This is a genomic window from Anoxybacteroides rupiense (genome assembly GCF_014196195.1).
GTDB lineage: Bacteria > Bacillota > Bacilli > Bacillales > Anoxybacillaceae > Anoxybacteroides > Anoxybacteroides rupiense.
On sequence record NZ_JACIDF010000012.1, the window covers coordinates 1 to 57,671 of the forward strand.

Genomic DNA, 57,671 nt, shown 5'->3' on the forward strand with positions numbered 1-57,671 from the left:
GATGGGTTGTACGTGAAACTTCGTCGAGATACGGTAGAAAAAGAGGTCATTTATGTCGTGTTAGGGGTAAACGAAGAAGGGTATCGTGAAATTCTTGATTTCTTTGTGGGAGGACAGGAAAGCGCCTATGTATGGCAGGAGATTCTTCAACAACTATACAACAGGGGCGTAAAGGAAGTGCTTCTGGGCGTATTCGATGGACTACCGGGATTGGAGGAAGCCTTTAAAGCCGTTTATCCGAAAACCGATGTGCAGCGCTGTGTCGTTCACAAAGTACGTAATACCTTACATCGTGTTCGGAAAAAAGATCAATTTGAAGTGGCAGAGGATCTCAAACTGATTGATCGCGCGCCGAATAAGGAGATGGCGTTCCAGATGTTTCAACAGTTTGAGTCGAAATGGTCCAGCAAGTATCCGAGAGAAGTCCAATCTTGGGCCCATGAGTGGGATGTCCTCCTTACATTTATGGAGTATCCAAGCCGTATTCGAAGTGTGATTTACACGACGAATGCCATTGAACGAACGATCAAGGAGATTCGGAAACGTCTCAAGCCGATGAACAGTTTGAGCAGTTTAGAAGCCGCGGAAAAAGTCGTGTATTTGACCATCCAAGATTTTAATGAGAAAGGGGCAGGACGAAAGTTGCGAGGATTTGCCGAAGCACATGAAGCTCTTCAACGAATGTTTGAAGAACGTTACAATTAACTAAATAATGTAAATTAATGAGATAAGGGGATTCTCCCTTTCCACACAGAAGACTGAATATTCAGTCTTCTGTGTGGAGGAAACAGCCCCCCTCTATTCCAAATCCATTTCAGAGATACCCTATCTATTTTACATTACACAAAATTCTTGACGGTACCCTAGTTACAATTTTATTTTTTGTGTGCAAATTCATAAAAAAATAATTCAGAGGCTCTTACTGTAGTCAACCTAATTCTCTCAGCGTTATTGAGATTTACTAATATCTTCATTGTGTGAAGGTTTGAGATTCGTGTCGTCATCAATCTTTATCATGTTTCGGCAGACATAATCGCTGGCATGTATCAAAAGCGTTGGTCGATTGAAGTGTTTTTTTCGTCGGATCAAGCAATATTCCAACTTTCCTACCGTTTTTTCAATCCTTAACTTATATATTTTATTCATCAAAAAGGGACTGAAGTATTAATGGGATATCTATCTTATTTTTTATTTATAATTTTATCTAACTCGAGATTTTCAAGATCTATATTACTGATATTTATGATCAATAATAAAATTACACTTTTTCAATTTGGTTTAATCCAGCTTTCTTATTATAGTATTCGCTTTTTGAGCGAATTTCCAAGTGGTGTTCTAGCAGACTATATAAAAAGAAAATACTCTATGGCTATTGGTAGTCTACTAGCCAGTTTGTCTGGAATTCTACTCTATAGTACTAACTTTTTGGATATATCTGGATATTTTTGGGTGTTTTTAATATTATTTAGCTTAGATGCGATGGCTTCCTCTTTTCTTAGTGGTTCAGATCAAGCCATGTTGTATGATTACTTAAAAAGAAAAGGTTTGGAAAGTAAATATCCAAAATTTTTAGGTTGGAGAGAAGCGATCGCGGCAATTTCATTGGGAACAACAACAATAATTGGAGGATTCTTAGCTTCTAAATCAATAAATTTACCTTTTTTATGGCAAGGAATTTTGTTTTTACTTGCCACACTAGTAATCCTATTCTTCCCAGAAAATAAATCTGTAACAATAAAAGAAAGAGTATCTAGGACAACTCCTCTAAAAATTGCATCAGAAGGATTAAATGTTATTAAAAGGATTCCTACTATCCAATTTTTGGTTTTATTTATGACTACTCTAGCTGCCAGCACTAACACCGTAACTATATTTATTCAGGGATATTTTAATGAGTTAAATATTAGTACTAATTCTATTGGAATCATTTATGGTATTTGTACGGTACTGAGTGCGCTAGCAGCTATAAATTCCTATCATCTGACAAAACTAACATTAAAGACAATATTAATTATTACAACTAGTATGTTCTTTGTGGGTATTATATGTTTGCTTACAGAATATATACCTTTAGTAATCTTTGGATTTTTCCTTATTTATCTTAAATTAGATTTTCTAGAGCCTTCTGTGTATTTCTTTTTAAATAAATATGTTAAGGAAGAAGTTCGAGCAACTGTTCTTTCTTTTTTCGGAACAGCCTTAAACTTTGTAACTCTTATTATGTACCCACTATATGGAATAGTTGGAGAACAATCTGGATACAAGGGCATGATCTTTGGAATGTCAATTTTGTCCATCCCCTTATTTATTTATTTGTTTATTTTTTACAAAAAGTACAAAGTGGGGGATAGTAAAACATCTATATCAGTTTAACTTGAAGATTAGAGTTCTAAATAATCAGAAATTCTGTTACAAATTTTTTCGGCTGTCGGAGGTAAGTCAAGAATTTCCTTCATCAAGCGAATTAGTGACAGATTACCGAACAACAATTCTTCTTTTGATGGAAAATTCAAATGGATTGACAGCATTCCGTCAAGGGATGGCCAATGCCAATCCTTCCATCCTTCATGTGTATGATCGATGGCATTTGATCGGGAATGCGAAGAAGAGACTGGATTTTCTTCTTTTATTCCTCGTTCCTTCTGTGATGACATGGAGTAAATCTCTCCCATCTGTTCGTGAAATCGAAAGGACAAAGGCAGAAAAGAGGAAAAAGGAGCGCCAGGAACAAAAATGGGCACTTATTCAAGAAATCCAAACGGCTCATCCATCAGGGAAGAACATTTCTGGGCTTGCGAAGGAATATGAGCTAGATCGGAAAACGGTGAAAAAATACCTTCAGACGACAACTCCGCCACCGATTCATCGACGAAAAAGAAAAACACCGATTTCCCCTTTTTTGAACCGTGTCATCGAGTTAGAAGCGCAAGGACTATAATGTCCCCAGGGGGTGAAACACAAAATCCGAAATCTAAGTTATACTGTAACTATGAAGAAGAGAACGAATTATACGCCAGAATTTAAAACGAAAGTCGTCCTTGAAATCTTGTCAGAAGAATCTACTGTGAATCAAATTGCAGCCAAATATGATGTCAGCCCAGTTGTACTCTCTCGTTGGAAAAAGGAGTTCATCGAACGGGCCTCGGAAGTGTTTAAGAAAGGGCCTTCCGAAGCCGAAAAGGAACTCGAACAAAGTAAACAACATATCGCAGGACTGGAGCAAAAGGTTGGCCAGCTTACCTATGGGGTAGACGGGTTGGAAAAAAAATCTACAGAAATCCTCGGGCCAGGCTGGAAGAAAAAATAATATTGATTTTAGTGATTCTCAGATTACGATTAGCCGGCAGGCTGAATTGTTAAGCATCAATCGAAGCAGCGTTTATCGTCAGCCGCCCAAGGAGACGGTGATCTCTGACGACGACTTATTTATCATGCGCAGAATCGATGAACTGCACACGGTCCACCCTACGTGGAGTTACCGGACCATCACAAAAGTCATCCGCCGCGATGACCATATCCTCGTGAATCGTCAGAAGATCCGGAGATTGATGCGTGAGATGGGCATGCACACCATTTACCCGAAGCCCCACCTCAGCAAGCGTTACCATGCTCAGTATATTCGTCCCTATCTACTTAGAAAGCTAAATAGCTGTCGTCCTGATCAGGTCTGGGGGATCGATATTACCTATCTCCGGATGGAGAAGGGCGTTATGTACCTCTTTGTCATCATAGATTGGTGCAGTCGGTGTATCGTCGATTACGAGCTTTCCAGCACCTTAGAGAAAACCTTTGTTATGAACTGTCTGGAACGGGCACTGAAAAGCCGCAAGCCTGAAATAATGAATAGGGACCAAGGGTCGCACTTTACAAACCCGGATTACTTAGGTTTACTGGATCGAGCCGAGATCAAAGTCTCCATGGATGGAAAAGGACAAGCTCTGGATAATGTGAGAACAGAGCGTTTCTTTAGAACTTTGAAATATGACCTGATCTACCCCCAAGAATTTGAGACACCACGTCAATTGAGAAAAGGCATTACCGAGTATATTCATGAATACAACACCTACAGACCCCATTCCTCGATTGGCGATCTGTGTCCACTGGAGACTTACAACGGTAGAGAATTTTGTGCAGCCTAATGACCCAATACTCGAAAGGAGAATGAACTTAGAACTCCACTTCGTGTGTCTTGACATTGGGGAGCATTATATTTAGCTGTTGACTGGCTACTGAATACGCTGGATTTTTATCGCCGGTTATGACACGAGGCTTAGAAACATAAAAAGACCGCAAAGCTTCTTTAGGAAGCGCTTTGCAGCCTTTTGATCACTTGTTTTGCTTAAATAAAAATCAATGGTACTTCCTTCAAAATTAACTGCACGATACAAATCCATCCATTGACCTTTTACTTTTATGTATCTGTAGATGAGCATTTTTAATCACAATAATTTCCATGGTTAGAGAGACAAACAGGGTACCCCTTACGCGATACGGAGCTGTTTTTTGATCACATCAATGGGAATATCTTGCTTCGCGGCGTCATAAATGAACTCTACGACGCGGTGGCCTTTCCGCGATCGAAGAAGCTCCAGTCCGGCGGAGAGGTTTTGTCGGGATTCGGCGATGCTGTACACGCAGGCCAAGAGCACCACCGCCCAATACCGTTTCACTGCCTGCATGTGGCGAACGCGGTATCCATCCAGCTTCAGTTGATCTTTCGCCTGACGGAAAAAGCATTCGATTGTCCAACGCTGGGCGTAGTAACGCAGTCGCTCAATTCCCGGTCGGTGCTCAAGACGCAATGGAGAGGTTCCGGTGTCGTCAGCTGATCCGCCTTCCAAGCCAGCAGCACCACCGCATTCTCAAGACCGTTTAGGATGCCTTTGTAACGATACACGCGGTAACGCTCCTGTCCCATCGTGACGAGGCGGGTATCGTTCGGTTCGAGGCTGCGCGCAAACGGCTTCGCACGGAGAATATTAAATAATACTAATCGTGATGATGATAAATTATGAAATAACGAGACATAATTGTGAGATAATGCGAGATAATTTATAATTGACGTTGATCGGATCATGAAAGTCGAATCCCAAATAAGTACTGAATCAATGGAATTTTAATCAGAACGACAGAATCAATACTTGGACGACCTTTATCTTCCGAATACAAATCTTTCATCAATCATAGATAAACAAAAAATCAATCGCTGCATCGATTTTTCGAACAAGATGGTCTTGGGGTACTAACTCATCGAGAGTAACAGCCATCATCGAATGACGTTTGTCCGTATTTTGTCGTTGAAGCATATTTCTCACCTCCATACACCTTACTATTCCTCAACTATAATAAAAAAGCTTGTCGACAAAGTCGACAAGCTGAAAGATCCTGTTTACAAAAAACAGGACCTTTTGACATTTATGCTTGCTGGTTCATTTGGCGCGCAGCCGCATTCACCTGCTCGTCCGCATGGTAAGAAGAGCGCACAAGCGGTCCAGCTTCGCAATGGCTGAATCCTTTACTTAGCGCTATTTCTTTTAATTCCATAAATTCATGCGGATGATAATATTTTTGCACTTTAAGATGTTTTTTTGTCGGCTGCAAATATTGTCCAATCGTTAAAATATCAACATGATGAGCCCTTAGGTCATCCATCGCTTCAATAATTTCTTCTTTGGTTTCTCCAAGTCCAATCATAATGCTGGATTTAGTTGGAATATCCGGCTGCAATTCTTTAGCACGCCGTAAAAATTCAAGGGAGCGCTCATACGTAGCGCGGGCACGAACTCTTGGAGTGAGACGGCGGACGGTTTCGATATTATGATTTAAAATGTCAGGCCGAGCATCCATTAATGTTTTTAAATTTTCATATACTCCACCCATATCAGACGGAAGCACCTCAATGGTCGTAAACGGATTTTTGCGGCGAACCGCACGGACCGTTTCCGCAAACACAGCCGCTCCTCCGTCTTTTAAATCATCACGCGCTACAGCTGTTACAACAACATGCTTTAAGTTCATAATGCGCACGGAATCGGCCACTCTTTCCGGTTCCTTCCAATCCAACTCAGTCGGCAAGCCTGTTTTGACCGCACAGAAACGGCATGCACGCGTACAAACATCCCCTAAAATCATAAAGGTGGCCGTTCTTCTTACAGCCCAGCATTCATGGATATTCGGGCATTTTGCTTCCTCACAAACGGTATGCAATTGCTTTTCGCGCATCATTTTTTTCAGGCCGATGTAATTTTCGTTCGTATTCAGCTTTATCTTCAACCAATCGGGTTTGCGAATGCGTTCTTCGTTTGTAGCCATTTTTCACACTCCAATAATTTATTTACACATTTTTATTATAAAAAAAAGCAAGGTTGAACACAAAGGAAATTGTCGTAACCGCTTGCAGCTTCCAATTTTTAATATTTATGAAAACCGCCAATCTCCTCAAACTAATGATATCAGATTTTCTGAAAGGAGTAGGAAGATGTGTATAAACTAATCTCTCTGGCATTGGCCGTTTTATGCATGGTTTCGTTTCCCCTGTCCGTCTTTGCAAAAGAAACCATGCATGATGAAGATATTTATGAACGGCGAATGGAGCTGTACAAACAAGCGGAAGCAGTCTCGCTCATTCCCTGGTATTATTTTGCCGCAATTGATCAATATGAACGAAATATCCGCCTTGTGCGCCGCGATTTACCGAAAGCGAAAGGCGTTCTTGGTATTTATATTAAACCGGAAATATGGTCTGGCCCTCTTAATAAAAATCAAAATGATACGAATCCGTTCACGATCTCACAATTTGGCGGTTTTGGAATGGATGGAAATGGAGATGGTGTAGCTGATTCGACAAATGATGAGGATATTATTTTTTCCATGGCGCGGTTTCTCCAATCATACGGCACCGATCATGAGCATTTAAAAATAGCTCTATGGCAGTATTATCATCGCAGTAAAACCGTCGATATGATTTTAGGAAAAGTGAAAATTTATAAAAAATATGGCACCCTTCGTCTTGATAGTCACGCATTTCCTCTTCCTCTTCACGCTAATTACACCTATAAAGATACGTGGGGCGATGCAAGAGGCTGGGGGGGAAGAAGAATTCATGAAGGAACAGATATTTTCGCTGATTATGGAGTTCCTGTACGCTCCACTTGTTACGGCATCGTTGAATTAAAAGGATGGAACCAGTACGGAGGATGGCGTGTTGGCATACGCGATATTAATAATACGTATCATTATTTTGCCCATTTAAACGGATTTGCTGGAAGCTTGCATCAAGGACAAATTGTTGAACCGGGAATGATTATCGGCGCTGTTGGCAGCTCAGGCTATGGCCCTCCCGGCACTGCTGGCAAATTTCCACCGCATCTTCATTATGGCATGTATAAAGATAACGGCTATGCAGAGTGGTCATTTGATCCGTATCCGCATTTAAAAATATGGGAAAGAATGGAGAAAATAAAACGAAAACAAAGAGATCGGAAATGATCCGATCTCTTCTTACCCTGCATAATAGAGAACAGTAACTGAAATTTGACCTTTTCCGCCACACACAGTCAGGTGGCCGAACAAAGCCGCGTCACAGAATGATGAATGGGCCTAAAAGCGGATGCTTGGCAAGAAGTCGGCAGCTTGCCTCCAACCATCGACAAAATGGAGATTTTGCTTTGCATCAGTTATACATCCCAGCTTCTCATCGTACCGATTCTATAAAAAGACGGAAATCCATCTGCTTCATATTAATGAGTCGGTACTTCAAATGATGGATTCACGTTATTTCCGTTGTTATAAAAGTTCGGAACCTCTCCTTCAATGACTTGCATTGCAACCGGAAAGTCCCGAGCCACAACAATCGGTTTTGTTGAAAATGGAATAATCACTTGAACATTCACTTCGACACGGACGGAAATTTCTACAAGGGCATTATTAATTCCAAACGGCTGGATGCTTTTTTTCACTTCTGGCGTCACATCACCGATGATGTCAAACCGAACAGGAACGCGAGGCCCCAAACTTCCAAGCAACACATTATTTGTCGCTTGACCAACAGGTATATAATAGATAATTCCATCCTCATTCGATTCCGAATCTTCAACGCCAACACTAGAAATTTCAAGCTCCTGAAATTTTCCTCGAGATGCTGCTTTTAAATTCTTTTCCACGCGATCAACAAGCTTGGTAACAACCCGATTGACAATCGCATTATTATAATTAATGGAAGCGATATTGCCGTTTGTATCATGCTGGATCACAATTACATCATTCATGTTTATTTCTTCTTCTTCAATTTGCTGCTTAATCGCGCTGTTGATGACCAGATTAGCGACTCGCTTCGTTTCACTCTCGGCAATATCCATTAACACCGGTTCGATTCCTTTATTAATAATCCAAAGACTGACTACTGTAGATAAAATAAAAAAAACAAAAGTGAGCAAGAATAAATAACGAAAAGGAAGAGGCCCTTTTTTTGGTAAACGTCCGGGAAATGCAGCCAATGGAAAATCCCCCCTTTACAAGCTATATGTATGCTTGAAAGAGAGGACATTTGTTATTTTTTTTATCCCAATTATAGATGTAACTCGATATTTGCCTCGATATAAAGGCTTAAACTAACGAACCTGGCAATCAAATAACGCCGCCTCCCAGAACGATGAAAGCGGCGTTAGACATCCCGACAGTCGCAATAAAACCGCCGCTTCATTGAGAAAGCGACAATGTGTTGACACCCCAAGTTGCCTCTCTATAAATCAAACGGTTGTTTTTCTATTTATAGAACCTTTATTTCATTCTAAGCAAAGCTTCCCTTCCTGTCATTCCAACCGTAATTCCTCTTTCTTCAGCTGCCACCGTTACCGACTCTAATGGCGCCTCTAGCAACTGTTCAATGGTGCGGACACCTACCGCCCTGCCTGCAATAATCCCTCTATCTTTCAGTTTTTCATTCAATAATCCCACATCTAGAGCTCCGCACATAATGTACCCTTGATCGCTTGCGACCGCTAATAAATTCGTTTTAGGAAGCTGCACAGAAATTGCGATAAATGGATAATTGTCAATCATAACAGGTTTAACATCGATCATACCGAACACACTCCTTTCTCTAATTCAATGTATGAAAAAGAGAAAAAAGTGTGCTTACGATGGCTGGGCTAATTTCCATGCCAGCAAATCTCGCAGAAATTCAGGCATATAATAGATTTTTTGCGGAGCGCGATGAATTTGTGGATAAAAATGCCCGAAAGTAAACATATCAATCGTAGCGACAGCATACGTTTGATCAGCCCTCAGCTCCTTACCATTAATAAAAATATGGCGAACATGTTCTGAGCCATCACTTGTCTTCTCTGTTTGCAGTTTCACGCCATCATACGCCATTTGTCCCATTATTTTGCCGCGAAATCCGAATCCTCTTATGGAGAGCCGCTTCATCGTTTCTGTATGCGCTTGTAAAATCACTTCTTTTAGTTCGTCTCCCCGTAAATACACTTTGCATGGATTAATCGGGTGAGGGCAAATTCGATGCAAATCCTTTTTTGTGACAATGCCTTTTGGCAACGGTTCGAGCAGCACTCCTGCGTTCACCATACCTATATCGCCGCTACACCATTCTTTTAAGGCTGAGGCTAGCAGCTGAGCGAAAGGTGATGGAGAAAACCATTGTAAAGGCAGTTCTTGATGGAGTTCAGCCACTGCTTCTTTGTCAAGCTGCTGTAAGCTTTCCTTCTCCAGCCCCATAAGCATCTGCTTTGTGTCTTCGCATTCCGAAAGCGCAGCTATATCTACTACTTCCGCTTCCCATTTCTTTTCCGGCATGGACAGCTTCACCACTCCAATGTGTTGTCCATACTTTCCAGCGCCACATAGAAGCGTATCGTTCACCCATTTCCCCTTTGAAAGCACATGATGCGTATGTGCACCGAGAATCAGATCAATCCCTGATACCGTTTGCGCAATGAACTCGTCATCGTTAATTCCCAAGTGTGACAGCAAAATCACGACGTCGGCCTGTTTCCGCACATCGTGTACAATGTCATTCAGCCATTCTAATGGTGGAGTAATGTTCCATCCTAGCAGCTCATAAAATTTTTTAAAATAAACGGTGACTCCAATTACGCCAATACGAAGGGTGTCAGACACGGAAATGATGCGATACGGCTGAAGCCACGGCGGACGTTTCCCATCTTTTCCAAACAAATTCGCTACTAAAACGGAAAAACGGGCGTTTTCATATAATTGACTCAGCTCCTCATAATTAAGCGTGATTCCTTCATTATTGCCAATCGTCACCGCATCATACTGCAATTGATTTAATAGCTGCACATTCGCTTTTCCCCTTGTTGCTTCTGTAATGGGATGAAATCGATCGATAAAATCACCGATGTCGAACAAAAGCATTTTTTCGTTTTGCCGTTCATGTTCGCGTCGTTTATCCTGCAAAAATTTAGCAATTCTTGGCCAATTTTCAAAATGGCTATGCACATCGTTTGTATGATAAATATAAAGATTTTGCTTCAACCAAAAACACCTCTTTTATGAAATGCCTTGAATAATAAGGCGCACTCCAAGCAGAATCAGGACAAGCCGCAGCATCAAAACAAGCGTTTGGCTTTTAAGTTTTTTATTCATCCATGCCCCTATCTTTGCGCCAATCCAAATGCCTGGGATCAAAGCAATCGCAAACAGCCATTCCACATTTCCCAGCACGATATGGGTAATAGAGCTCACAACGGAAGACACAAAGATCATAAACATGGATGTGGCCACAGCCACGTGCGGCGGAAAGAAAAACAGCAGGATCATCGCTGGAACCATCAGCGATCCTCCGCCAATCCCAAACAATCCGCCGAAGAAGCCGACGGCAAAGGCAATCGCAATCGCGATTGCCGGATGGTATCCATAGATGACCGTTTCTCCCTCATTTGTTATATATGTGCGCGTGACAACAAAATGCTTTTGTTTAGGCAAATGGGCGGAACGTTTGGTCAGCATCAACAAAAACGAAACGAAAACTAAGAACAAGCCAAAGTAAAGCGAAAAATGTTTCAAGCTTAGCATTTGATTGGTCCACGCACCAAGCATGGCCCCCGGTCCGCTTCCGATAAAAAAAAGCCATCCGCTCTGATAGTCCACCATGCGTTCTTTCATATAAGACAGCGTCGAGGAAAGACCATTAAAAATAATGACCACTAGTGATGTGCCAACTGCTACTTGCGGAGAAACGTCGGGCAAAAAGTGGATGGCTCCTAAAAACAATAATGAAGGTACAACAATAATCCCTCCGCCTAACCCTACTAAGCTGCCGATCGTGCCGGCCAAAAAACCGACCAAAACCAATAATACGTACTCCATTATACCCCTCTCCGTTAAAATAAATCTAACTGTCTTGGCGCTAAATCCGTATACTCGATACCAAGCATTTGAAGCAGCTGTTTGGCGTTATCTGCCGCATCGCCGCCAGAATTATTATTAAATAATATGTAAAGCTCATTTGTTTGCTTCTGAAGACGCCGAATATGATGCACCCATTCGCGCAACTCGTCTTCACGATAGCGATACAAATAACGGACCGCACGCCAATTTTCTCCACTCGTTGCTTTATTCCATCCGTGCACGTTGCGGCCATGAAAACGAATCAGTGTTTTTTCGCGGTTTGTTGGATGTAAAACAGCCGGAATCGATCCTTCCCCTGCCTGCGGTTCATCGCATATGCTATGAATCCATCCTTCCGTCTCCATAAACTTCAATGTCTTTTCATAAAAACGGGGCCAAAACCATGACTGATGCCGAAACTCTAAGGCCACTGGAACATCCCCCATTTTCTCTCGACACCAGCGCAAGTAAGCGACATGCTCACGCCGGCAATCAAACCAAGGCGGAAATTGAAACAACACCATGGCCAGCTTCTTCGCTTCTAAAAACGGAGCAATGGACAATAAAAAAGCAGCAAACATTTCTTCCTTGCTTGAATAGGGGATTTCTCCACGTTCATGGCCTGTCATTCCTTGATACGCTTTTACAATAAAACGAAAAGCGTCAGGAGTTTCACGAATCCATTTCTCTACATTTTGCTGCGGCTGAATCGCATAAAAATAGGAATCGACCTCGACAGTTGGGAAATGAGCCGCATATTCTTGCAGTTTATCCTTAGAAGCAAGACCGGGTGGATAAAGGCTGTCGTGATCTCCCCACCCAGTTAATCCGATATAAATCATCCGCATCACCTTAACTTCATCATAACACAATTATGTGGAAAAATAATGTAGCAAATCGGCCTGAACTTCCATGAAAACAACGCAGCTTTATTGATACATTGGCTAGAAACAGGGATGAAGCAAAACATGTTGGCTTCTTTGTTCGTCCAAACTAGAATGTTCGACTATAAAAACACCCCACACTGCTGGATATTTAATCAACAGTGTGGGGATGAAGCTAAATCAATAGAGCTGATCAGATGCAATCATGGATCAATGGTGGGCGCAGCGTCCCCAAGGAAACACTACACCTTGATAGGATAAGGATTAACCAATACTTCCTTCCATCTCGAATTTAATGAGACGGTTCATCTCTACCGCATATTCCATCGGAAGCTCTCTTGTAAATGGCTCAATGAAGCCCATCACGATCATTTCCGTCGCTTCTTGCTCCGAAATGCCTCGGCTCATGAGATAGAACAGTTGCTCTTCTGATACCTTTGATACTTTTGCTTCGTGCTCTAATGAAATGTTGTCATTTAAAATTTCATTGTATGGGATGGTATCAGAAGTAGACTGATTATCCATAATGAGCGTGTCACATTCAATATTGGAGCGAGAGCCTGATGCTTTTCGACCAAAGTGGACGATTCCGCGATAGGTTACTTTTCCGCCCTGCTTAGAAATAGATTTAGAAACAATGGTCGAAGATGTGTTTGGCGCCAAATGGATCATTTTCGCCCCGGCATCTTGATGCTGGCCTTTTCCAGCGATCGCAATGGAAAGCGTCAAACCGCGCGCGCCCTCTCCTTTTAAAATCACAGCCGGATATTTCATCGTTAATTTAGAGCCAATATTTCCGTCAATCCACTCCATTGTTGCGTTTTCTTCGCAAACCGCACGCTTCGTTACAAGGTTAAAGACGTTGTTGGCCCAGTTTTGGATTGTTGTATAGCGGCAGTACGCACCCTTCTTCACAATAATTTCCACAACGGCGCTGTGAAGCGAGTTTGTGGTATACACCGGAGCGGTACAGCCTTCCACATAATGCACATGTGCGCCTTCATCGACAATAATCAATGTACGCTCAAATTGTCCCATGTTTTCCGAGTTAATCCGGAAATATGCTTGCAACGGAGTTTCCACTTTCACTCCTTTCGGAACATAAATGAACGAGCCGCCCGACCACACTGCCGAGTTAAGCGCTGCAAACTTGTTGTCTGTTGGCGGCACCACTTTTGCCCAATGCTCTCGGAAAATATCTTCATTTTCTTTAAGAGCGGAATCCGTATCCTTAAAAATCACACCGAGCTTTTCAAGGTCTTCTTTCATGTTGTGGTACACCACTTCGGATTCGTATTGCGCTGATACCCCTGCCAAATATTTTTGCTCCGCTTCTGGAATGCCTAATTTATCAAATGTCGCTTTAATTTCCGCAGGCACTTCATCCCATGAACGCCCTGATTTTTCTGATGGCTTTACATAATACGTAATTTCATCAAAATTTAAACTTGATAAATCGCCACCCCATTGTGGCATTGGTAAGCTATAAAAAATATCTAACGCTTTTAAGCGAAATTCCAGCATCCATTGCGGCTCATTTTTCATTCGCGAAATTTCTTCTACAATCTCTTTCGTCAATCCGCGTTTCGCACGAAACACCGAAACATCCTTATCGACGAAGCCATATTTATATTCGCCGATTTCTGGCATTTTTTTCGCCATTATGATTCGCCTCCTTTTTTACAAGCCTTTTTCATTGCTGTGAGCGTAAGCCTTTCTCCATCGCCTTCCATGCAAGCGTCGCACATTTAATGCGAGCAGGAAATTTAGAAACGCCCTGAAGCGCTTCAATATCTCCTAAATCAAGCGATTCATCGTATTCCTTTCCCTGCATCATATCAGAGAAGACATGGGCTAACTCTAGCGCTTCTTCGATCGTTTTTCCCTTAATTGCTTGCGTCATCATCGAAGCAGACGACATCGAAATCGAACAGCCTTCCCCTTCAAATTTCGCATCCATCACCTTTCCGTCTTCTACCTTCATCGTTAAATGGACACGATCGCCGCATGTCGGATTGTTCATATTAATATCAATATTTTCATCCTCAAGCACGCCGCGGTTTCTCGGATTTTTGTAATGATCCATGATGACTTGGCGATACAATGTATCTAAAGGGTTATTAAAAGACATGGCTGAAATACTCCTTCGTTTTCTTTAATGCCGCTACTAACCGATCAATGTCTTCCTCAGTATTATATAAATAAAAGCTTGCTCGCGCAGTCGCGGAAACATGGAGCCATTTCATTAAAGGCTGCGCGCAATGATGTCCGGCACGGACGGCAATTCCTTCCGCATCAAGCACCGTGGCCACATCATGAGGATGAACATTGTCGATATTGAATGTGACAAGACCTGCACGTTCCTTTGGTCCATAGATCGTCAAGCCTTCAATAGCGGAAAGCTGCTCTAGCGCGTATTGCGCCAATTGGTGTTCATAAGCCATGATATTTTCTAAACCGATTTGTTCAAGAAAATCAATAGCGGCTCCTAACCCAATCGCACCAGCAATAATCGGCGTTCCCCCTTCGAATTTCCACGGGAGTTCCTTCCATGTCGATTCGTACAAACCGACAAAGTCAATCATTTCTCCGCCGAACTCAACGGGTTCCATTTGCTCCAAAAGCGAACGTTTACCATATAATACGCCAATGCCTGTCGGACCGCACATCTTATGCCCAGAAAATGCAAGAAAATCACAATCCAAATCTTGCACATCGACTTTCATATGCGGTGCGCTTTGTGCAGCATCCACAACCATGACAGCACCATTTTGATGAGCAATTTGCGCAATTTGCTTAATTGGATTTATCGCACCTAAAACGTTCGATACTTGCATAACAGAAACAATTTTTGTATTCGGCGTCACCGTTTTTTCAACATCTTCTAGACTGATGGATCCGTCTTCTTGAAGCGGAATATATTTCAACGTAGCGCCTGTATATTTAGCCACCTGCTGCCAAGGAATGATATTGCTATGATGTTCCATATACGTGATGACAATTTCGTCTCCTTCGCGCAGATTGGCGCGTCCGTAACTCGCCGCCACGGTATTTAATGCGGTCGTCGTCCCGCGTGTAAATATAATTTCCTGTGTTGATTTTGCATTAATAAATTTGCGTACTTTTTCACGCGCTCCTTCATACGCATCCGTCGCTTTCGTTCCAAGCGTGTGCACGCCGCGATGAACGTTTGAGTTATATCCGCGATAATATTGATTAAGCGCTTCAATTACCGGAAGAGGCTTCTGAGAAGTAGCTGCGCTGTCAAGATATACTAATGGCTTCCCATTAACTTCTTGGTCTAAAATTGGAAACAGCTGACGAACCTCTTTTACGTTCATTATTTAACTTTCCTTTCAATGATTTCAATAAGTTGCTTTTTCACGTTCTCCAGCGGGATTTCTTTGACAACAGGTGCTAAGAATCCATGAATAATTAAACGCTCTGCCTCCACCTTTGGAACGCCTCGGCTCATTAAATAATAAAGCTGAATGGGATCCACCCGTCCAACAGAAGCAGCATGGCCCGCTATTACATCATCTTCATCAATTAAAAGGATCGGATTGGCGTCGCCGCGCGCTTTGTCGCTGAGCATAAGCACACGCGATTCTTGCTCAGCATTTGATTTCGAAGCACCGTGCTCAATTTTGCCAATACCATTAAAAATGGAAGTCGCGCTATCCTTCATGACGCCGTGCTTTAAAATGCGGCCTTCTGTATTCTTGCCGTAATGCACAACGCTTGTCGTGAAGTTTTGCGTTTGCTCGCCGCGTCCAACCACCACGGTTTTTGTGTCACCATAAGAACCGTCGCCGATTAATCGCGTAATATTTTCAGAAACGGTATTTCCATCATTCATCAATCCTAATGCCCACTCAATGCGGCCATGGCGTCCTGCGATCCCGCGGCGATTGACATATGTGGTCGTTCCCTTTGCCAAATGGTCAACCGCTGCAAAAATCACTTGAGCATTTTCATGGGCAAATACTTCAGCGACGATATTAACCACTGCATTCGCATTTTCATGGATGGAAACATAGTTTTCAACATAGGCAAGTTTACTATTCGCTTCCGCTACGACAATCACGTGATTAAACAGTGCCGCATCCTGTGTTTCATGAATATAAACAGCTTGAAGCGGGGTATTGATTTCCACATTTTTAGGAACATATACAAAAACGCCGCCATTGAGAAGCGCTGCATGAAGAGCCGTCAAGCGATGCTCATCGATTTTGACTCCATCCTGCATAAAATATTTTTTCACAAGCTCTCCATGTTCGCGCACAGCCGTGAAAATATCCGTAAAAATAACTCCTTGCTTCTTTAAGTCATCCGATAATGAAACATATGCTGGTGTCTGGTCGCGTTGAATGTATAAATTTTTTGCTTCTTCGCCTGCATCAACAAGTGTTTTTACTGATTCCGGAAGTTCTTCTAGAGATGCAAACGGCGCACTTTGTACAAAATGTTGTGTGATCTCAGTAAAATTCCATTTATCAATCTTTGTTTTATCTGGCTTTGGCAATGACAACTCTTCTGCTTTGGCAAGAGCTTGTAAGCGAAGATCTAAAAGCCAGCTTGGTTCTCCGCGCCCTTCAGAAAAAGTGCGCACATACTGTTGATCGAATGGTAGTTTCGTTTCGATTGCCATAAATAATCCTCCTAACGCTTACGCTTCTTGCTCAATCATTTCATCTTCAATGCCCAATTCTTTTTTGATCCAGTCATATCCTTCAGCTTCTAAGCGCTGCGCTAATTCTGGACCGCCGGATTTCACAATGCGTCCTTGCATCATCACATGCACATAATCTGGCGTAATGTAATTAAGCAATCGTTGATAGTGAGTGATAATTAAACAGCCAAAATCGCTGCTGCGCATTTCATTAACACCTTTTGAAACGATTTTTAAAGCATCAATATCAAGACCCGAGTCGATCTCGTCTAAAATCGCAATTTTCGGCTCTAGCATCATAAGCTGAAGAATTTCATTGCGTTTTTTCTCTCCACCGGAAAATCCTTCATTTAAGTAACGATGAGCCATATCAGAGTTCATTTCAAGGAACTCCATTTTTTCATCTAATTTGCGAATGAACTTCATTAACGAAATTTCGTTCCCTTCTCCAAGACGAGCATTAATGGCAGAACGAAGGAAATCGGCATTCGTCACACCGCTAATCTCGCTTGGATATTGCATAGCTAAAAATAAACCGGCGCGCGCGCGCTCATCTACTTCCATTTCAAGGACGTCTTGTCCATCTAGTGTAATGCTTCCTTTTGTTACTTCATATTTTGGATGGCCCATAATTGCGGAAGATAGCGTTGATTTTCCCGTTCCGTTCGGCCCCATAATGGCATGAATTTCTCCGCCTTTTACCTCCAAATTTACACCCTTTAAAATTTCTTTCCCCTCCACTGATACGTGAAGATCTTTGATTGTCAATACCGCCATAAAAATACCTCCAATTTTCTAAAAGAAGTTTGTGTATCTCATCGTTATTGTGATTCTCATTTTATTCTCATTACAATCTTATAACAAATGAAAGGTATTAGCAACCATTTAACTCCATTAGTATACTTTTTAAATAAAAAAGTTTAATAAGTAAACATATCAAAAAAGCCTCCTATTCTGGAGGCTTTTTCACTAATGTTTTGTCGTCAATTCGGCAATGCATTCTTGAACAAGCGTCACCGCTTGGCTCATCGCTGCGCCTCCCGCAAACGCTACCGCAACGCTGCAAGCTTCCAAGATTTCCTGTTCTGTCGCCCCTTGATCGATACAGCCTTTCGTATGATAAATCGTACAATATTCATCTTGTGTAGCTAGGCTAATCCCGAGAGCGATCAATTGCTTTTCTTTTTGCGACAAAGCTCCCTCCTGAAAGCATGCTTCAGTAAAGGCATTAAATTTCTCTGCCACTGCGGGGATTTTCTGTGTGAAGGCGCCCAATCCTTCTTTATAATGCTGCAATGCCGCTTCTGTTGAAGAATGTGTTGGTTGATTCATCCTCAAGCTCCTTTCAAAATCATAAGAACTGCGGTTATATTATTGACTAAAATGGGAAGATCATATAACTGAATCGAAAAGAAAAATCGGCTTGAACGATCTGGAAGAAATGGTTGCATAATCATCAAGCCCCGTGGTTTCTCATGCTGATTACACCAAAAGTAAGAGAACATTAAAAAGCGGAAGCTCCGCTATGAAGCTTCCGCTTTCTTTATAGTATTACTCAGTTGCTGGAATGACAGCACCTTTGTATTCTTTTTTGATGAAATCTTGAATTTCTTTGGATTGAAGCACTTCGACAAGCGTTTTAATGTCTTTGCGATTCTCATCGCCTTTACGTACCGCAATAATATTCACATATGGATTGTTTTTTGGCGACTCGACAGCAATCGGATCTTTCGCAGGATCCAATCCGGCATCTAAAGCGTAGTTGGCGTTAATCACGACCGCATCGCCCTCATTGTTTTGGTAAACTTGTGGCAGCAAACCGGCATCAACATCGGTTTTAAATTTTAACTTCTTCGGATTTTCTACAATATCCTTAACAGTGGCTTTTGTTTTATCAATGCCGTCTTTTAATTTAATAAGTCCTTTCTCTTGAAGCATGGACAAAATACGCCCGTGATCAGCGACAGAGTTGCTCATAATAATGGTGGCTCCCTCTGGAAGCTCCTCAAGGCTTTTGTATTTTTTAGAATAAATTCCGATTGGTTCAATATGAATACCGCCAGCATTGACAAAATCATAGCCGTTTTCTTTCATTTGTGCCTCTAAGTAAGGAATGTGCTGGAAATAGTTAGCGTCGATTTCTTTATTCTCTAACGCCTTATTCGGCAAAATATAATCCTGGAATGTGACAATCTTTAAGTTGACGCCTTTTTCTTTAAGAATTGGCTTCGCTTTTTCTAAAATCTCAGCATGCGGCACATTCGATGCGCCTACTACTAATTCCTTTTTCTCTTGGTCTCCTTGTGCGCCGTCTTTGCCGCCGCATGCCGCCAACGCGAGCACAAGCACTACCGCTAATAATGCACCCCACCATTTTTTCATCTGTTTTTCCTCCTTTATATTGTTATCTCTTATCTATTTTGGAAGTGACAAAGTCACCGATAAGCTGAATGGCAAATACAATGATTAAAATGAGCACTGTAGCAACAAAGGTCACATCGTTATGACTGCGTTGGAACCCTTCTAAATAAGCAAGATTCCCAAGGCCACCAGCGCCCACTACTCCCGCCATCGCCGTATAGCCAACTAACGCAATAGCGGTTACTGTGATCCCTGAGACAAGAGCCGGCAGCGATTCAGGAATCAATACCTTCCAGATGATTGTCGCCGTTGTCGCTCCCATGGCTTTCGCCGCTTCAATCACACCTTTGTCAATTTCACGCAAAGCGATCTCCACCATGCGCGCATAAAATGGAGCAGCGCCAATAATCAACGCCGGCAAGGCCGCGTTTGCCCCAAGAATCGTACCGACTAGCATCTTTGTAAAAGGAATAAGCAGAATAATTAAAATAATAAATGGGATAGAACGAAAAATATTAACAAAAGCAGAAACGATTGTATGAATGGCTTTGTTTTCCCAAATATTATCTTTGGATGTTAAAAACAGCAACAATCCTAGAATGAGTCCAAATACAAATGTAAACGCCACGGCAACTCCTGTCATATACAGCGTTTCCGACGCTGCCGCCCAAATCGATTCCCACTGAACGTTAGGAAACATGCTACTCATTCGTCATCACCTCCACACCGACTTGTTGCTGACGAATGTAGTCAAGCGCTCTGGCTACTTCCTCATCCGTTCCACTCATATGAACAAACATCACTCCATACGAGCCCTGATGGGTTTGTGAAATCTTCCCTTGCAAAATATTAATGGTTATTTCAAAATTTCGGATCAGTTCTGCGATGAGCGGCCGTTCAGTCGCATGGCCAGCAAAAGTAAGCTGGACAACTTTGCCGTTAGGATATTGGTTGAACAAATGAGCAATCGTCCCTTTCGTTTCTTCAGGTTCCGTAATCTGTTGAACAAACCGTTTCGTTATCATCTGTTGCGGATTTTGAAATACATCCAATACCTTTCCTTCTTCGACAATCTTTCCGTTTTCCATTACCGCCACACGATCACATATTTTACGGATTACATGCATTTCATGAGTAATTAATACAATAGTCAATCCGAGGCGCTGATTAATATCAACTAAAAGCTCAAGAATCGAATCTGTCGTTTGCGGATCCAAAGCAGAAGTCGCTTCGTCGCATAACAGCACCTTCGGGTTGTTCGCGAGCGCCCGCGCAATACCGACACGCTGCTTTTGCCCCCCGCTGAGCTGCGATGGATAGGTATTTTCTCTTCCGTGCAGACCCACAAGATGAATGAGTTCATCCGCCCGCTTTAACCGCTGTTCCTTTGGAACTCCAGCAATCTCTAAGGGAAACGCAATATTGTCTCGGACCGTCCTTGACCAAAGCAAATTAAAATGCTGAAAAATCATTCCGATTTCTTGCCGCGCCTTGCGCAATTCTCTTCCTTTAATACTTGCGATGTCTTGACCGGCAACCATCACTCTTCCATTTGTAGGCTTTTCCAAGCCGTTTAAAAGACGGATCAGCGAGCTTTTTCCAGCACCGCTATATCCAATAATGCCAAAAATCTCCCCTTCTTTAATGTGCAAATTTACATCATTGACAGCTGTTACCGCTCCCTGGCTTGACGAATATACTTTTGTTACATTTTCTAGCGTAATCAAACGCGATTCACCTTCCTTGTTCCAGCAACTAAAAAACCTTTCTGCTCAAGAGAACAGAAAGGTTTTAATATCTCCCATTTCTGTCTCTTATCTCTCAAAGCGAACGCTTTGTGTGAATTGGCACCATTTCAGTCGAATGCTGACGGTTGCCGGGTTTCATAGGGCACATCCCTCCACCTCTCTTGATAAGAGCAGCAACGCTCCTTTATTCAGTTAATGCTTTAATTCATCTAAGAATTATACAAATTACAAAAGTGATTCTATCATTCTATAAAGGAAGGTGTCAACAGAAAAATCATTCCTAATCATAGAATCAATACACAAGCGCCGATGATCCATTCAAAATGCTCTGGCTTAACACAACCTTTTCGGCATCTCCCTCGAGCAAAAGCGCCAGCGGGCCCATCTTGCCCACAAAGCGTTCGTTGTTTGACAAAGACATGCTGACAGTGGACAAGCAAAGGGTTTACAGATTATGACGGAAAAACGAGGAATCGGGCGGCGTTAATCGGTTTTTATTGGATCATCACCACGCCTGTTTTTAATATGTTCTAACCTCTCGTTGAAACTATTGTTTTATCAATATGAATGGACTTCATGACCGATTCAATTGTTGACGGCTATTTTCTACACCTCTGAATACAGCGAACGAATTCCTGTGGCAATGGCGATGGCTTGCTCTAAATCCTCAATTAAGTCTTCGACATTTTCGATGCCGACCGATAGACGAATCAAATCTTCCGTAACTCCCGAGGCCTGCAAATCTTCTGGGCTCAACTGCTGATGCGTGGTGCTGGCTGGATGAATAATTAAGCTTTTGGCGTCTCCTACATTGGCCAAGTGCGACCAAAGCTTCACGTTGTTAATGAGAGCCGCTCCCGCTTCTCTTCCTCCTTTAATGCCGAACACCACAACGGCTCCCGCTCCTTTCGGCAAATATTTTTCGGCCAAATTCTTGGCTGGATGCTTTTCGTGTCCAGGATACAGCACCCATTCTACTGCCGGATGGCGATCTAAATAGTCTACAATCCGACGCGTGTTAGCAATATGCTCTTTCATGCGTACATGAAGCGTCTCAAGCCCTAAATTAAATTGAAACGCATTAAATGGGCTAATCGCTGGTCCAAGATCCCGCAGCAATTGCACACGAGCCTTAATGATATAAGCAGCCGGACCTAAAGCTTCTGCATACACAAGATTGTGATAGCTTGGATCCGGAGTTGTAAATCCCGGAAATTTAGGAGAATCCCAATTAAACTTTCCTCCGTCTATAATAATGCCGCCAAGCGTTGTACCGTTTCCAAGCAGCCATTTAGTAGCTGAATGAACAACGATATCCGCCCCATACTCAATCGGACGGCATAGATATGGAGTGGCAAACGTATTATCAATAATGAGAGGAATACCCGCTTCATGCGCAATGTTGGCTACCGCTTCAATATCTAGTACGTGCAAACTTGGATTACCAATCGTTTCTGCAAAGATCGCTTTCGTTTTTGGCGTAATGGCAGCACGAAAATTTTCCGGATTAGCGGGATCAACAAAATGCGTTGTAATCCCATATTTCGGAAGGGTAGTGGCAAAGAGGTTATAGGTACCTCCATATAGCGTTGAAGCTGACACAATCTCGTCTCCTGCTTGCGCTATATTTAAGATCGCAAGCGTGATTGCGGCCATGCCGCTTGCTACTGCAAGACTTCCAATTCCTCCTTCTAATTGTGCCACTCTTTCCTCAAAGACTGTGGCGGTCGGGTTATGAATGCGCGTATAAATGTACCCTTCTTCTTTCAATGCGAATAAGTTGGCTGCATGCTCCGTATTGGCAAATTGATAAGCGTTCGATTGATAAATCGGAACGGCTCTTGCTCCTGTCACAGGATCTGGACTTACCCCCCCATGCACCGCCAGCGTTTCTAAACGATATGATTTTTCGCCCACTGTCATCCTCTCCTTTTTATAATCAAATGAAAACCCCCTCTTCATCATAAGAAGAGGGGGAAATTTCCTTTAACTCTTCTTATCTGCCAGAGCGATACACTCTGCTGGAATTGGCACCGTGTCAAACCGGTTGCCGGGCTTCATCGGGCCAGTCCCTCCGCCACTCTTGATAAGAACTTGTTTATTATTTTATTTTTCTGAATAATAACACTGTTTTTTTATCATGTCAATAACATTTCGTGATTTCATATTCAAGAGGCATAACGATATGGTTTAGCTAAATGAAGAAGCGATTCTAATAAAAGCATGTGACGAAAGCTACCGGAAACCACTAATTCTTTTAAGCGGAGCTGCTGCTGCAATTTAAGTTCACCTTTCAACAGACTAACAAGCGCCTCTTTCGACCCTCTAATGGTTAATATCTTCCTTTCATCAGCTTCCTGCGCCAGATGAACTCCCGTTTTTGAAATGGCGAAAATCAGTGTTTCTGCATCGCATTCAAAGCGAATGTAGAGTTCCTCCTCCGGTAAAATCGGCAACAGATGGTGCAACGTCTGTACACGTTCCATAAATTTTTTAGTTAATTCATAAATCTTCATCGTTTTCCCGCCTCTCCATTATCCTTTTCTCTCATTTATTTCCATAGAAAAAGGCATAATTCCTTTATAAACTTGTCGACAAATCATCAAGAAAACGTACACGATTTTTCATATTTCCCGAGAAATATGTCAAAAAAACTCTAAATAAAAAAGCAAGCCCCCAAAGGCTTGCTTCAATCTATACGGATACCAACACTTCTGCACAATCTAAAATGGACCCATCTACTGTTTGTTCTTCTCTTATCCATAAATGCATGCATTACGGCTTTTGCAATTCTTGAATCACCTCATATAAATATGGGACAGATTGAAATGCATATAACTTCTTTTTCATTTCCCCGTTTCTAAATAACAGCAGGCAAGGTACACTTTCAATTTCCCAGCTGACCGCTCGATCCGGCATATAGTTAATATCGGACTTCCGAAAGGCTACATGAGAAGTTAGCTCTTGAACAATGCTGACCATGCGATTCGCCAGCTGGCATGTGCCGCACATCGGTGTATATACATACAAACATACAAACTCCTCCTGCTGAATGAGTTCATCTAATTGCTGTATCGTTACTTCTTCCACACTTCTTCACACCTTTTACCAATCATCTGCATGCACATCAATATTAGCGCTCAGCAGCACCGTTGCAATATGTTTTTTAGGTGCTGCGGCCACCTCTCGATACATGCGATCGATATATAAATGCTCCGCCTCAGGAAATTCACGGCGCAGCTGCTTTCGCAATCGTTCTCCCGCTTCATCCGAATCCACTAAGATAAACACTTCTTTATCATACAGCTGATCAATCCACTCATCTAATTTGGCACGGCTGATCGTCCCGTTTGTGCAAATGATTTCAACGGAATCTTTAATCATGCCCTCTATTTTCTTTTTGTCGGAGCGCCCCTCGACAATAATTACTTTTTCTTTATCCATCATGATCATCACCTAATGAAAAGAAGTTATGTATATTGTATTCCATTCGCTCTTTGTTTTCTACCTTCCTGCCTCCAAAAATAAAACAGCCTTGAGATCGGAGAAAAAATCCATGCTTGCTTTAACCATTCACTATTCATATAAAAGATATAACGCCGCGGCATTATTAGCCACGGCGTGCTAGAATCGATCTTATTCTTGGTTAATCATTTGCTCATATTGTTCAGCCGTCAATAAACGATCGATTTCGCTTAAATCAGTCGGCTCAACAACAATCATCCATGCCTTCTCATATGGAGACTCATTGACAAATTCAGGATTGTCGTTTAATTCTTCATTAATTTCAACAACTTTTCCACTGATAGGGGCATACAGCTCAGAAACCGTTTTCACTGATTCAACACTGCCAAACGGCTCGTTTGCTGTAAGTTCCGCACCTACCTCTGGAAGCTCAACAAATACGATATCTCCTAACTCGGATTGCGCAAAATCAGTAATTCCAATTCGAACTTTACCATCTTCCACACGCACCCATTCATGTTCTTCAGAATAGCGCAATTCTTTTGGTGTGTTCATGATTTATGTCCCTCCAACAGCAATGTATTCTTTTTAATAATAACTGATTTTTTTGAAAAACTCGACTGTATTCGTTATACTTGTCCAAAAATTTTTTCATAAGCTTGCTCATCAAATCCTACTACCACATGCGTCCCATCTGTTGCAATCGGCCGTTTAATCAGCATGCCATCCGATGCCAATAGTTCAAGCAGCTCGTCGTCAGTCGCTGTGCTGATGCGATCTTTTAATCCTAGCTCCCGATACCTCATGCCGCTTGTGTTAAAAAACTTTTTGAGCGGAAGCCCGCTTTGTTGATAAAGCTCTCTTAATTCATCTTTTGTTGGTGGATGTTCGGCAATATGTACATCATTCACTGCGATGCCGCGCTCCTCTAACCATTTTTTCGCTTTTCGGCAAGTGCTGCATTTCGGATACCAGTAAAAAGTTAACATGATCGTTCATCACCCTCTATAAACAAAGTACCAGACGCTTCGTCTGGTACTTCTCATTATTACACAATATAACGTTCTGCTTCAATGAGCGCGGCCGCCGCTTCGCGTTTTTTGGCAATGACATTGATTGGCGTATGGCGCGTAAGCTTGCGCAATGCCGATAGCATCATTCGCAGCATATCTCCTTGCTCAACCGCTACAATCGTTTCTTTTGCATGTGCTTCGATTTCATTAAATGCTTCCTGGCAGAAAATTTCTGTATATAAAATTTTTTGTTTATTTTTCTCTGCTCCAAATTTTTGAATCGCCTTTTCTGTGCGAAGAAGCGCTGATTCCATCGCATAAATATTGCTGACAATGTCGGCAATATTCACTAGCACTTCTTGTTCTTTCTCTAGTTTCGGCCCAAATTTCTGCACGGCTAGGCCGGCTGTCAACAGAGCAATTTTTTTCGCGTTCCGCACCAAATATTTTTCTTGCTCTAGCAATCCATCTCCTACTTCTTCCGGCATTAGCATCATGAGCTCTTCTTGCAGCTTTTGCGCTTTTTGCAAAAGAGGAAGCTCTCCCTTCATCGCTTTCCGCAAATACGTTCCCGGTACTAACAGGCGGTTGATTTCATTCGTTCCTTCAAAAATACGGTTAATGCGCGAGTCGCGATACGCCCGTTCAATTTCATATTCCTGCATAAAACCGTAGCCGCCATGAATCTGTACCCCTTCATCCACAATGTAATCCAATACTTCCGTTGCAAAAAATTTATTCAATGAACATTCAATGGCATATTCAGCAATAGATCTAGCAATTTCTTTTCCTTCTTTCGCTTGTTCGGCATCCAGCTTGCTCATGCGCTCCTCAAATAATCCAACTGTGCGATATACCGAGCTCTCCGCAGCGTATAGTTTTGATGCCATCGTCGCAAATTTTTCTTGTGTTAATGAAAATTGGGAAATTGGCGTTTTAAATTGCTGGCGCTGATTCGCATATTGAATCGTCACCTCTAGAGCCCGTTTGGAGCCGCCAACCGCTCCGACACCTAATTTATAACGGCCAATATTTAAAATATTAAAAGCGATGACATGCCCCTTTCCAATTTCCCCTAATAAATTCTCCTTCGGCACAAGGGCATCTTGTAAAATTAATGTGCGAGTGGAAGAGCTTTTAATTCCCATTTTCTTTTCTTCTGCTCCGGTAGACACCCCAGGAAAATCACGCTCTACAATAAAAGCCGAGAAATGCTCGCCATCCACTTTAGCATAAACGACAAACACATCCGCAAACCCTGCATTGGTAATCCATTGCTTCTCTCCATTCAAAACATAGTGAGTGCCTTCTGCATTCAGCTTCGCTGTCGTTTTCGCCCCTAGAGCGTCCGAACCGGAGCCCGGCTCTGTTAAAGCATAAGCCGCTATCTTTTCACCTGTGGCCAATGCCGGCAAATATTTTTGTTTTTGCGCTTCTGTTCCAAATAATACAATAGGAAGTGAGCCGATTCCTACGTGGGCGCCATGCGAAATCGAAAATCCTCCGGCCCGCGCCATTTTTTCGGCAATTAATGCTGAGCTGATTTTATCAAGCGACAAACCTCCATACTCTTCCGGTACATCCGCGCTTAAAAGTCCAATTTCTCCCGCTTTCTTTAGCAGTTTAACAGAACGATCAAACTCATGATTTTCTAAGTGCTCTAACTGAGGCAACACCTCATTGATCACAAATTCCTCTGTTGTTTTGGCGATCATTTTATGCTCATCTGTAAAATCTTCCGGAGTAAACACGCGTCCGCAGTCTACCTCTTCAATTAAGAAGCTGCCACCTTTCACCACATTATCCATCGCTTTTGCCATTGCGTTTCTCCCCCTTGTTTTTATGTGAACAATCTTGATATCATCTGCTCGGCCCTACTCCAATAATTCAAATACACCAGCGGCTCCCATGCCGCCGCCGATGCACATCGTAACAATACCAAATTGCTCATGCCGGCGGCGCATCTCATGAAGCAAGGTCAGCGTTAATTTAGCCCCTGTGCATCCGAGCGGATGCCCGAGTGCAATCGCTCCGCCATTGACATTGACTTTTTCTTCATCTAGACCGAGCTCCCGAATCACTTGAATCGCTTGTGAAGCGAACGCCTCATTTAGCTCAAATAATCCGATATCGGAAAGCTCTAATCCAGCAAGCTTTAGCGCCTTTGGAACAGCAGCAATCGGCCCGATTCCCATCACTTCTGGAGGGACGCCTGCTACGGCGAATGAACGGAATTTTCCAAGAGGCTTCAAGCCAAGCGCTTCTGCCTTTTCGCGATCCATCACCATGACCGCTGCTGCCCCATCGCTTGTTTGCGACGCATTTCCTGCAGTGACTGTTCCATTAACGGCAAACGCCGGGCGCAGCTTTGCTAATATTTCTTTGTTCGTTTCCGGACGAACACCTTCGTCTTCAGCAAATACGATCTGTTTTTCCGTAAGTCGGTTATTTTCAACCGTACGGATCGTGACATTCACCGGAACAATTTCATCCACAAACTTCCCGTCACGGATCGCTTGGGCTGCCCGCTGATGGCTGCCTACAGCAAACGCATCCTGTTCTTCGCGGCTGATTCCATACTTCATAGCCACTTGCTCTGCTGTATGTCCCATTGACATATAGTATTCTGGAATGTTTTCAGCAATTTTTGCATTCGGCCTCACAACATGCCCCAGCATGGGGACAAGACTCATTGATTCAACGCCGCCAGCGATAATCGTGTCAGAGTGGCCAAGCATAATGCGTTCCGCTGCATAAGCAATCGCCTGCAGCCCTGATGAGCAATAGCGATTGATCGTAATGGCTGGAACAGTGTAAGGGAGACCTGCCAATGCCCCTATGTTGCGGGCTATATTTAGCCCCTGCTCCGCCTCCGGCATGGCGCAGCCAAAAATCAAATCATCGATGTCTCCATCATAATTTTCCGCTCTCTTTAATGTTTCTTTCACAACAAGCGCGCCTAAATCATCTGGACGCATATGAGCAAGCGTCCCTTTTTTCGCCTTTCCGACCGGAGTACGCGCTCCCGCTACGATGACTGCTTCTCTCACAATCTTCCCCCCTGTTTCTATATAGGCTTTATTTAAGATTTTACGAGCATGAATGCCTTACAGCATCCAAACCATATTCCACGCAACTTCGATGAGAGCAGCGGATCATAAGCCAGTCAATCCATCCCCTTGCTATTGTTAAGAGAAAGCCCCCTGTGCTCATTTGATACGGCCGCATATCTATGTTTGTTATTTAGTTGCGCAGCGGCTTTCCTTTTACAAGCATATGCTGCATCCGCTCCTGCGATTTTCTTTCTCCTACTAAACTTAAAAACGCTTCTCTCTCTAAATCTAATAAATATTGTTCATCTACCTCCGTACCGTACGGCACTTTTCCTCCAGCAATGACATAGGCAAGCTTTTTGGCAATCTTTACATCATGCTCTGTAGCATAACCGGAAAGGTGCATGGATTGAGCAGCTAAAAGCAATGCTGCGTATCCAGACTCGCCTACGACCGGAATCTTTTTGCGCACAGGCGGCTGATAACCGCTGTCGTATAGAGAAATTACAGCCTGTTTGGCATCATAAAGCAAATGGTCACCATTCATCGTAATTCCGTCTTGTCGATTTAAAAAATTCAGCTCGCGAGCTTCCAACGCCGATGTAGATACTTTGGCCGTCGCAATCGTTTCAAACACTTTATTCGCCACTTTTTGCAAATCAAAGTCCACACCATTCGGCAGGCTGTTTAAATATTTAATATATAGTTCCTTGTTTCCACCGCCGCCAGGAATCAACCCAACACCAACTTCAACTAATCCCATATACGTTTCTCCTGCCGCCTGAATGCGTGCGGCCGGCAAGCAAATTTCCGTACCGCCGCCAAGCGTCATCGCAAAAGGAGCAGCAACCACTGGCTTTGGACTATATTTAATATTCATCATCGCCTGCTGGAACTGTCTCACAACGAGCTCAATTTCAAAATAATTATCATCTTGGGCCTCCATTAAAATCAGAGCCAGATTAGCACCAACACAGAAGTTTTTCCCTTGGTTTCCAATGACAAGGCCTTTATAGTTGCGATCGACTTCCTCTAGCGAGTCGTTGATCATTTGGACAATATCAAGGCCGATCGCATTATTTGGTGAATGAAACTCTAATAGCGCAACATCATCCCCTAAATCAATCAAGCTGGCACCGCTATTTTTTTTGATAACCCTGTTTTCTTCTTTTAACCGTTTAAGATGAATGACTTTTGGATTCTCTGAAACAGGCTTGTATTCTCCCTTGTCATAAACTAAAACTTTTCCGTTTTCTCGCTTATAAAAGGATGTATGCCCCGCAGCAAGCATTTGAGCAACCCAATCAGGAACGTTCTTTCCTTCTTCTTGCATTTTGCGAACAGACGCTTCCACACCGATCGCATCCCATGTTTCAAACGGGCCAAACTCCCATCCAAATCCCCATTTCATTGCCCGGTCAATGGCGACAATATCATCGGCAATTTCCCCTAGCAGTTGTGCCGAATAAAGAAGGACCGGGCTTAAAATATTCCAAAGCAATTCTCCAGCACGGTCATCGCTATATACAAGCGCTTTCAATTTATTGCTTAATCCTTTAGCCTGCTTGCTCATCTCGACCGCTGGTGTTTTTAGTTTTTTGCTTGGTTCATATTCCAGGGTTTCATAGTTTAATTCTAAAATGTCCTTTCCTTTTTTGAGGAAAAATCCTTGTCCTGCTTTGCTGCCAAGCCATCCTTTTTCCAGCATTGCTTTCATAAAATCAGGAGTGCGAAAAACCTCTTTTTCCTCTCCGTCCACTTTTTCAAATACATTGTTCGCTACATGAATAAATGTATCTAAACCAACGACATCCAGCGTGCGAAACGTAGCGCTTTTCGGACGTCCGATTAACGGCCCTGTAACCGAGTCAACCTCGCCAACGCTGTAGCCTCCTTTGATCATTTCTCGCACTGTTACTAGCAGCCCATACGTTCCAATGCGATTAGCAATAAAATTAGGCGTATCTTTAGCAATGACGACTCCTTTCCCAAGCACTTCCTCGCCAAATTCCTTCATAAAGGCAACAACCTCTGGATCAGTGGCTTTCGTCGGAATGATTTCCAGAAGTTTTAAATAGCGGGGCGGATTAAAAAAGTGAGTCCCTAAAAAATGCTTTTTAAAATCTTCCGAACGTCCTTCAGACATGGCTTCCACTGAAATACCAGACGTATTGGAACTTACAATGCTCCCTTCTCTTCTGACTGCGTCGATTTTAGCAAACAGCTGTTTTTTTATGTCTAAATTCTCCACCACTACTTCAATGATCCAATCAGCCTCCGCCAGACGGTGTAAGTCATCTTCAAAATTTCCGGTCTCGATGAGCGCCAGCTTTTCTTTCGCCATCAGCGGCGCCGGTTTTTGCTTCAATAGCTTTTGCAGAGCCTGATTCGCCAAGCGGTTACGAACAGCTTTATGTTCAAATGTAAGACCTCTTGCTTCCTCCTCCTTTGTTCGTTCACGCGGCACGATATCAAGAAGCAAGGTTGGAATGCCGACGTTCGCTAAATGTGCGGCAATGCCGGAGCCCATTACTCCAGAGCCTAATACCGCGGCCCGTTTAATCCGTTTGACCATGGCAACTTCCCCCTCCAATATATTGAATGAATAATCATTCATTTTCTCTCAAAAAAAATATTGGCTGACTATTATTCTTATAATTAAAATATAAAGTATCTTTTAAATTTTCGCAATATATATGCTTAACAATTTTTGTCTAGAGTATAAATTATTTTTTTCAGCCAAGCTAAAAACGGAGGTGATAGGGATGGCAAAAATGCAGAAGAACCCGTCTAAAGCAGCCGTCAGCGCCGCAAGTGTCAAAGGAAACGCAGGACCAAATGTCGAGATGGATGGAAGCGGGAAAAAAACAAGTCAAAATCAGCAATATAAAAAAGCAAACATGCAAGGAGAGTAACGATACTTGCTATAGCTGGGCAATACATGCAACAATGATCCATACAACTTGATCCTTCAACATTCACTTCCACTTGAGAAGTCGATGGTTGAGCGATCGAACAGCCCCCTTTCGGACAGCCGGATTTGTCTGAAAACGGCCTGTTGATTGGGCTGGCGGTCACGCTTTGGCGTAACGGCCGCAAGTTACCGACTTGCCTTTCGACCGTAAGTTTTATTGACACCATTCATTTATTCAGTAGATATAGCGTAAGGACCATAAACGAATCGATGGGATCTAGCACCACGAGTGAACGATATAAAGGGGCTGCCTTCTAATAATAGGCAGCCCCTTTTGGATAGAGCAGAAAAATAAAAGCGGAATCAAACGAAGAAACAAAATCGCGAATTTTTTTCTTCATTCACTGTTAAAAGCTTAACCACATGAGATAGGTACGGCCCTTCCCAAATAACGAACGTTATCATTCTGTTCAAGGGAAGGGGCAGAAAAGCTTGTGTTTACCCATATCATGCTGTGATTTTTATAAAACAATAAACCATGGATATTTGTGCCTTTACTATTTACGCAATATTCCTTTGATAACAAATGCTACATTCGCTGGGCGTTCAGCAAGACGGCGCATAAAATAGCCGTACCAGTCCGTTCCATACGGTACATAGACACGCATGGTGTATCCTTCGCGAACAAGCTGTTCTTGTCGTTCTGGGCGAATTCCGTACAACATTTGAAACTCAAATTGATCATTTGGAATGTTATATTCCTTTACTAGCTGCTTCGTATATTCAATAATCGCATCATCATGAGTCGCTACCGCCGTATAGTTTCCATTCAGCAGATGCATTTTAATAATTTTTTTGAAATTATCATCAACATCTTTTTTCTCAGGAAACGCTACTTCCTGCGATTCCTTGTACGCTCCTTTAACAAGGCGCAAATTCGGATGGTAATCTTTTAAATCTTCAATATCGGATTCCGTACGATATAAATACGCTTGCAATACCGTACCCACATTATCATATTCTTTTTTCAATTGCTTAAAAATATCCAATGTTTTTTGGCAACGTGAATAGTCCTCCATATCAATGGTAACAAATACGCCGTTTTCTTTTGCCGCATCTAGAATCCGGCGCATATTTTGCATCACAAGCTCATCAGAAATGTCTAGTCCCATTGATGTCATTTTTAAGGATAGCTGGGAGTTCAACTTCTCTCTTCCAATTGCGCGAATGGCTTCAATAGAATTGTCAGCCATTTCATTCGCTTCTTTTGCGTTATCAACAAACTCTCCTAAATAATCGATCGTCACTGCAAGCCCTTTTTTATTTAAATCTTTAATCACTTCTACAGCACGTTCAATCGTTTCTCCAGCTACAAAGCGAGAAGCCCCGAAGCGCAACCCGTATTTTTTCGCCAATTTTGTCAATGTTTTATTTTTTGATAAAAACAAAAAAAAGTCACGCATCAATTGCTCCATCTTACTACCTCCTTATTTCCGTAAACGCCTTCATGTACTATCTACGATGATTTTAGCATGTTTTTTTATAATTGAATATCTTTTTTCGACAAAATTCGCCTTTATGTATATTATTCCACAAACCGGATAATCTACAACCGAGTCATTGATACCATATTTATAAAAGGAGTGGAACCTTATGCAACAGCAACCCATCCAACAGCAGGCTGCTATGCCTCAGCCGCCGCAAATGATTTCATCAAAAGATGCCATGTATTTCACAGATATGATGTCTGGGAACTTGCTCGCTATGAAAAAAGCGCACTTTTTTGCATCGCAGTGCCAAGATCCAGAAGTCGCAGCTGCTATCGAAAGAGCTGGACAAATGCATCAACGTCATTATGAGCAAATTTTACAACACTTGAAAAAGCAACCAAATCCATCCATTACATCATCTTTTCAATAAGGAGGGAAAATAAATGAACCAAGCATCTATTCAAAATCCAGAAACACAAGTGGCTAAAACACCACAAATGAACGACCGCGACTTTTTAAATGATTTATTAGCCACTGAAAAGTATATGACCTCTTCCTATACTACATTTTTACACGAAGCAAGCCACCAACAATTATATCAGGATATGCTTCATATTTTTACTGAAACGCAAAATTGCCAGCGTGAACTGTATAATCTTATGTTTAAAAAAGGATGGTATAAGCTTGAAGCGGCAGATCAGCAAAAGCTGCAACAATCTTATCAGCAATTCCAAGGATATACGAATCAATTTCCATATCAACCAAATGTTCAATAAATGTTTCCCCCGTATAAAACGTACGGGGGAAACACTCATTAATACCAATATCCTCCATAAGGATATGGACCATACGGAGGAAACGGGCCATATGGTCTTGGGTATCCATAAAAAAGCGGTGGAATTAACGCGCTCCCGACTAATCCTCCTAACAGTCCTCCTAAAAATGGGCCACCGAAAAACCATCTCGTTTCATAAGGGTTTGCCCGAATCATTACGGTTCTCCTCTCATCAGTCCATATTAGCGCTTGATTCACCCTTTCCTATTTTTAATAGTAATAAGGGTATCCGAAAAATGGAGATCCGCCATAAAACGGAGGAACCAATGCGCTGCCTAATAATCCTCCTAAAAAACCTCCAAAAAAGGGACCGCCACCGAAAAATGGACGTGGACCAAAAAATCCCCATGGACGAACTCCCCATCCCCAAGGACGTCCCCAAACTCTCGTGTCTTGACCAATAAAATTATTCATGTTGATTTTCCTCCTCATCTTTCATAAATTCCCACACTTCATACATATGTCAGGCAAGTGCGGAGAGCGTGGGCGAATGTCCCATTTTGAGCAAATAAAAACTTCCGCTTAGAGTATAGGGAGCTATCTATATAAACGATGAATGATTTCAGCATTCAATCCATTTGCGAATGATATAGAATCATCCAATAAGCAGAATCCCATGTTGGCAACGCTCGAAAGCAAGTGCGTGACTTGTCTCCAAACAGCCGCTTCCAGACAAATGAATTTGTCTGGAAGCGGTATTGTTCAATTGTTGAACCGTCGAAATCAGTGATCATCCGCTTACTTGAGGACAAATATTGATATATCAAGCTGTTAATCTATCTAAATACCAGCCGGTTTGTCAACCTAAATCTCTATGCATCATAACACACATGGTAAAAAGTTACGTTTTATCCACGTCATAATAGGCAACCCTCTGCTCTTGCTTAAGCAACGATTCCACGAATCATGATGGAAAGCATCTTTTTGAACGCTTCAGCATCATCTACGGTATCTCCATGAAGCACAGCTTTGTATGCTTCTGCTCCTTTTGCCACATTCACGTATCCTATCTCCGTGTGAACAAACTAACACAGACCATTTTTTCTTCCGCATGAAAAGGTCATTCTCAGCAAAAACGATCTCCCCCTGAAGCTCACCTTGATCTGATTAACATTGGACAATAAACAAGTTTTTCCTTTATACTAATAGATAAATGATAACTATTCTCAACTAAGGAAGAAAGGATGCTTTACGTTGCGAGATGTTCACAATACGGCTCTTTTAGCCATTTTATTTTTTGTTTTTATCCCTATCATTGTTTCATACAAACAATCATTAAACTTAGAAAAGGATATCCTTTGGTCCTCGTTAAGAGGATTTGTTCAACTCCTGCTGCTCGGGTATTTTATTTCCTATATTTTCTCCTTTAAACACTGGTATGTCATCATAGGTTATGTATTGGCTATGATTATTGCTGCTTCGCTGAATGTTTCTAAAAGAGGGATAGAATATAGACGCACATTTGCTTTTGTATTGCTGGGAATCTCTGCATCTGTCGGCTTTTCTATTTGCTTATGGCTTATGGTTGGCGTCATTCCTTTCCAAGCTCAATACATCATCCCGGTCGGCGGAATGTTTTCGGGAACAGCCATGGTGGCTGCTAGCGTAGTTCTAGAAACGATGAAAAAGTCAGAAAGTACAGATGAGAAGGAAATGAAGCGGAACGCTATAAAAATCGCCATGATCCCGACGGTTGACACGTTAAAAACAATGGGGCTTGTTCAAATTCCCGGAACAATGACAGGGATGATTTTAGCCGGGGCTGAACCAATCGCTGCAGTCAAATATCAAATTTTTATCGTCTTTACCCTTATGGTTGTCGCTGCTATCGCCTCCATCATCGTTTGCACATGCAACTACCGTGTATTTTTCTATCATTCTCATCCGGCGCGGCAAGAAGCAAGCGCAGGAAAATAAGGTTTGTAGAAGCTGACGGCTTTACTCTCCATCGTCGTTCCCATATCCTTGATGCTTTCTAGCAGCTCTTCTATTTTCCGTTAAAGAGCTGCCGCATCAACTGTCTGTATTGCTCTCCTGCCCCATCAGCGGCTGAAAGTAGGGACATCGCCCTTATGAAACAAAACAGCGGACCATGACTCGGTTTTACAAGATGATATGGCCGGCGTTCAATAAAATCAGCAGGGACCCCCTGCTGGTGTTAGTTCTGTCTATGATTATGATTGGAGTAAGTCACTCCACGATTTTTCTGGTGTCTTTAATGTGATCTCACTGAAAAATGTATGGAGACGCTGCTTCCATGTATGGCATTTAGCACATCGTTCTTGTCCGGCACGGGCAATCGCTTCAGCCTCGTCAGGGTGATCTAAATAGTAACGAATTTTTTCAATTAAATCCTCTTTATTTTTATATCCGACAATTTCTTTATCATATTCAAAAAACTGACGCATTTCATCGAAATACTCTGTAAATAACAACCTTCCCGTAGCCACCGCTTCAAAGACACCAACTTTCACATTCGTATACCCTGCACCTGTTTTTGGAAAATTGACGACCATTTTCGCCGAATGCATCGCTTGAAACCATTTCTCGCCATATACAGGACCTTCCGATTTCAAAGGCCATCCTCTTCCAAAAATTTTTGCTTGAAAAATATCTTGAAGCGATTGGGCAATTTCTAATCGATTGGGCCGATAATGGCCAATGATTGAAATATCTGATTGGTACTTGGCAACAGGCTCTCGTGGAATAAAAAAGCGCGAGTCGATCCCAAACGGCATATAAAAAGTATTCGTTATCCCTGCTTTCTTATATTGCTTATAGGATAAAACTGAATTCGTTGTGTGGTAATCAAATTTTCCAACGAACTGCCTGACAGTCGGATACACATCCGGATCGCTTAATGTTATTCCAATGACCGTGCAATATTTTTTGACTTCTTCTAGAATCTCCGGCTGAAATGTCAATCCCCCGGCACAAAACAGAAGGATATCTGGTTGAAAGCGGGCCACTTCTTCCTTAATAGCTGGCCATTTCACATACACAGGTCCATGGCCGCCAAAACGACGATAAGGATTATAAATGAGATGGGGTCTTAGCTTTAAATTGATCTCATGCACTTGATAGCCATTTTCAAGCAACCCCATTTGAATGCTGCGGACAATTCCTGTTTCTCCCTCTGTATACCTGCCAATAAATACGATTTTTAACGGACTGCTGTCCATCCTTACATCCCCCCAAGCATTTTCATTAGAACGGTTTGATTGATCCGTTCTCTCTCTTGCAAAGCGGTAACGTTATCTTGAATCAACTGGCGATGATTTTGAGGGTTGGTCAGACAGTCTTCGATGATCATGCGGAGAGAGGATACATCGATCTTTTCAATAGGAAAGCAATATGGCTTTAAATCGAGTTCTTGATAAAGACCGCTTACTTTGTCATCATAGGATAACCCGATGCTTGGCACTCCTTCGCTCAAAGCAAAAATACTGGCATGAAGCCGCATCGCAATCATTAAATCCACCCGTTTACAAACCGCTTTATACTCTGCTGGAGAACCGTCGTACGGCAAAATTAAGGAATCTCCTTTTAATCGTTGTGCAAGTGTCCTTGCTTTTTCCAATTCTGACGGCAGCTTATTAAAAGTCATGATCACAAAGGTGACCTCATATCGTTTAGAAAGGTGGTTGAGTATGGAAATCAATTGATACTCTGCTTGTTTTGCACTTTTACGATCATAGGACCATTGACGCAAATTCAGCCCAATATATTTATGTGACGGTGTTCTCTTTACAAATGGAGCAACAGATGTGCTGCGAGCAGCAGGCAATATAATCGCTGGATCAGCGGACAGCTGATGTTTCGTGATTCCTAACGAAGTTAATAGCTGAAAAGAGGTTGTATCTCTGACCGTAATTTCATCAGCAATCTCACCAATCCACTTCATGGCTCGCTTCGATTCCTCGCTCGCTAGCGGACCGATTCCAACAGCATATAACATGGTTTTGACATTTAGCATTTTCGCTAAAATAATGGGAGCTGAGTAATAATTTAATGCTCCTTTTTGATCGCTGAATAAATTTTCTGGTGCAAAAGTGTTATAATCTTGAAACAGTCCTCCGCCTCCGACAATCAATAGTGCACTTTCTTTTAAAGCTTGAGTAATCCGCTTAAAATTTAGGCCATAAATATAATCGATTTTTTCATCTCCATAATACGCTTTTATGTTTTTAGACCAAGCAATCACTACGATTTCTATTTGATGGTCGACTTGTTTAAGCGTGCGGATAATAGAATGAAGAATAGCGTCATCTCCAGCATTTCCAGCTCCATAAAAACCATGGATTAATACTTTCATCATAACATCACCCTTTTCTTTTTATAAATACAAGGAAATGGTTCGACATCCATAAACCTTTCTTGTTTATTCTTTTCACCTACTGAAACGGATAGCGGTAAAGGCAGAAGGCTAAGCAATCCATTAGATTTTGCAACACACACATGGGGCGTGATCATTGTTTCTGTTTCATATTTTCATAGAAACAAACTTCTTTGTTAGCTCAATTAATAAAAATGGATGACCAACGTTTATGATTATATTTATATTGCTCTTTTCTATTTTCGGAACGGCAGAAAACCTAGAATATCCTTGGAACATATCGCTCTGCGCATTTTCATACTTTCGCAGCAAGACTGGAAACCTACATATACAACTAGAAGATTGAACTTATAGCTGATTGGAAAGAAGCAACTCTATTTTTTCGACGGTCGGAGGCAGGTCATAGACTTCCCTCCATCACTCCAGCGTGACAAATGACCAAACAACGAACCCCTTTCAGATAAATGCATTGGTCTGATAGCGGTGTTGTTCGGTCATCCAACCGTCGAAATCCAACAGTCACTTCATAGAGAAAGCGAAAATGTTGACATGCCATGTTTCATCTATATTGTCTTCAAATATGCAAGATGATGTGATGTCGGTTTCAAATGTGAGAAATGATGTCGAAAGCATAAATCCATTTTATGATAGAATACATCTTCCATCGTTATATCATCTCTTTAAAGACGCGAAATCTTTAATAATCATTTCGATTTGCTCACCGCGATGATCCCAAGTGTGCTGCAAGGCATAGCGGATGCGATCAGACGCATCTCCTGCATGATGGATATAATGAAGCACTTTGGAAACAAATTCATCATGAGAATGTCCGATTTCTACATAAGGATACATCTGTCTGCATTCGGGGAGATTGGTTGAAACGACAGGTTTTCCAGCTGCTAAATATTCATATGCTTTGACAGGATTAACAGCAGCTGTAAGTTTATTTTTTTGGAAAGGGATGATACAAACATGAAAAAAAGGGAGATAGTTCGCAAGCTGCTCATGCGCTTTATGTCCTAGAAAATGCACATTCGATTTGCCGTATGAACAATAATTCAAGCCAAATTCGGCTCCAATGACAACTAAATCAAGTTCCTCCCGCAGCAGCCGCCGCACAAGCCCTTCGTCAATCCATGGTGCCCATGCCCCTACATAACCTACTAGCGGCCTATTATTTTTTGGTAAATCACGTGGAAGGATGGACGATGCATGTTCTAGATGAAGTGATAAATCGGGATCGTAGCCATTTCGTACAATCTCAATACGCTTGAAGGGATAGTCCTTTCGCAGCCGCTCAAACAGAGGCTGTGACGTGCAAATAATGGCATTCGATCGCTTTACCATTTCCGGTTCATAGCGCTGCCATCTTTCCATTTCATCTACACAATCATAGATCACCCAATCTGGTTTCATTTTTTTGATATAGGGCGTTAATTTTGGCCACGTACACCATAGGCCAACCACATTTCCATACGTCTGTTTCAGTCTTGGATACTCTTCTCTTACCCATTTACTAAAATGATGAACAACATATAATCCTGGCATCATTTCTTCTACAGGCTTTTTTTGCGTTGATTGATTGCAATAAAAAACGGTATATCCTCTTTTAGCCAGCTGCTTGGCCAGCTGCTGCGGCCGTTGCTTCATCCATGACCAGTCAATCGTCGGGGGAAAAATAATCATGCTCACCACGATCCCTCCTCTTTACTCGGTCTTATTTCATATACTATGAAATAATAATCATATATGAAATAGACAATAAACCACTCCACTTAAAGTTTTATTTGGCATACTTATATACAAATTCAAAAATGCAACCACCAATTATGGATAAAAAAACAGACCCTGCTTTTCTCAATAGTCGAAGGAGGGCTATGTCTTCTCCCTTTCACGTGTCCAAGTGACGGAGATTCCAGTAACACTGCTTTCAAGTCTGTTTATAGGGTTATGAATATCGGTTCTTGGCTCGATCACCCAATCGTCGAAAAACGACATGATTTCCATGTTCATATAAATATTAAAGTTCGTGGTGCCAGATAAAATCGGCTCACTTGTGAGTCTTATACGATATTAAGAACGAACAGTATCTGTAAAAGCTCACGACTGGAAACGAGGCATCCTCTGCTCACATGGGGCAAATATGAGAGATCAAGTTATATCTATATCATTGCCCGTAATGCCTAATTAGCATCACGGGTATATTAAAATGTTAAATTACAGCTATCTTGAAAAATACTCTTTCATTAATATGACGACAAATGAGTCGAATTCGACAAAGAGCGATCTTCATCCTTTCAATGATGATGAAATTGTTCTGTCATGAAATTCTATTATAGTCGACTTCATCAAATTTGATACGATTAATGAAATCGTTTATCTACAACAATAAAACCAAGCATATACTATCACTGTATAAAATACAAAATGAAAGGATGGTTAATTTGGCAACAAACAACGGATTAAGTACACAACGAGAAAGATTAAGAGAGCAACTAGTTGCACTTTCACAGAGCTTAACAGCCACCAGTCTCTCTAATCGTGGGATAGATGTTTCCGCTATGTTAGACTTATTGGGCATCAATTTTAACGTATCTATTGGTACCTCTTCTTCCAGCCTCCTTAGTCCCAATGGGTTAGCACAGTATCTTAATAATGAGATTGCGGTCACGACCCCAAGTGAAGTCATTAGCGGAACACTTATTGCGATTCAAACCAATTATATAGTGATGGTGGAATTTGACGGTTCGTTAGTTTTGATCCCGATTGATAAAATTGAAGCCGTTACCGAAATTTAAAGAAAGGAGATTATTCATATGTTTAAGCTAACATTTAGAGAAGAGCTAGCAAATCGCGTCGGTCAACTAGTTGAACTTGAAACAAATAACTCGTTCATTTCAGGTATCCTTGGAAGCGTATCAGATGGTTTTATTATTGTCGTAGAATTTACCGGATACAGTAATGTTACACATACTGTTGTAATTGACGCCATTAACTTCATTCGCTTCCCACTAACTTCTTAAATACGCATGATGGCCAGTCAAGCTTCTTTTCTCAACCAATATCAATATTCTTTATAACATCGCTCCATTTGGAGTGGTGTTTTTTTGTAATACTCGCATCATGTTTACGAACATTGTAAATGCTAAAATTGTTGTAGAATAGACGCCCACTTTTTAATAAATCATTTAATATGAACACATCTTCATACAGTCGACCATCTTGAAACGTTTTAACAGGAAATCCTCCATTTTTTCTTAAAGAAGCAGTTCGATATATGCGAGGGCCCAATGGAAAGCGATAAGATAGCAGCTGCTTCTGTGTATGCACAGGCATCCCTGTACGAATTCCTTTAAATATCACATCACCGTCGTTTTGTTGCTTCCAAAATTTTAAGTTTCCATAAATAACAGACACATCATTTGAAATTTTCGCCAATAAAGGCTTTAACACAGTAAATGCATCAGGATCCAGCCAGTCATCAGCATCCAATTCCAATACGAAATCCGTTTTAATATGCGGCAACAATTGATTTAAAGCACGTGCTTTTCCACTGTTTTTTTGTCGGAAGCTCTCGATCGGAAAAATTTTTGTCCATCTTTCGATTTTTTGGTAAGAGCAGTCGGAGGATCCATCATCTATCACCAATACTTGATCAGGGGGAGTAGTTTGCGCTACACATGAAGCAAGCGCTGTTTCAATATATTGCTCCATATTATAATTAGCCATCATAATTGAAAGCGAAGGAGCGGCTATCTCATCGCTAGAAGAATTAAAGTATTTTTTGATAAATTCTTGCTTATAAAAATTTGTATGATTATCTATCTTTCGATTTTGTTTGACCACCTCTTTTGGAACCGCCATGGTTTTCACGGTTCTCACACGATTTAGCTGACTTAACCAATGAGGTAATATGGCTTCTTTAAACGGCACTTGATATTCTAATAAAAAAGACGTCTGCTTTAACAATTGCTTTTTTATAAAAAACGGACGTTGAATCATTAGACGACGAACATCGTATAAATAAGTAATCACCATATTATCTTCTTCTATTCTCAATGAAACGTTTTTGATTTTTTCAGTTAAATAATCTTGATCATACAAACATAGCACGTATTGACATGTGCTTTCCTCAACGATTTTTTTTAATGTTTTGCTCAAATTCTCCTCGACAATTTCCTGACACCCTATTCTGTCGTGAAAATCAAATGCATCGATTTTGAATATATGGTTTTTCCGTCTGATAATAGTCACCTTTTTTATGCGTGAACGAATATATTGCAATGAAACAATCGCCTTGGACAAAGCAGTTTGTGAAGTATAATCTAAAAGCAACACATGAATATCTTCCATGATCATCCCCCTATATTTCTTGCATCATATCTCAATATGCAGCCCTACAACTATTAAAAGTTTTTTCTTTTTTATTCCATATAAATATCATTTAAAATTTTCGAGAATCATTTCCGGAAAGTCAACAGTCAAAAACAAATCACACAAACGCGTGACAAAGACCCAAACAACACCGCTTTCAGACCGATACCCTAGTCTGTAAAGCGGTTCATTGTTCAGGAATCCGGTCATCAAGAAATAGCACGAAACCTATTATAAAAGACACAAATAAAAAGCTTAGTTTCATCTATACAGTTCTATGCTCAAGAACCACTCTTTTATTCTTTTTTTCGTCTTCTTCCGCATCCACAGCCTCTTCTCTTTTTTTTGTTTTCTTTCTCTTTCTTTTCAGCCGGTTCTGCAGACTTCTTATGCTTTTCTCGTGCCATCCTTTCTCCCCCTTCTACAAATAAATTTAACTTGAAATTTCAGCTCTTCGCTGTTCAAAAAATCAGTTCGTCTATTCCCAAAGAAGGCTTGGAGGGAGCACTCATGTCCAGCCGGACGGCCCAATAAATGGTTTGAAAAGCCGAAATACCAAGCTATTTCTATATAATCTTATGTTCATTCTTTGATAATGGTTAACAAAATCAACTATTCTACTAATTTTTCTACAATGGCTTCGATCACTCCAGCCATTCCCGCAATCGCCAAGATCATGATCACCGGTTCAAAAACGGCCGGAAAAAGCCACCCTCCTAAAAATAATCCTGCCGCACACCAAACTCCTGTACACCAGTAACAGCTTAAAAGCTCTCCTAGAAAGGCACGAATCCCTTTTCCTTTAATGACCACATATGTTTCTGTCACATTTTCAGCATTTGTTTCTACAATTTCCTCTAAAAAAGGTTTTCTAATAAAACTCGTTATTTGATCGTATACCAACAATCTAGTCAGCCGAAAAACAGCAAACGAAAAAACGAGCAGTTCTATATATGAAATACTGTTTAGCATCCCTTTCCCCTCACTTTCCTTATCATCATATGCAGGGAGGAATCAATTATGTTCAGCCAACTGCGAACTTGGGAATGGATCAATCCTCTCTATAGAATGGGCGTTCGAAGACAAATCTGTGGACTTTCTTTCCCACGCCAATATGAACCTGCAAAGCCATCGGCTCTTGGACATCGGACAATCGACAGTCAATCCAAGCTCTGAAAAGATGCAAATATGAACATCTTAAACCTCATCTCCCCTGAACGTATCGATACATCAACATGCCAAGTTCCATCTATATCTCCTGTCCATAAACAACAAAAACAGCCATCAAAGAATAGTCCTATTTTTATAAGAATAAAGCAGCAATAACCGATCTTCACACGGCCGAATCCTAAATGGCCGGCCCCAGTGAAGTAAAATAGAAAAAATGGGCACAGGCATTTGTATGTTTATCCAATCAAAAATCGGCACATTTGCATTATATGTATACAGGAAAGGAGGATATTTACCACGTTTCTATTCCATTTTGCCGCATTCCAATTGAAAAAACAGTTCATCTCAAAAGAAAAAACGGCCCTGTGGACCGACACTGTGACACATTGAAAGGAGGAGAATCCATTTGTCTGATAACAAAAAAAACCTGGAGCAAATCTCATCAAGCTTAGCCAAACTGTTTATTTTAGATGCATTTAATAAGCACAACGTAAGCAGCGAGCACAGACGGCAGCTTTCAGATGACGAAAAACAGCAGCTGAAAGCACTAGTAGGGAATTTACAAAACCAAGTAAATGAATTTCTCGAAAAGCAAAACCAACCAAAAGTCGCGAAAGCCAACAAAACTCCTGAACCCCCAAAAAACACCACTCTAAGAGATATGTTAAAAAACAGAAAAAAATCGTGACAAGTACGCAATAAATGGGTCAATCCCCTAGGGCAAGTATCATATACAAAAAAATCCTTTCCGCATTTAATAGTATTAAAAGAAAAAGGAGGAAAATAACTATGGAAGCCAGACCATATTCGTGGCAGGCTCACGGTTCCGCATGTCATCCCATTGAAAAACGGTTTGAGCCAAATAATTACTATAACAACAGATTTAACGTCTGTGATGATAGCGACAACAATTCTACAGCAATGCAAAATGCGGTTCAGAGAGCTGACACAGAGCAATTATCGTCAGAAACCATTATCGTTAAGGACTCTTGCGACATCGAAATCTCTTCTACAGAAACACAAGTAGCTGTCGCTCTACAAGTTGTTCTTCAAGTAGCGATCGCATTAGTCATTAACTTAACAATCGCTGACAGCATCCGTGCTGAGGCAGTCACACAGGAATTGCTACAAAAAGCAACGATTACTCAAGCAAACAAACAAAAATTGATCATCGAAAATTCTAAAAACGTCGTTGTTACTACTACAGATACTGATGTTGCTATCTCCCTCCAAGTATTGATTCAAATTCTCGTCGCGCTTGTTGTACAAATCGACATTCTCTAAATCTGTCAAGGCGAGGGTATTCGCCCTCGCCTTTGTACCTTTCCTCTCCCAGCACGATTGCTTTTGTATCATCGATTATGAATCAGTGTTTTATCATTTGGCTCTTGAGATTTTCTTTTCATCTGTCATTTCAAATCCAACATTCTTAGGCAAATCTATAACATAAAAAGCAAATCTTTTCCATGATAAACACATTTCTTTCTTGAATATTTTCCCTAATTTTTAGACAAATGCCCACACACTATAAAATGAACGCACATACTCTGTTAGGGACAGAAGGTCAATAAAACCAGTTATAAGGAGTTGAATTAAATGGGCCACGATAAGCATCATAAAGATTATAATTGCGTATGCAGAGCGGTTGAAGAAATTTTTGATGCGCAAGAAGCCATTGAAGAACAGTGCCCGACTAGCTGCTTCAGCAACTTGTTAAACCCTGCTATTTCTCCAGGAAGAGATACCGTTCCTTTTATCCTCTATACAAAAAAAGGAGATCCTTTCACTATTTTCGGAAATGTGGGCGGCTTTACTGGCGATATGGCATGCTTTAAAACGATTTTCTTCCGTGTTGAAAATATTAAAGACTGCTGCGCAACATTATCTTTATTAAGACCGGTTGATGGAGATGGCGAAACCATTAGTGTCTGCGATCCTTGCGATCCAGATTTCTTCGGTCTCGAAAAAACGAATTATTGCATCGAAGTCGACTTGCAGAACTTCACTGCTATTCAATGCTTACCTCCTGATTTAGTAGGCCGTGCGAGAGATACAAAAAAACACCATCACCACGGTTAAGAAAGGAAAATGGCTGCTGGTTCTACCAGCATTTTTTCTGTCAAGTTCCTAAAAATAGACTGCCCAATACAATGAGGCAGTCTATTTTCATACAATAAAGAAAGAAGCAAACAAGAAGATGGCCAAAAAAATTTTTTACCCTGCAGAATATATTTTATTCAGAAGCTTAATATTTGAATATTCAAAATTTCATTTTGCGCAAATTCCAATAACCGTAAATCGCCGCTTCTTCTAATTTTCACTCTGTTATCTTCTCTCTCTACAATCACACCTCGAATGTTTTCTGATTCTGTTTCAATGATACATAGCGCTTTAGGTACATAAGATGGCAAGTTCGTTAAATAATCGATTTTCTCGGCAACCGTCATCTCCGTAAATCGTTTCCGATGCTCACGTATATCCGTATCGCTCCATGTTTCTTCTTCTTGCTCTGCCTCTTCCTCTTGTTCCGTCACTTCTTCTTGCTCCGTCACCGCTTTCTCCTCTTCCGTCTCTGCTTCAGTTTGTGTAGCATCCTCAGCTTCTTCAACCACCATCTCATACTTTTCTTCCACTTCTTCTACATCTTTGACTTCATCTTTTACCTCTTCAACATGTTGCTCTGTCTCATCCTTCTTTTCTTTATATGGTGTTTCCGAAACATCCTTTTCCTTTTTTATAACAACTTTTTGCATTGGAGCATTCATTCTTTGAAAGCCCGGCTGCGCAATATACAACAATGGCTTAGGTGATGGTTTTCTTTTCATGCAATTTTCACCTCCTGTTCATGTTTATTCTATGCGTTCCCTCTCTTTTTTGATGACCAGAAAGTGAACAGGAGGGATTGTGCATGAAGTCACAAGCGTTTCGTCTTGTCTGTTGCTTAGAGGAGGAATTAGAGAGGCCTGATCAATCTATCGATAGAAGCGGAAACCGAACCATTCATCAGCTGGCAAAATACGAACGTTTTTCTGGAGGATCGAACAAACGGCATATGCAAACAGCTACGGTCGCATGAATCTCGTTCACTCGCTTTTTCGTCAGCGTGACAGAAGCCCGAACCACGCCGCTTTCATCTCCATTTCAAGGGACGGCGTTGTTCGGTCAGCGGATCATCCACGCGCTTCTTACCAATGGTAGTCTCCCACCTACACTTCAACTTAGAGGCGGGAGACTTCTCGATGAATATGTTTTAAACGACTTTATATAAGATCCATCGCCAGCACACATGATTTTTTCCTATATCTCGTTATGATTCAATGACGGTTAATTTTTCTTCCGCTTTTGTCCGCGGTCTGGCCTGTGGGATCGAAGCAGGGTAGCCAATATGTAATAGCCCAACAATTTTTTCTCCCGGCTCTACTCCTACTTTTTTGCGGAAAGATGGCGAATAAATATAGGCTCCTGTTTTCCATATAACGCCAATTCCTTTTTCCCATGCAGCCAGTTGGAAATTTTGGATTAAGGCACTTGTTGCCGCTAAATCCTCCTCCCATTGCTTTTGACGCGGATCTTCCTGCATGACGACTAATAAATGCGCTGGAATCGGTTGCAGCTTTTCTCTTAATAGATCAATATTCTTTCCATTATTGGATTCTTGAGCAATCGCATCAATCAATTTTTCTTTTCCTTCATTCACAAACAGTATAAAACGCCATGGCTCTCTTAATCCATGATTAGGCGCCCAAACAGCTGTATTCAATAATTCACATATCACTTCTTTTGGAATGGGATCTTCTTTAAACTCCTTAATCGACCGACGCTCTTTAATGGTATGAGCTACTTTGTATTCCTGCTGCATGGTGATCATTTATGCCTCCTTATGATAATAATAATGATTTTCAATTACAATTATTTCAAAATTGAAGGAATTTGTAAATGTCTTTCCCTTCAGCCTTTTCTTCACCTTGCTCCCCATTAGATATGAATTCCCCCACCTGCGTCTATTATCATTGCAGCACTTCTCCCTTAGATGCCTGCTGAGGCTCTATCACCAAATTGTGCCATATAAAGACGATAATAAGCTCCTTTCCGCCGCATGAGCTCATCATGGCTCCCTTCTTCAATAATCCGCTGATCCGCTACCACGGCAATCCGATCAGCCTTTTTAATAGTCGCCAGCCGATGCGCAATCACAATGGTTGTTCTTCCCTGTGCCAAATGATCCAACGCTTCTTGCACAGCTTGTTCGGTTTCTGTATCTAAAGCGGATGTAGCCTCATCTAAAATAAGAATAGACGGATTTTTTAAAAACATCCTTGCGATCGCGATTCTTTGTTTTTGCCCGCCTGACAGCTTCACTCCTCTCTCCCCGATCAACGTATCTAATCCATCCGCTTGACTGTAGATCACATCTTCTAATTGCGCTTTTCTTGCGGCTTCCCAAATTTCTTCTTCTGTTGCATCTAATTTGCCGTAAGCAATATTATCGCGGATGGTGCCATCAAAAAGATAGACATCCTGTTGCACAATGCCGATATGTGAACGCAGAGACTTTAAAGAAATATCCTGAATATCGATTCCATCAATCATGATGCGGCCACGATCTCGCTCATAAAATCGCGGCAGGAGATGGCAAATCGTCGATTTTCCCGAACCTGAAGGCCCTACCAATGCAATGGTTTCTCCCGGACGAATATGAAGATTTAAGTGATCCAGCACACGTTTATCATGTTTATAGGAAAACGACACATTCTCATAACGAATTTCCCCATGGACATGTGACAGCTGAAGCGCATGAGGGTGGTCCGTAATTTCTGGTTTTGTCTCTAAAAACTCGATAAAACGTTTAAAGCCGGCAATGCCCTTTGGATATGTTTCAATGACCGCGTTAATTTTTTGAATGGGCCCGATCAACACGTTGGCTAATAATAAGAAAGCGATAAATTCACCATATGTCATTTGCCCATCAATCACAAACCACGCTCCTGCCAGCAGCACAAACAAGGAAAGAATTTTCGTTAAAACATAATTCATGGATGAGTTATTGGCCATAATTCGATAAGAGCGCAGTTTTGTCCAACGAAAGAGATCGTTGCTTTCTTTAAATTTCGTAATTTCATGCTCTTCATTAGTAAAGGACTGCACAACACGAATACCGCTTACATTGTTTTCAACGCGTGCATTAAAGTTTGCAATATCGCCAAATAGCTGCGAAAACGCCGCGGACATTTGCTTCCCAAAATAAATCGTCAACAGCATAATAATCGGAACGAGAATAAAAATCATCACGGCCAGCTTGGGGTTCACCGCAAGCATAATCCCAAATGTGCCAAGCAACGTCATGATGGCAATAAACAAATCCTCTGGACCATGATGAGCCATTTCTCCAATATCCATTAAATCGTTCGTCATGCGTGAGACTAAATGTCCCGTCTTTGTGTTATCAAAATAGCGAAAAGAAAGCTTTTGAACGTGCTGAAACGATTCGTTGCGCATATCTGTCTCAATATTGATCCCTAATTTATGGCCCCAATACGTAACAACGTAGTTGAGCAAAGCATTCAAAAGATAAATGAACAACAGACCTACACAAGCCCATAATATTAGGCTCCAATTCCCGCTCGGCAATAGATCGTCTACCACTTGATTCACCGCAAGCGGAAACATTAATTCAATAATGGCTGCTAATACAGCACAAGAAAAATCAAGCAAAAATAATCTTTTATATGGTTTATAATAAGCGAAAAACCTTCGAATCATCTTTACTACCCCCTTTTCATCGAAGCTCTATATACATTGTACAGACTTCAGCGCTTCCCCGCCATTCACTCTTTCTCTCTATCGCCTTCCAAACTCGAATCAATTTTCAAATGTCGATAACAACCCATTTAAAATAGGTCGCGGACACCTAATGAATGATAATGAAAATCATTTTTGATTATAATTTTACAATCAAGCTCTTGTCAATAAAAGAAAACGTCTGGATTGATGCTGCGGCTGCCCTATTTTTTTAATCCTGCTGGATCAATTTATATGAACCTTCCATCAGATTCCGTGAGGCTGTCCAATGCTTATCCTTGACCGTTCCAAGGGGTTCTGGGATACTGAAAAAAAGCGGGAAAAGGAAAGAAACCAGAGCTTGATCATGCTGATTCCTTCACGTTAATGGAAATTATACTGTCCACTTTTCGGACCGCAGTGCACAAGCGCCGTTTTTCATACTTTTCCCTTTTGATTGCCGACTACTTTATGAGCAATATCTACTTTTTTAGTTAAATAATTACTATAATCAAAAATATATCATTATAATAAACCCAATCGGTCACAGCTATAGGATTGTAGTTATAAATTAACTTCATCGTAGAGTCCAAGTGTGAAGCAGCACCAGAATTATTTATAAAAAACAAAGATGATGAATGTGATGAATGCTTCAATAAGTAATATCACAAGGACATAATAATCGTTCATTTTATCATCTTTCGATAGGAATCTTTGACCTATATAATTTAAAATGAAAAATACAAAAGATGTCAATCAAAATAAGAAACAGATTTTCAAAAGGATTTTAACGAAGAGATATGTAAAATTTGTACTATTCATTTCTTTAGAAAGATCCAGATACTTATTGTTCCATTACCTCAACTAACGAAACTAGGAGGATATATATGAGCAACAGCGCAAAATTATTGTTTAGCTATTTAAAAGATTTTAAAAAGAACTTGTCCATCGCTTTTCTTTTATTAGTTGTTCTTTCTGCGATTACGGTACTTCCAGGATTAATCATTAAGAATATTTTTGATTTTGGAATAGCCAAAAAAGATTATCACTATGTTCTTATATTCAGTGCAATACTTGCATTCGTATATGTAAGTAAGAGCATGCTCAACTATTTTTCCAATGTAGTTTTTACAAAAGTAAGCCAAAATATCGTATTGAATATTCGGCAAAATATATCAACACGGCTACTGAAGCTACCTATGGAGTTTTTCCATTTTTACCCCAGCGGATATATTACATCAAGATTAAATGAGGTAAACCATATAGGGGGATTGTTTTCTGCCAACACCTTTAAAATTTTGCTAAGTTTTTTTGAACTAGTTGCTACCTTTATTATTCTGACAACAATTAATTCCAAATTAACATTCATTTTATGCCTGTTAATGCCAGTATATTATATAATTTCAAACAAATTCTTGTCTTCGATATTTCATATATCTACTGAAACTGCTGAAAAAAGTGCCGTTTTAAACAACAAAATACAGCAGTCCGTACAGGGGATCGAAGAAGTTAAAAATCTCTCAGTAGAGGATAAGGAAACAGAAAAAATCCATTCAGCAGCTAAAGATCTAGTGGCTGCCAATATTAAACAATCAATCTTTTATTCAATTGGTATGGAATTAATTGTTTTGGTTGGTTCGCTGTCTTCTGTTTTATTAATCGTTATGGGCGGGAAAGATGTCATATTGAACAACATGACAATAGGCGGATATATGGTATTTATGAACTATCTCCCTAGACTGTATTCGCCTATTCAAAATATATCGGCTACTGTTCTGACAATCCAGCCGGCATTAGTAAGTCTGAAAAGGCTTCATATATTTATGGAGCAAATAGGAGAAGATGAGGAGCAGAATAAAGTCAAAATAAATGATATTAAGAGCATTGAGTTTAAAGGCGTATCTTTCAGATATAAAGAAGACCAGCCCTATATCTTGAACAATGTAAGTTTTTCACTAGCCCCTTCTGATAATCTTCTAATAAAGGGGAAAAATGGAACCGGCAAAACAACAATACTTAGAATATTAATGGTATTATATAATGTGCAAAAAGGACAAGTTCTTATAAATGGAATACCGATTCATGACATCGATAAAAAATCGCTTCGGAAAAACATTGGCATCGTATCGCAAAAAATCTATTTATTCAACGATACAATTGAAAACAATATTAAATATGGTGTAGAAAACGTTGATTCGAATACTTATATGGAAGTGCTGAGAGCGACTGGTTTAGATGATATGATAGAAAAATTGCCTGATAAAGAAAAGACATTAGTCGGGGAAAACGGTAAAAATTTATCAGGAGGCCAAATTCAACGAATTGCTATTGCCAGAGCTCTTTTAAAAGGGGCAACCATCATCATGTTTGATGAAGCAATTTCTCATATGGATTTTAGCGGTAAAGAAAAGATAAAGAAATTAATCGAAAACGGCTCATCACATTCCATTTTTATCATTATAGACCATGGCAATGATTTTGAGTCAGTATGTAACAAAATCATCCACTTACATGCCCATTCCCAAGGAGAAGCAATCATGGCCACCAATTAGCAAAACTCATGATTTTATCGTAAAATTTGCAATGATGTTCACATGTTACAAATTGCCTAGATTTTGTGCTCTTTGGACAATTTGACTCTTCCCCGATCCATGTCCCAGCCTGTGAGAAAAATCCATCACTCCTTCTGCGTGTAAGGGGAAGTATTGGATACCCTGATGAAAAAACCGAGGCCGGTGCCTCGGTTTCTATCATTTTTTATTCTTTTGCTTTGAGCATAACCTCCCCCACCTCTACTCCGTTTAGAAGTGGGGTCTTCTCAGTGAATGTGTTAAAACAACAGTCGATGCTCCAGAAAGCATTCGTTTCATCTTATATAATAAAAATTTATTAAAATCCCTCTATCTTTTCCTTTTGTTTTTTTCTATAATTTTCAAAAGTCTATTATTTTATTCATTTGAGGTGAGGCGAATGATTCTATTCATACTAGCGAATATAGGTATCTTGCTGCTGATGCACTTATTCATTCAAGCCCTTTACTTGCAAAATGATGAAGAGAAATATTTCTCTGCTAACCAAGTCAAATGGCTGCATATTCTGATCGTGTCGTTGGCAACCATCAGCTTGTTTGATTTGCTGGCTATAAACAGCGGACAGAACTGGAATTGGCAAACGCTCCCCCTTGTCATTTTAGCTATGCTGCATGGTACAAACTATGCTCTTCCTGCCCTTTGCTTCGTCGTTGCGTGGAGGTGGATATTAGAAGGAGAAGGTACCTTTGCAAGCATTTTATTCGAATGGATGCTGCCTACTTTTTTATCCCTTTTATATTATCACTTCAAGCTCAAAAAAGGATTTCATTACATCCAAGTTTTCTTCCTCTTTTCTTTCATTTGGCTAATTTCCCAGTTTCCGATCCTTCATTTTTCTCCTTTTAATGGAGAGGTATTTCAAAAGGAAACATTCATTCATTTTCTTTCCTTTCAACTAGGAGCACTTCTATTGCTTTTCTTCATTCATTTAGGCAAAAAACAGCTCCAGCTTATAAGAAAGCTTCGATTTTACGCGGACCACGATCCCCTTACCCATTTATACAACATGAGAAAATTTGTAGAGGTCGTCAACAGCCAAAAACAAGGACCGTCTTATTATATCGCGATGCTTGATATAGATTTTTTTAAAAGAATTAATGACACATATGGGCACCAAAACGGGGATGAAGTATTAAAAAAACTAGCGGCCATCATTAAGGAGGTTCTTCCAGAGCGAATCATTGCTGGACGTTACGGGGGAGAGGAATTTATTATTTGCATCATGGTATACAGTGAAAAGGAAGCGGTTGCACTGCTTGAAAACCTTCGGATTGCCATTTCCCAGCACACTTTCTATACAATAGATGGAACAGAAATGCCGCATATCACCGTCTCCATCGGTCTTGCGCGATTAAATAGGCAAACGGGGATTGAAAAAGCAATCGAACAAGCTGATCAATATTTATATATAGCCAAGCAAATTGGCCGCAATCGAATTGTGTTTCAACAACCCACTATTCCATCGTAATGCCATTTCTCTCTCCTTTGAACGGGTCCCGCTTTCCTTTACGCTATGCGTAGAAGCTGAAATGGCTCGCTCAATCAGTAGAAGGACTATGAACGAAGCTTAGATGCGGCGATCTCCTTCTTTTTTCGCGCGCTCCCGTTCGTTTAAATGCTTAATTTCCTGAATCATCACTTTTACTTGTTCCTTCGCATCAGGATACAATTGATTCCAGTGTTGTCCAAGCGCGGGCATAGATTTGGCAATATGGGAATAAAGAATCCAAACCTTGACCTTCTCTTTTAACTCATGATTGCTTTGTCCAAGCAGCAATTCTGTATACTTATCAATAAGTGCTTCAAACTGTTCGGTAAAGGATTCATTCATTTTTTATCTCCCTCCGATATCCTTTATTTGATCATCAGCTAACATAAAGAGGCCATCTCCACTACCTCAGCCCAGCAAGCCAATAAGTGCCACTTGTTCAGCTGCTAAACCATATAGCGGCGACTACTTTAAAAAAATTAAACGACAACAGGTGCTTGATGTTCCATCCCTAACTCCATATTCTCAACAGCGATCCATCGTCCCGCTTCCTTGTTCTTTAAAAAAGAGGCCGAGAATCTTGCAGCATGTTGTATCCATTATAAACAAAATTTTACCAACATCGCAAAAAATGCGCCCGGTTTGCTCGCAACTATGTTTGCTACTATATGATGAATAAAACGTGATACGGCAATATTCCTTAAGAAGTGAGCAGGTGATAACCGATTTTAACTGTTGGTTTTTACAGATATCATTCACTCATCGTATTTACACGGCACAAGAACAACAAATGCATCCATTTATTTTCCACCATCATGAAAACTATCACTCGCAGAGGAAGCGAATAATCTCTGGAAAGCTATCGTCAGACAAGCCGTTTTATCGAAGAGCTGATTGTCCCCCTATTGTACAAATCAAGGGACATGTTATATAGTTTATGAAGAAAATCATTCATGACTCCGATCACATTGGATAAGCCATACTGCCAAAAAAGGATGATGTGAAAATGACGAATAATGACATGACATATAACATTCAGCAAGTAGCCGCCATAACAGGGCTTTCTAAGCAAGTCATCCGCAAATGGGAGGAACGGTATGGAATCGTTCAGCCGAAACGGCTTGACAACGGATACCGCATTTACTGCGATGAAGAAGTGCAACAGCTTCTATATGTGAAATCTTTAGTAGAGAAAGGCCAGTCTGTCAAACAAGCAGCGCTGCATCTAAAAGAAAAAGCGGCACTCAACCAGAAAAACTTGAACGAACAGGCGGATGACACGCATTCATGGGCTCATGAATCTGTTTGCACATTACTTCATGAGGGAGATCTTTATCATGAAGCAGCTATCTATCGCACTCTACAACGAGCATATCAGATCTATGGGTTGCAGCCCTTCCTCCATTCCATCGTCATTCCCTTTTTGCAAGAGGTAGAAAAGCGCAGGGATCAGGGGCATTGGAGAAAAGATCAAGCAATGTTAGCAAGTGTAGTGGTTCGCGATGTTCTCATCCAAATACGCCGCAACTTCCCTTGCCATGAACATGCGCCATTGCTGCTGGGTGCATGTTTTCCTCAGGAACAGCACGAAATTTGGCTGCAAATCATTTTATTAGAATCTTTGCTTTGCGGCTGGAAGACGATCATGCTTGAACGAATTTCTGCCTTTGATGTCATCGAGTCGGCCGTTCAGCAATTAACACCAAAAAAAGTGGTGCTGTCAGCTTATACAACGGCTTCCTTGGAACAAAATAGCGATCTTCTTACAAAATGTCATCATGTTGCCAAACATTATCCGCACATTTCATTTTATATTGTGTCCCCTGATACAACATCGTATATCCAAGAAGGAACAGCTCCAAATTTACAAATGACCGATGACATTTTCAGCCTTGTGAAAGACCGCTAAAGCAAAGGAACAAAGCTCCCCCGTTTCTTTTGCTCACTAATGAATGAGCAAAAGAGCGATAGATGTTTGACATGGAAAGAAACGATCAGATGTCAACATTATGAGCCGCTTCACAGCCCGGACATGGGACTGCAAGCGGCTCTGCCTTCCCCTGCTGCGCACATGTCCCTGTCCCCCGTCTTTCCCAAAATCCATTCGTTTTCTCTTAGAGGGGGATTTATATAGTAACTATGTATTTATGAGCCTCCCTCCATTTTGTTAAGAGGTGAGAGACCTCTTCATAGGTATATGAAATCATTTTGATAGAAACTTGGTAAAAAAATGAATACTAGATGGATAGAGTCAATCTGTCATCATCTTTTCATACGAAAAGGCCTCACAATGGGGGGAGCGAGCTCATCCCACCTATTTCACAGCCCATAAAAGTAAATATCTCTTAGAATGTTAAGGCTTATAGGAGCTTCTCTTATGAATGTTTCTTTGATATTCCTTCAACAAATATTTTTCTGCGATCATAGGCAAACAGAATCATTGCTGCTCCTAGGCCCGCACAAATCATATACATAAATGAGTATGAAGAGAGGTCAGCTACCGGTCCCATAATGACCCCACCTAATGAAACCCCTAAATCGGCCATAGCAATAAATAATCCCAATAATACATTGCGGTTCATCTCCGGCAGGACAAAGGTTAAGTATGTTGTTAACGTTGGATAGAGAAGGGCTTGAGCGATCCCCATCAAAATGGCACCAACATAGAAAAATATCGCTCCGCCGATTATAGAAAAGCTTACACACTGTGCGGCTACGGCTAAAATCAACATCGTTCCCATGATAAAAGAAGAATGCCATTTGCCATCTGAAGGAATCTTTTTTCTTAAAGCAAAACGAGCAAAAACAACAGTACCCGCCTGAAGCATAAGATAAATTCCCGCATTACCGCTTTTTAATTGCGCAGCATATAGTGGGATAAAAGTGGTGATAGCTCCGAATACAATAGATGCCACTAGCATCAGTACGCTACATTTAAATAAGAATGGATTTTTTACTAACTGGCTAAACGATTGAAGCATCCTTGCCCCTTGTCCAGCATGGTTGGCAGCAGGCTGAGTTTCTTTTTTATCCATCTTTGCACTATATCCAAACAGCCCTGTAAAGATGGCAATGGCGATCATCACCACTGTAAAGTAATCCATCCCTCCTTGCCAAATCCCTAATGCCAGCATGGGACCAATAATGCCTGGTATATATGAAAATAAAGAATATAATGAAATGCCCTGGGAGCGATCCTTTTCTGGCAACGCATCAATAATCCCTATCTGTAATGCCATTGAAAAAAAAGCGGTCGACACCCCTTGCAACATCCGGGCAACCAGAAAGCCTCCTAACTCAGTAAACGTATAGAGGATTAAAGCAAGTCCATTGATAATAAGAATGATGCGTAACACGTTTATCGGTCCATGCTTTTGGATCATATAACCGGCCCATGGCCGAAAGAACATGGTAGTAAACAGATAGGCTCCCATGATCATGCCAATGGTTGTATTGCTTGCTCCCAACGTTTCCCCTTGTAACGGAATAATCACATTCAAAATAGAGTTGGCACTAAAATAAAGAAAAACCAACATATATAAACGCAGAAAAGGCCAAGACATAGCTCCTCGCAATATTTTCTCCTCCTATATAACTACAAATATTCACGGTCCGGTCGAAAGGCGCGTCCACAACTCTGGCTTTTTGTTACCACGGCACTCTCCTTTTAAGCCCATGGATGGTGGCAAGCCCCCACTAACCATTGAAAAACATGCCGAACTTCATGGCTATGGTTGCCATGCCAACCGTTATTAAAAAGTGATAATCATTTGTAATAACTTTCTAGCATATTCTGACTGAACATCCTTTAAGTGTTCAGTTTTAACGATCTCTTCGATTTGACCGTTTCTAAAAAAAATGACCCTGTCACAAATATAAGCGGCGGCCTGTATATCATGGGTTATGAAAATATAACTCATATTGTAGCTTTTCTTTAACTTTTTTAATAAATCCAGCACCTGGGTTTGAACAGATACATCTAAAGAGCTGGTTGCCTCATCTAATAAAATGCATTTCGGTTCTGTTGAAATAGCTCTTGCTATACACACTCTTTGGGCTTCTCCTCCAGATAATTCATGGGGATATTTTTTTCTATAAGATGGGTCTAATCCAACCTGATTTAATAGA

Annotated in this window: 57 protein-coding genes, 3 pseudogenes and 2 riboswitches (1 of these 62 running past the window's edge); of the genes and pseudogenes, 19 read left to right on the top strand and 41 right to left on the bottom strand. The window is 41.1% G+C overall.

Annotation, left to right across the window (positions count from 1 at the left end; genetic code table 11):
* From GGQ95_RS15765 to GGQ95_RS15780, 5 genes are all read left to right on the top strand, one after another.
* Positions 1-705 (top strand): IS256 family transposase (locus GGQ95_RS15765; RefSeq protein WP_183187127.1); only part of this gene is annotated, 705 nt, incomplete at its 5' end.
* A 462-nt stretch (positions 706-1,167) separates the two neighbouring features.
* Positions 1,168-2,373, top strand: coding sequence for an MFS transporter (locus tag GGQ95_RS15770; RefSeq protein WP_280528804.1), 1,206 nt, complete (start codon positions 1,168-1,170; stop codon positions 2,371-2,373).
* Between the two features lie 145 nt (positions 2,374-2,518).
* Positions 2,519-2,938 carry a hypothetical protein gene (locus GGQ95_RS15775; RefSeq protein ID WP_183187129.1) on the top strand — a complete coding sequence of 140 codons (420 nt, stop codon included), beginning with the start codon at positions 2,519-2,521 and terminating at the stop codon, positions 2,936-2,938.
* A 51-nt stretch (positions 2,939-2,989) separates the two neighbouring features.
* Entirely contained in the window at positions 2,990-3,307 is a 318-nt protein-coding gene (locus GGQ95_RS18895; protein WP_338078451.1) for a transposase, read from the top strand.
* Between the two features lies 1 nt (position 3,308).
* The gene (locus tag GGQ95_RS15780; RefSeq protein WP_338079038.1) at positions 3,309-4,139 is read left to right on the top strand and encodes an IS3 family transposase; all 831 of its coding nucleotides are present in this window, start codon (positions 3,309-3,311) and stop codon (positions 4,137-4,139) included.
* Positions 4,140-4,212: 73 nt separating this feature from the next.
* Here GGQ95_RS15780 and GGQ95_RS15785 read toward each other — a convergent pair.
* From GGQ95_RS15785 to lipA, 4 genes and pseudogenes are all read right to left on the bottom strand, one after another.
* Positions 4,213-4,418 (bottom strand): annotated as a pseudogene (locus GGQ95_RS15785) (DDE-type integrase/transposase/recombinase); the annotation flags it as partial.
* Positions 4,419-4,481: 63 nt separating this feature from the next.
* Positions 4,482-4,969, bottom strand: a pseudogene (locus GGQ95_RS15790) (transposase); the annotation flags it as partial.
* Positions 4,970-5,082: 113 nt separating this feature from the next.
* Positions 5,083-5,306 (bottom strand): annotated as a pseudogene (locus tag GGQ95_RS18170) (transposase); the annotation flags it as partial.
* A gap of 109 nt (positions 5,307-5,415) precedes the next feature.
* Positions 5,416-6,312: a lipoyl synthase gene (gene lipA, locus GGQ95_RS15795; protein ID WP_044742742.1), complete on the bottom strand. Its 897-nt coding sequence runs from the start codon at positions 6,310-6,312 to the stop codon at positions 5,416-5,418.
* 207 nt (positions 6,313-6,519) lie between these two features.
* Between lipA and GGQ95_RS15800 the strand changes: the two genes are divergently transcribed.
* Positions 6,520-7,488 (top strand): M23 family metallopeptidase, encoded by a 969-nt coding sequence (locus tag GGQ95_RS15800; protein ID WP_183187151.1) that lies wholly within the window; start codon positions 6,520-6,522, stop codon positions 7,486-7,488.
* Between the two features lie 251 nt (positions 7,489-7,739).
* On the opposite strand, the gene yunB is transcribed toward GGQ95_RS15800, so the two are convergent.
* The 23 genes from yunB to GGQ95_RS15915 all read right to left on the bottom strand — a co-directional run bounded on the left by yunB (position 7,740) and on the right by GGQ95_RS15915 (position 31,141).
* A complete protein-coding gene (gene yunB, locus GGQ95_RS15805) occupies positions 7,740-8,495 on the bottom strand; it encodes a sporulation protein YunB (protein WP_066148832.1) in 756 nt (251 codons plus the stop codon).
* A gap of 283 nt (positions 8,496-8,778) precedes the next feature.
* The gene (locus GGQ95_RS15810; RefSeq protein ID WP_183187131.1) at positions 8,779-9,081 is read right to left on the bottom strand and encodes a YunC family protein; all 303 of its coding nucleotides are present in this window, start codon (positions 9,079-9,081) and stop codon (positions 8,779-8,781) included.
* A 54-nt stretch (positions 9,082-9,135) separates the two neighbouring features.
* Positions 9,136-10,515 (bottom strand): bifunctional metallophosphatase/5'-nucleotidase, encoded by a 1,380-nt coding sequence (locus GGQ95_RS15815; RefSeq protein ID WP_066148828.1) that lies wholly within the window; start codon positions 10,513-10,515, stop codon positions 9,136-9,138.
* Positions 10,516-10,530: 15 nt separating this feature from the next.
* A complete protein-coding gene (locus GGQ95_RS15820) occupies positions 10,531-11,349 on the bottom strand; it encodes a sulfite exporter TauE/SafE family protein (protein WP_159720329.1) in 819 nt (272 codons plus the stop codon).
* 14 nt (positions 11,350-11,363) lie between these two features.
* Entirely contained in the window at positions 11,364-12,212 is an 849-nt protein-coding gene (locus tag GGQ95_RS15825; protein WP_066148824.1) for a DUF72 domain-containing protein, read from the bottom strand.
* 306 nt (positions 12,213-12,518) lie between these two features.
* Positions 12,519-13,916 (bottom strand): Fe-S cluster assembly protein SufB, encoded by a 1,398-nt coding sequence (gene sufB, locus GGQ95_RS15830; protein WP_044742747.1) that lies wholly within the window; start codon positions 13,914-13,916, stop codon positions 12,519-12,521.
* A gap of 31 nt (positions 13,917-13,947) precedes the next feature.
* Positions 13,948-14,385 carry a Fe-S cluster assembly sulfur transfer protein SufU gene (sufU, locus tag GGQ95_RS15835; RefSeq protein ID WP_066148822.1) on the bottom strand — a complete coding sequence of 146 codons (438 nt, stop codon included), beginning with the start codon at positions 14,383-14,385 and terminating at the stop codon, positions 13,948-13,950.
* The gene (locus GGQ95_RS15840; RefSeq protein ID WP_159720331.1) at positions 14,375-15,595 is read right to left on the bottom strand and encodes a cysteine desulfurase; all 1,221 of its coding nucleotides are present in this window, start codon (positions 15,593-15,595) and stop codon (positions 14,375-14,377) included. The genes sufU and GGQ95_RS15840 overlap by 11 nt, the downstream gene beginning before the upstream one ends.
* Positions 15,595-16,905, bottom strand: a complete 1,311-nt coding sequence (sufD, locus tag GGQ95_RS15845; protein WP_183187132.1) for a Fe-S cluster assembly protein SufD — start codon at positions 16,903-16,905, stop codon at positions 15,595-15,597. The genes GGQ95_RS15840 and sufD overlap by 1 nt, the downstream gene beginning before the upstream one ends.
* Before the next feature lie 18 nt (positions 16,906-16,923).
* Positions 16,924-17,703 (bottom strand): Fe-S cluster assembly ATPase SufC, encoded by a 780-nt coding sequence (gene sufC / locus GGQ95_RS15850; RefSeq protein WP_066148818.1) that lies wholly within the window; start codon positions 17,701-17,703, stop codon positions 16,924-16,926.
* 192 nt (positions 17,704-17,895) lie between these two features.
* Positions 17,896-18,258: a carboxymuconolactone decarboxylase family protein gene (locus GGQ95_RS15855; protein WP_066148816.1), complete on the bottom strand. Its 363-nt coding sequence runs from the start codon at positions 18,256-18,258 to the stop codon at positions 17,896-17,898.
* Positions 18,259-18,477: 219 nt separating this feature from the next.
* Complete coding sequence (locus tag GGQ95_RS15860) at positions 18,478-19,308, bottom strand: MetQ/NlpA family ABC transporter substrate-binding protein (RefSeq protein WP_080862751.1); 831 nt, start codon at positions 19,306-19,308, stop codon at positions 18,478-18,480.
* Positions 19,309-19,330: 22 nt separating this feature from the next.
* On the bottom strand, positions 19,331-19,996 hold the full coding sequence (locus tag GGQ95_RS15865; protein WP_066148813.1) for a methionine ABC transporter permease: 666 nt from the start codon (positions 19,994-19,996) through the stop codon (positions 19,331-19,333).
* On the bottom strand, positions 19,989-21,014 hold the full coding sequence (locus GGQ95_RS15870) for a methionine ABC transporter ATP-binding protein (RefSeq protein ID WP_183187133.1): 1,026 nt from the start codon (positions 21,012-21,014) through the stop codon (positions 19,989-19,991). The genes GGQ95_RS15865 and GGQ95_RS15870 overlap by 8 nt, the downstream gene beginning before the upstream one ends.
* Positions 21,015-21,098: 84 nt before the next feature.
* A riboswitch (SAM riboswitch) is annotated at positions 21,099-21,206 on the bottom strand.
* A 435-nt stretch (positions 21,207-21,641) separates the two neighbouring features.
* Complete coding sequence (locus tag GGQ95_RS15875; RefSeq protein WP_080862753.1) at positions 21,642-22,958, bottom strand: O-acetylhomoserine aminocarboxypropyltransferase/cysteine synthase family protein; 1,317 nt, start codon at positions 22,956-22,958, stop codon at positions 21,642-21,644.
* 70 nt (positions 22,959-23,028) lie between these two features.
* A riboswitch (SAM riboswitch) is annotated at positions 23,029-23,128 on the bottom strand.
* A 75-nt stretch (positions 23,129-23,203) separates the two neighbouring features.
* Complete coding sequence (locus GGQ95_RS15880; protein WP_066148808.1) at positions 23,204-23,551, bottom strand: SCP2 sterol-binding domain-containing protein; 348 nt, start codon at positions 23,549-23,551, stop codon at positions 23,204-23,206.
* Positions 23,552-23,810: 259 nt separating this feature from the next.
* Positions 23,811-24,125 carry a thioredoxin family protein gene (locus GGQ95_RS15885; protein WP_066148806.1) on the bottom strand — a complete coding sequence of 105 codons (315 nt, stop codon included), beginning with the start codon at positions 24,123-24,125 and terminating at the stop codon, positions 23,811-23,813.
* A gap of 15 nt (positions 24,126-24,140) precedes the next feature.
* On the bottom strand, positions 24,141-24,482 hold the full coding sequence (locus GGQ95_RS15890) for a toprim domain-containing protein (RefSeq protein WP_369815524.1): 342 nt from the start codon (positions 24,480-24,482) through the stop codon (positions 24,141-24,143).
* A 189-nt stretch (positions 24,483-24,671) separates the two neighbouring features.
* A complete protein-coding gene (gene gcvH / locus GGQ95_RS15895; protein WP_044742760.1) occupies positions 24,672-25,055 on the bottom strand; it encodes a glycine cleavage system protein GcvH in 384 nt (127 codons plus the stop codon).
* Positions 25,056-25,129: 74 nt separating this feature from the next.
* Complete coding sequence (locus GGQ95_RS15900; protein WP_066148804.1) at positions 25,130-25,489, bottom strand: arsenate reductase family protein; 360 nt, start codon at positions 25,487-25,489, stop codon at positions 25,130-25,132.
* A gap of 59 nt (positions 25,490-25,548) precedes the next feature.
* A complete protein-coding gene (locus GGQ95_RS15905; RefSeq protein ID WP_044742762.1) occupies positions 25,549-27,333 on the bottom strand; it encodes an acyl-CoA dehydrogenase FadE in 1,785 nt (594 codons plus the stop codon).
* Positions 27,334-27,387: 54 nt separating this feature from the next.
* Positions 27,388-28,563 (bottom strand): acetyl-CoA C-acetyltransferase, encoded by a 1,176-nt coding sequence (locus GGQ95_RS15910; protein WP_066148800.1) that lies wholly within the window; start codon positions 28,561-28,563, stop codon positions 27,388-27,390.
* Between the two features lie 193 nt (positions 28,564-28,756).
* Positions 28,757-31,141 (bottom strand): 3-hydroxyacyl-CoA dehydrogenase/enoyl-CoA hydratase family protein, encoded by a 2,385-nt coding sequence (locus GGQ95_RS15915; RefSeq protein ID WP_044742764.1) that lies wholly within the window; start codon positions 31,139-31,141, stop codon positions 28,757-28,759.
* Positions 31,142-31,331: 190 nt separating this feature from the next.
* Between GGQ95_RS15915 and GGQ95_RS15920 the strand changes: the two genes are divergently transcribed.
* Positions 31,332-31,481: a YuzL family protein gene (locus GGQ95_RS15920; RefSeq protein WP_080862757.1), complete on the top strand. Its 150-nt coding sequence runs from the start codon at positions 31,332-31,334 to the stop codon at positions 31,479-31,481.
* 556 nt (positions 31,482-32,037) lie between these two features.
* Here GGQ95_RS15920 and GGQ95_RS15925 read toward each other — a convergent pair.
* Positions 32,038-32,955, bottom strand: coding sequence for a proline dehydrogenase family protein (locus GGQ95_RS15925; RefSeq protein WP_044742765.1), 918 nt, complete (start codon positions 32,953-32,955; stop codon positions 32,038-32,040).
* 178 nt (positions 32,956-33,133) lie between these two features.
* Between GGQ95_RS15925 and GGQ95_RS15930 the strand changes: the two genes are divergently transcribed.
* Positions 33,134-33,400, top strand: coding sequence for a hypothetical protein (locus tag GGQ95_RS15930; RefSeq protein WP_183187134.1), 267 nt, complete (start codon positions 33,134-33,136; stop codon positions 33,398-33,400).
* Between the two features lie 13 nt (positions 33,401-33,413).
* Positions 33,414-33,746 carry a spore coat protein gene (locus GGQ95_RS15935; protein WP_044742767.1) on the top strand — a complete coding sequence of 111 codons (333 nt, stop codon included), beginning with the start codon at positions 33,414-33,416 and terminating at the stop codon, positions 33,744-33,746.
* A gap of 38 nt (positions 33,747-33,784) precedes the next feature.
* Here GGQ95_RS15935 and ymaG (GGQ95_RS15940) read toward each other — a convergent pair whose 3' ends face one another.
* Both ymaG (GGQ95_RS15940) and ymaG (GGQ95_RS15945) read right to left on the bottom strand, forming a co-directional pair.
* Positions 33,785-33,961: an inner spore coat protein YmaG gene (gene ymaG, locus GGQ95_RS15940; protein ID WP_172798659.1), complete on the bottom strand. Its 177-nt coding sequence runs from the start codon at positions 33,959-33,961 to the stop codon at positions 33,785-33,787.
* A gap of 54 nt (positions 33,962-34,015) precedes the next feature.
* Positions 34,016-34,219 carry an inner spore coat protein YmaG gene (gene ymaG, locus GGQ95_RS15945; protein ID WP_066329558.1) on the bottom strand — a complete coding sequence of 68 codons (204 nt, stop codon included), beginning with the start codon at positions 34,217-34,219 and terminating at the stop codon, positions 34,016-34,018.
* 780 nt (positions 34,220-34,999) lie between these two features.
* On the opposite strand from ymaG (GGQ95_RS15945), the gene GGQ95_RS15950 reads away from it, so the two are divergent.
* Positions 35,000-35,722 carry an ABC transporter permease gene (locus GGQ95_RS15950; RefSeq protein WP_183187135.1) on the top strand — a complete coding sequence of 241 codons (723 nt, stop codon included), beginning with the start codon at positions 35,000-35,002 and terminating at the stop codon, positions 35,720-35,722.
* A gap of 257 nt (positions 35,723-35,979) precedes the next feature.
* Here the strand turns inward: GGQ95_RS15950 and GGQ95_RS15955 are convergent, their stop codons facing one another.
* From GGQ95_RS15955 to GGQ95_RS15965, 3 genes are all read right to left on the bottom strand, one after another.
* A complete protein-coding gene (locus GGQ95_RS15955) occupies positions 35,980-36,987 on the bottom strand; it encodes a CgeB family protein (protein WP_183187136.1) in 1,008 nt (335 codons plus the stop codon).
* A gap of 2 nt (positions 36,988-36,989) precedes the next feature.
* On the bottom strand, positions 36,990-38,120 hold the full coding sequence (locus tag GGQ95_RS15960) for a polysaccharide pyruvyl transferase family protein (protein ID WP_183187137.1): 1,131 nt from the start codon (positions 38,118-38,120) through the stop codon (positions 36,990-36,992).
* A 693-nt stretch (positions 38,121-38,813) separates the two neighbouring features.
* Positions 38,814-39,827 (bottom strand): glycosyltransferase family protein, encoded by a 1,014-nt coding sequence (locus GGQ95_RS15965; protein ID WP_244963775.1) that lies wholly within the window; start codon positions 39,825-39,827, stop codon positions 38,814-38,816.
* Between the two features lie 758 nt (positions 39,828-40,585).
* On the opposite strand from GGQ95_RS15965, the gene GGQ95_RS15970 reads away from it, so the two are divergent.
* Positions 40,586-40,939, top strand: a complete 354-nt coding sequence (locus GGQ95_RS15970; protein ID WP_183187139.1) for a hypothetical protein — start codon at positions 40,586-40,588, stop codon at positions 40,937-40,939.
* Positions 40,940-40,957: 18 nt separating this feature from the next.
* Complete coding sequence (locus GGQ95_RS15975) at positions 40,958-41,164, top strand: hypothetical protein (RefSeq protein WP_183187140.1); 207 nt, start codon at positions 40,958-40,960, stop codon at positions 41,162-41,164.
* A gap of 31 nt (positions 41,165-41,195) precedes the next feature.
* Here the strand turns inward: GGQ95_RS15975 and GGQ95_RS15980 are convergent, their stop codons facing one another.
* Both GGQ95_RS15980 and GGQ95_RS15985 read right to left on the bottom strand, forming a co-directional pair.
* Positions 41,196-42,494: a glycosyltransferase family 2 protein gene (locus tag GGQ95_RS15980; RefSeq protein ID WP_183187141.1), complete on the bottom strand. Its 1,299-nt coding sequence runs from the start codon at positions 42,492-42,494 to the stop codon at positions 41,196-41,198.
* A gap of 633 nt (positions 42,495-43,127) precedes the next feature.
* The gene (locus tag GGQ95_RS15985) at positions 43,128-43,487 is read right to left on the bottom strand and encodes a DUF1360 domain-containing protein (protein WP_183187142.1); all 360 of its coding nucleotides are present in this window, start codon (positions 43,485-43,487) and stop codon (positions 43,128-43,130) included.
* Between the two features lie 604 nt (positions 43,488-44,091).
* Between GGQ95_RS15985 and GGQ95_RS15990 the strand changes: the two genes are divergently transcribed.
* From GGQ95_RS15990 to GGQ95_RS16000, 3 genes are all read left to right on the top strand, one after another.
* On the top strand, positions 44,092-44,373 hold the full coding sequence (locus GGQ95_RS15990; RefSeq protein WP_183187143.1) for a hypothetical protein: 282 nt from the start codon (positions 44,092-44,094) through the stop codon (positions 44,371-44,373).
* Positions 44,374-44,474: 101 nt separating this feature from the next.
* Complete coding sequence (locus GGQ95_RS15995) at positions 44,475-44,969, top strand: spore coat protein (RefSeq protein ID WP_080862768.1); 495 nt, start codon at positions 44,475-44,477, stop codon at positions 44,967-44,969.
* A 312-nt stretch (positions 44,970-45,281) separates the two neighbouring features.
* Positions 45,282-45,764, top strand: a complete 483-nt coding sequence (locus GGQ95_RS16000; RefSeq protein ID WP_044742782.1) for a CotY/CotZ family spore coat protein — start codon at positions 45,282-45,284, stop codon at positions 45,762-45,764.
* A gap of 158 nt (positions 45,765-45,922) precedes the next feature.
* Here the strand turns inward: GGQ95_RS16000 and GGQ95_RS16005 are convergent, their stop codons facing one another.
* On the bottom strand, positions 45,923-46,510 hold the full coding sequence (locus GGQ95_RS16005) for a CotO family spore coat protein (protein ID WP_066148780.1): 588 nt from the start codon (positions 46,508-46,510) through the stop codon (positions 45,923-45,925).
* An 83-nt stretch (positions 46,511-46,593) separates the two neighbouring features.
* Here GGQ95_RS16005 and GGQ95_RS16010 point away from each other — a divergent pair, with 83 nt between their 5' ends.
* Entirely contained in the window at positions 46,594-46,761 is a 168-nt protein-coding gene (locus GGQ95_RS16010; RefSeq protein WP_156450527.1) for a hypothetical protein, read from the top strand.
* Positions 46,762-46,992: 231 nt separating this feature from the next.
* Here GGQ95_RS16010 and GGQ95_RS16015 read toward each other — a convergent pair whose 3' ends face one another.
* Positions 46,993-47,553 carry a nitroreductase family protein gene (locus tag GGQ95_RS16015; protein ID WP_044742784.1) on the bottom strand — a complete coding sequence of 187 codons (561 nt, stop codon included), beginning with the start codon at positions 47,551-47,553 and terminating at the stop codon, positions 46,993-46,995.
* Between the two features lie 158 nt (positions 47,554-47,711).
* A complete protein-coding gene (locus GGQ95_RS16020; protein WP_183187144.1) occupies positions 47,712-49,445 on the bottom strand; it encodes an ABC transporter ATP-binding protein in 1,734 nt (577 codons plus the stop codon).
* Positions 49,446-50,350: 905 nt separating this feature from the next.
* Between GGQ95_RS16020 and GGQ95_RS16025 the strand changes: the two genes are divergently transcribed.
* On the top strand, positions 50,351-52,015 hold the full coding sequence (locus GGQ95_RS16025) for an ABC transporter ATP-binding protein (RefSeq protein ID WP_183187145.1): 1,665 nt from the start codon (positions 50,351-50,353) through the stop codon (positions 52,013-52,015).
* Between the two features lie 418 nt (positions 52,016-52,433).
* Positions 52,434-53,522 (top strand): GGDEF domain-containing protein, encoded by a 1,089-nt coding sequence (locus GGQ95_RS16030; protein WP_183187146.1) that lies wholly within the window; start codon positions 52,434-52,436, stop codon positions 53,520-53,522.
* Positions 53,523-53,621: 99 nt separating this feature from the next.
* Here GGQ95_RS16030 and GGQ95_RS16035 read toward each other — a convergent pair whose 3' ends face one another.
* Complete coding sequence (locus tag GGQ95_RS16035) at positions 53,622-53,885, bottom strand: DUF2573 family protein (RefSeq protein WP_080862771.1); 264 nt, start codon at positions 53,883-53,885, stop codon at positions 53,622-53,624.
* A 664-nt stretch (positions 53,886-54,549) separates the two neighbouring features.
* Between GGQ95_RS16035 and GGQ95_RS16040 the strand changes: the two genes are divergently transcribed.
* A complete protein-coding gene (locus GGQ95_RS16040; protein ID WP_159720351.1) occupies positions 54,550-55,452 on the top strand; it encodes a MerR family transcriptional regulator in 903 nt (300 codons plus the stop codon).
* Between the two features lie 466 nt (positions 55,453-55,918).
* On the opposite strand, the gene cntE is transcribed toward GGQ95_RS16040, so the two are convergent.
* Positions 55,919-57,118: a staphylopine family metallophore export MFS transporter CntE gene (gene cntE / locus GGQ95_RS16045; RefSeq protein WP_066148770.1), complete on the bottom strand. Its 1,200-nt coding sequence runs from the start codon at positions 57,116-57,118 to the stop codon at positions 55,919-55,921.
* Between the two features lie 177 nt (positions 57,119-57,295).
* On the bottom strand, positions 57,296-57,671 hold the 3' portion of the coding sequence (locus GGQ95_RS16050) for an ABC transporter ATP-binding protein (RefSeq protein ID WP_159720352.1). The gene runs 359 nt beyond the window's last position; the window shows 376 of its 735 coding nt (coding positions 360-735); the start codon falls outside the window, past its right edge — the gene reads right to left on this strand; it ends in the stop codon at positions 57,296-57,298.

Coding starts and splice junctions, on each gene's coding strand:
- GGQ95_RS15770 (WP_280528804.1), top strand. CDS start 1,168: ATGGGATATCTATCTTATTTTTTATTTATAATTTTATCTAACTCGAGA.
- GGQ95_RS18895 (WP_338078451.1), top strand. CDS start 2,990: ATGAAGAAGAGAACGAATTATACGCCAGAATTTAAAACGAAAGTCGTC.
- lipA (WP_044742742.1), bottom strand. CDS start 6,312: ATGGCTACAAACGAAGAACGCATTCGCAAACCCGATTGGTTGAAGATA.
- GGQ95_RS15800 (WP_183187151.1), top strand. CDS start 6,520: ATGGTTTCGTTTCCCCTGTCCGTCTTTGCAAAAGAAACCATGCATGAT.
- GGQ95_RS15810 (WP_183187131.1), bottom strand. CDS start 9,081: ATGATCGATGTTAAACCTGTTATGATTGACAATTATCCATTTATCGCA.
- GGQ95_RS15820 (WP_159720329.1), bottom strand. CDS start 11,349: ATGGAGTACGTATTATTGGTTTTGGTCGGTTTTTTGGCCGGCACGATC.
- GGQ95_RS15825 (WP_066148824.1), bottom strand. CDS start 12,212: ATGATTTATATCGGATTAACTGGGTGGGGAGATCACGACAGCCTTTAT.
- sufB (WP_044742747.1), bottom strand. CDS start 13,916: ATGGCGAAAAAAATGCCAGAAATCGGCGAATATAAATATGGCTTCGTC.
- sufU (WP_066148822.1), bottom strand. CDS start 14,385: ATGTCTTTTAATAACCCTTTAGATACATTGTATCGCCAAGTCATCATG.
- GGQ95_RS15840 (WP_159720331.1), bottom strand. CDS start 15,595: ATGAACGTAAAAGAGGTTCGTCAGCTGTTTCCAATTTTAGACCAAGAA.
- sufD (WP_183187132.1), bottom strand. CDS start 16,905: ATGGCAATCGAAACGAAACTACCATTCGATCAACAGTATGTGCGCACT.
- sufC (WP_066148818.1), bottom strand. CDS start 17,703: ATGGCGGTATTGACAATCAAAGATCTTCACGTATCAGTGGAGGGGAAA.
- GGQ95_RS15855 (WP_066148816.1), bottom strand. CDS start 18,258: ATGAATCAACCAACACATTCTTCAACAGAAGCGGCATTGCAGCATTAT.
- GGQ95_RS15860 (WP_080862751.1), bottom strand. CDS start 19,308: ATGAAAAAATGGTGGGGTGCATTATTAGCGGTAGTGCTTGTGCTCGCG.
- GGQ95_RS15865 (WP_066148813.1), bottom strand. CDS start 19,996: ATGAGTAGCATGTTTCCTAACGTTCAGTGGGAATCGATTTGGGCGGCA.
- GGQ95_RS15875 (WP_080862753.1), bottom strand. CDS start 22,958: ATGACAGTGGGCGAAAAATCATATCGTTTAGAAACGCTGGCGGTGCAT.
- GGQ95_RS15880 (WP_066148808.1), bottom strand. CDS start 23,551: ATGAAGATTTATGAATTAACTAAAAAATTTATGGAACGTGTACAGACG.
- GGQ95_RS15890 (WP_369815524.1), bottom strand. CDS start 24,482: ATGATGGATAAAGAAAAAGTAATTATTGTCGAGGGGCGCTCCGACAAA.
- gcvH (WP_044742760.1), bottom strand. CDS start 25,055: ATGAACACACCAAAAGAATTGCGCTATTCTGAAGAACATGAATGGGTG.
- GGQ95_RS15900 (WP_066148804.1), bottom strand. CDS start 25,489: ATGTTAACTTTTTACTGGTATCCGAAATGCAGCACTTGCCGAAAAGCG.
- GGQ95_RS15905 (WP_044742762.1), bottom strand. CDS start 27,333: ATGGCAAAAGCGATGGATAATGTGGTGAAAGGTGGCAGCTTCTTAATT.
- GGQ95_RS15915 (WP_044742764.1), bottom strand. CDS start 31,141: ATGGTCAAACGGATTAAACGGGCCGCGGTATTAGGCTCTGGAGTAATG.
- GGQ95_RS15920 (WP_080862757.1), top strand. CDS start 31,332: ATGGCAAAAATGCAGAAGAACCCGTCTAAAGCAGCCGTCAGCGCCGCA.
- GGQ95_RS15925 (WP_044742765.1), bottom strand. CDS start 32,955: ATGGAGCAATTGATGCGTGACTTTTTTTTGTTTTTATCAAAAAATAAA.
- GGQ95_RS15930 (WP_183187134.1), top strand. CDS start 33,134: ATGCAACAGCAACCCATCCAACAGCAGGCTGCTATGCCTCAGCCGCCG.
- GGQ95_RS15935 (WP_044742767.1), top strand. CDS start 33,414: ATGAACCAAGCATCTATTCAAAATCCAGAAACACAAGTGGCTAAAACA.
- ymaG (WP_172798659.1), bottom strand. CDS start 33,961: ATGATTCGGGCAAACCCTTATGAAACGAGATGGTTTTTCGGTGGCCCA.
- ymaG (WP_066329558.1), bottom strand. CDS start 34,219: ATGAATAATTTTATTGGTCAAGACACGAGAGTTTGGGGACGTCCTTGG.
- GGQ95_RS15955 (WP_183187136.1), bottom strand. CDS start 36,987: ATGGACAGCAGTCCGTTAAAAATCGTATTTATTGGCAGGTATACAGAG.
- GGQ95_RS15960 (WP_183187137.1), bottom strand. CDS start 38,120: ATGAAAGTATTAATCCATGGTTTTTATGGAGCTGGAAATGCTGGAGAT.
- GGQ95_RS15965 (WP_244963775.1), bottom strand. CDS start 39,827: ATGATTATTTTTCCCCCGACGATTGACTGGTCATGGATGAAGCAACGG.
- GGQ95_RS15975 (WP_183187140.1), top strand. CDS start 40,958: ATGTTTAAGCTAACATTTAGAGAAGAGCTAGCAAATCGCGTCGGTCAA.
- GGQ95_RS15980 (WP_183187141.1), bottom strand. CDS start 42,494: ATGGAAGATATTCATGTGTTGCTTTTAGATTATACTTCACAAACTGCT.
- GGQ95_RS15985 (WP_183187142.1), bottom strand. CDS start 43,487: ATGCTAAACAGTATTTCATATATAGAACTGCTCGTTTTTTCGTTTGCT.
- GGQ95_RS15995 (WP_080862768.1), top strand. CDS start 44,475: ATGGAAGCCAGACCATATTCGTGGCAGGCTCACGGTTCCGCATGTCAT.
- GGQ95_RS16000 (WP_044742782.1), top strand. CDS start 45,282: ATGGGCCACGATAAGCATCATAAAGATTATAATTGCGTATGCAGAGCG.
- GGQ95_RS16005 (WP_066148780.1), bottom strand. CDS start 46,510: ATGAAAAGAAAACCATCACCTAAGCCATTGTTGTATATTGCGCAGCCG.
- GGQ95_RS16010 (WP_156450527.1), top strand. CDS start 46,594: ATGAAGTCACAAGCGTTTCGTCTTGTCTGTTGCTTAGAGGAGGAATTA.
- GGQ95_RS16015 (WP_044742784.1), bottom strand. CDS start 47,553: ATGATCACCATGCAGCAGGAATACAAAGTAGCTCATACCATTAAAGAG.
- GGQ95_RS16020 (WP_183187144.1), bottom strand. CDS start 49,445: ATGATTCGAAGGTTTTTCGCTTATTATAAACCATATAAAAGATTATTT.
- GGQ95_RS16025 (WP_183187145.1), top strand. CDS start 50,351: ATGAGCAACAGCGCAAAATTATTGTTTAGCTATTTAAAAGATTTTAAA.
- GGQ95_RS16030 (WP_183187146.1), top strand. CDS start 52,434: ATGATTCTATTCATACTAGCGAATATAGGTATCTTGCTGCTGATGCAC.
- GGQ95_RS16035 (WP_080862771.1), bottom strand. CDS start 53,885: ATGAATGAATCCTTTACCGAACAGTTTGAAGCACTTATTGATAAGTAT.
- GGQ95_RS16040 (WP_159720351.1), top strand. CDS start 54,550: ATGACGAATAATGACATGACATATAACATTCAGCAAGTAGCCGCCATA.